At 66.7% G+C, this 57,671-nt stretch carries 44 protein-coding genes (1 of these 44 running past the window's edge); 13 read left to right on the forward strand and 31 right to left on the reverse strand.

Annotated features, from left to right (window positions below):
* From VFW04_09545 to VFW04_09570, 6 genes are all read right to left on the reverse strand, one after another.
* Positions 1–1,319, reverse strand: a 1,319-nt coding sequence (locus VFW04_09545) for a hypothetical protein (GenBank protein HEX5179562.1), incomplete at its 3' end; no start/stop codon positions are given.
* Between the two features lie 4 nt (positions 1,320–1,323).
* Positions 1,324–2,061, reverse strand: coding sequence for a hypothetical protein (locus VFW04_09550; GenBank protein HEX5179563.1), 738 nt, complete (start codon positions 2,059–2,061; stop codon positions 1,324–1,326).
* Positions 2,062–2,110: 49 nt separating this feature from the next.
* Entirely contained in the window at positions 2,111–3,826 is a 1,716-nt protein-coding gene (locus VFW04_09555) for an alpha/beta hydrolase-fold protein (GenBank protein ID HEX5179564.1), read from the reverse strand.
* 190 nt (positions 3,827–4,016) lie between these two features.
* On the reverse strand, positions 4,017–7,223 hold the full coding sequence (locus tag VFW04_09560) for a glycosyl hydrolase (GenBank protein ID HEX5179565.1): 3,207 nt from the start codon (positions 7,221–7,223) through the stop codon (positions 4,017–4,019).
* Between the two features lie 10 nt (positions 7,224–7,233).
* A complete protein-coding gene (locus tag VFW04_09565; GenBank protein HEX5179566.1) occupies positions 7,234–8,478 on the reverse strand; it encodes a hypothetical protein in 1,245 nt (414 codons plus the stop codon).
* Between the two features lie 11 nt (positions 8,479–8,489).
* The gene (locus tag VFW04_09570; protein HEX5179567.1) at positions 8,490–11,624 is read right to left on the reverse strand and encodes a SusC/RagA family TonB-linked outer membrane protein; all 3,135 of its coding nucleotides are present in this window, start codon (positions 11,622–11,624) and stop codon (positions 8,490–8,492) included.
* 277 nt (positions 11,625–11,901) lie between these two features.
* Between VFW04_09570 and VFW04_09575 the strand changes: the two genes are divergently transcribed.
* The 4 genes from VFW04_09575 to VFW04_09590 are packed head-to-tail and all read left to right on the forward strand — an operon-like array spanning position 11,902 to position 17,481.
* Complete coding sequence (locus tag VFW04_09575) at positions 11,902–12,675, forward strand: hypothetical protein (GenBank protein HEX5179568.1); 774 nt, start codon at positions 11,902–11,904, stop codon at positions 12,673–12,675.
* 42 nt (positions 12,676–12,717) lie between these two features.
* On the forward strand, positions 12,718–14,994 hold the full coding sequence (locus VFW04_09580) for a M1 family aminopeptidase (protein HEX5179569.1): 2,277 nt from the start codon (positions 12,718–12,720) through the stop codon (positions 14,992–14,994).
* A gap of 31 nt (positions 14,995–15,025) precedes the next feature.
* Entirely contained in the window at positions 15,026–15,781 is a 756-nt protein-coding gene (locus tag VFW04_09585) for a hypothetical protein (protein ID HEX5179570.1), read from the forward strand.
* The gene (locus VFW04_09590) at positions 15,778–17,481 is read left to right on the forward strand and encodes a hypothetical protein (protein HEX5179571.1); all 1,704 of its coding nucleotides are present in this window, start codon (positions 15,778–15,780) and stop codon (positions 17,479–17,481) included. The genes VFW04_09585 and VFW04_09590 overlap by 4 nt, the downstream gene beginning before the upstream one ends.
* Before the next feature lie 16 nt (positions 17,482–17,497).
* Here VFW04_09590 and VFW04_09595 read toward each other — a convergent pair whose 3' ends face one another.
* The 3 genes from VFW04_09595 to VFW04_09605 form a co-directional block, all read right to left on the reverse strand.
* On the reverse strand, positions 17,498–18,934 hold the full coding sequence (locus VFW04_09595) for a PQQ-binding-like beta-propeller repeat protein (protein ID HEX5179572.1): 1,437 nt from the start codon (positions 18,932–18,934) through the stop codon (positions 17,498–17,500).
* A 132-nt stretch (positions 18,935–19,066) separates the two neighbouring features.
* The gene (locus tag VFW04_09600) at positions 19,067–19,804 is read right to left on the reverse strand and encodes a sulfite exporter TauE/SafE family protein (GenBank protein ID HEX5179573.1); all 738 of its coding nucleotides are present in this window, start codon (positions 19,802–19,804) and stop codon (positions 19,067–19,069) included.
* A 92-nt stretch (positions 19,805–19,896) separates the two neighbouring features.
* Complete coding sequence (locus tag VFW04_09605) at positions 19,897–21,690, reverse strand: hypothetical protein (GenBank protein ID HEX5179574.1); 1,794 nt, start codon at positions 21,688–21,690, stop codon at positions 19,897–19,899.
* A gap of 693 nt (positions 21,691–22,383) precedes the next feature.
* Here VFW04_09605 and VFW04_09610 point away from each other — a divergent pair.
* Entirely contained in the window at positions 22,384–22,704 is a 321-nt protein-coding gene (locus tag VFW04_09610) for a hypothetical protein (protein ID HEX5179575.1), read from the forward strand.
* On the forward strand, positions 22,673–23,347 hold the full coding sequence (locus tag VFW04_09615) for a UdgX family uracil-DNA binding protein (GenBank protein ID HEX5179576.1): 675 nt from the start codon (positions 22,673–22,675) through the stop codon (positions 23,345–23,347). The genes VFW04_09610 and VFW04_09615 overlap by 32 nt, the downstream gene beginning before the upstream one ends.
* On the opposite strand, the gene VFW04_09620 is transcribed toward VFW04_09615, so the two are convergent.
* A complete protein-coding gene (locus tag VFW04_09620; protein HEX5179577.1) occupies positions 23,344–25,413 on the reverse strand; it encodes an alkaline phosphatase D family protein in 2,070 nt (689 codons plus the stop codon). The two genes, VFW04_09615 and VFW04_09620, sit on opposite strands and share 4 nt — an antisense overlap.
* 128 nt (positions 25,414–25,541) lie before the next feature.
* Between VFW04_09620 and VFW04_09625 the strand changes: the two genes are divergently transcribed.
* Complete coding sequence (locus tag VFW04_09625; GenBank protein HEX5179578.1) at positions 25,542–25,967, forward strand: hypothetical protein; 426 nt, start codon at positions 25,542–25,544, stop codon at positions 25,965–25,967.
* A 77-nt stretch (positions 25,968–26,044) separates the two neighbouring features.
* The gene (locus tag VFW04_09630) at positions 26,045–28,393 is read left to right on the forward strand and encodes a serine/threonine-protein kinase (GenBank protein ID HEX5179579.1); all 2,349 of its coding nucleotides are present in this window, start codon (positions 26,045–26,047) and stop codon (positions 28,391–28,393) included.
* Between the two features lie 56 nt (positions 28,394–28,449).
* On the opposite strand, the gene VFW04_09635 is transcribed toward VFW04_09630, so the two are convergent.
* The 7 genes from VFW04_09635 to VFW04_09665 all read right to left on the reverse strand — a co-directional run bounded on the left by VFW04_09635 (position 28,450) and on the right by VFW04_09665 (position 34,298).
* Complete coding sequence (locus VFW04_09635) at positions 28,450–30,444, reverse strand: Xaa-Pro dipeptidyl-peptidase (protein HEX5179580.1); 1,995 nt, start codon at positions 30,442–30,444, stop codon at positions 28,450–28,452.
* Positions 30,445–30,484: 40 nt separating this feature from the next.
* Positions 30,485–31,327: a heavy metal-binding domain-containing protein gene (locus VFW04_09640; protein ID HEX5179581.1), complete on the reverse strand. Its 843-nt coding sequence runs from the start codon at positions 31,325–31,327 to the stop codon at positions 30,485–30,487.
* Between the two features lie 21 nt (positions 31,328–31,348).
* Positions 31,349–31,741: a hypothetical protein gene (locus VFW04_09645; protein ID HEX5179582.1), complete on the reverse strand. Its 393-nt coding sequence runs from the start codon at positions 31,739–31,741 to the stop codon at positions 31,349–31,351.
* Positions 31,738–32,151 (reverse strand): VOC family protein, encoded by a 414-nt coding sequence (locus VFW04_09650; GenBank protein HEX5179583.1) that lies wholly within the window; start codon positions 32,149–32,151, stop codon positions 31,738–31,740. Before VFW04_09650 ends, VFW04_09645 begins: the two co-directional genes overlap by 4 nt.
* A 320-nt stretch (positions 32,152–32,471) precedes the next feature.
* Positions 32,472–33,059: a class I SAM-dependent methyltransferase gene (locus VFW04_09655; protein HEX5179584.1), complete on the reverse strand. Its 588-nt coding sequence runs from the start codon at positions 33,057–33,059 to the stop codon at positions 32,472–32,474.
* Entirely contained in the window at positions 33,059–33,487 is a 429-nt protein-coding gene (locus VFW04_09660; GenBank protein ID HEX5179585.1) for a hypothetical protein, read from the reverse strand. Before VFW04_09660 ends, VFW04_09655 begins: the two co-directional genes overlap by 1 nt.
* 181 nt (positions 33,488–33,668) lie before the next feature.
* Positions 33,669–34,298, reverse strand: coding sequence for an NAD(P)H-binding protein (locus VFW04_09665; protein HEX5179586.1), 630 nt, complete (start codon positions 34,296–34,298; stop codon positions 33,669–33,671).
* Positions 34,299–34,586: 288 nt separating this feature from the next.
* Here VFW04_09665 and VFW04_09670 point away from each other — a divergent pair, with 288 nt between their 5' ends.
* Both VFW04_09670 and VFW04_09675 read left to right on the forward strand, forming a co-directional pair.
* Positions 34,587–34,937, forward strand: a complete 351-nt coding sequence (locus VFW04_09670; protein HEX5179587.1) for a PadR family transcriptional regulator — start codon at positions 34,587–34,589, stop codon at positions 34,935–34,937.
* Positions 34,934–37,639, forward strand: coding sequence for an ABC transporter permease (locus tag VFW04_09675; GenBank protein HEX5179588.1), 2,706 nt, complete (start codon positions 34,934–34,936; stop codon positions 37,637–37,639). Before VFW04_09670 ends, VFW04_09675 begins: the two co-directional genes overlap by 4 nt.
* 25 nt (positions 37,640–37,664) lie before the next feature.
* Here the strand turns inward: VFW04_09675 and VFW04_09680 are convergent, their stop codons facing one another.
* The 12 genes from VFW04_09680 to VFW04_09735 all read right to left on the reverse strand — a co-directional run bounded on the left by VFW04_09680 (position 37,665) and on the right by VFW04_09735 (position 51,626).
* Positions 37,665–38,162: a hypothetical protein gene (locus VFW04_09680; GenBank protein ID HEX5179589.1), complete on the reverse strand. Its 498-nt coding sequence runs from the start codon at positions 38,160–38,162 to the stop codon at positions 37,665–37,667.
* Positions 38,163–38,210: 48 nt separating this feature from the next.
* Entirely contained in the window at positions 38,211–39,494 is a 1,284-nt protein-coding gene (locus VFW04_09685) for a hypothetical protein (GenBank protein HEX5179590.1), read from the reverse strand.
* A gap of 488 nt (positions 39,495–39,982) precedes the next feature.
* Complete coding sequence (locus VFW04_09690) at positions 39,983–40,393, reverse strand: type II toxin-antitoxin system VapC family toxin (GenBank protein HEX5179591.1); 411 nt, start codon at positions 40,391–40,393, stop codon at positions 39,983–39,985.
* Positions 40,390–40,596: an AbrB/MazE/SpoVT family DNA-binding domain-containing protein gene (locus VFW04_09695; protein HEX5179592.1), complete on the reverse strand. Its 207-nt coding sequence runs from the start codon at positions 40,594–40,596 to the stop codon at positions 40,390–40,392. The genes VFW04_09690 and VFW04_09695 overlap by 4 nt, the downstream gene beginning before the upstream one ends.
* Positions 40,597–40,695: 99 nt before the next feature.
* Entirely contained in the window at positions 40,696–42,399 is a 1,704-nt protein-coding gene (locus VFW04_09700; protein HEX5179593.1) for a D-aminoacylase, read from the reverse strand.
* A gap of 49 nt (positions 42,400–42,448) precedes the next feature.
* Entirely contained in the window at positions 42,449–43,117 is a 669-nt protein-coding gene (locus VFW04_09705) for a hypothetical protein (GenBank protein HEX5179594.1), read from the reverse strand.
* 182 nt (positions 43,118–43,299) lie between these two features.
* The gene (locus VFW04_09710) at positions 43,300–46,515 is read right to left on the reverse strand and encodes a serine/threonine-protein kinase (protein HEX5179595.1); all 3,216 of its coding nucleotides are present in this window, start codon (positions 46,513–46,515) and stop codon (positions 43,300–43,302) included.
* 134 nt (positions 46,516–46,649) lie between these two features.
* Positions 46,650–47,909 (reverse strand): glycosyltransferase family 4 protein, encoded by a 1,260-nt coding sequence (locus VFW04_09715; GenBank protein ID HEX5179596.1) that lies wholly within the window; start codon positions 47,907–47,909, stop codon positions 46,650–46,652.
* Positions 47,906–49,972, reverse strand: coding sequence for a Gfo/Idh/MocA family oxidoreductase (locus VFW04_09720; protein ID HEX5179597.1), 2,067 nt, complete (start codon positions 49,970–49,972; stop codon positions 47,906–47,908). The genes VFW04_09715 and VFW04_09720 overlap by 4 nt, the downstream gene beginning before the upstream one ends.
* Positions 49,973–50,043: 71 nt before the next feature.
* The gene (locus VFW04_09725; protein ID HEX5179598.1) at positions 50,044–50,361 is read right to left on the reverse strand and encodes an antibiotic biosynthesis monooxygenase; all 318 of its coding nucleotides are present in this window, start codon (positions 50,359–50,361) and stop codon (positions 50,044–50,046) included.
* Between the two features lie 19 nt (positions 50,362–50,380).
* Positions 50,381–50,857, reverse strand: coding sequence for a hypothetical protein (locus tag VFW04_09730; protein ID HEX5179599.1), 477 nt, complete (start codon positions 50,855–50,857; stop codon positions 50,381–50,383).
* A gap of 115 nt (positions 50,858–50,972) precedes the next feature.
* Positions 50,973–51,626: a GNAT family N-acetyltransferase gene (locus tag VFW04_09735; protein HEX5179600.1), complete on the reverse strand. Its 654-nt coding sequence runs from the start codon at positions 51,624–51,626 to the stop codon at positions 50,973–50,975.
* 39 nt (positions 51,627–51,665) lie between these two features.
* Between VFW04_09735 and galA the strand changes: the two genes are divergently transcribed.
* On the forward strand, positions 51,666–54,197 hold the full coding sequence (gene galA, locus VFW04_09740; protein HEX5179601.1) for a beta-galactosidase GalA: 2,532 nt from the start codon (positions 51,666–51,668) through the stop codon (positions 54,195–54,197).
* 121 nt (positions 54,198–54,318) lie between these two features.
* Here galA and VFW04_09745 read toward each other — a convergent pair whose 3' ends face one another.
* Entirely contained in the window at positions 54,319–54,726 is a 408-nt protein-coding gene (locus tag VFW04_09745; GenBank protein ID HEX5179602.1) for a hypothetical protein, read from the reverse strand.
* 74 nt (positions 54,727–54,800) lie between these two features.
* Positions 54,801–56,258 carry a hypothetical protein gene (locus tag VFW04_09750; protein ID HEX5179603.1) on the reverse strand — a complete coding sequence of 486 codons (1,458 nt, stop codon included), beginning with the start codon at positions 56,256–56,258 and terminating at the stop codon, positions 54,801–54,803.
* A 12-nt stretch (positions 56,259–56,270) separates the two neighbouring features.
* On the opposite strand from VFW04_09750, the gene VFW04_09755 reads away from it, so the two are divergent.
* Complete coding sequence (locus VFW04_09755) at positions 56,271–57,515, forward strand: histidine kinase (GenBank protein HEX5179604.1); 1,245 nt, start codon at positions 56,271–56,273, stop codon at positions 57,513–57,515.
* Positions 57,512–57,671, forward strand: partial view of a LytTR family DNA-binding domain-containing protein gene (locus VFW04_09760; GenBank protein HEX5179605.1) — the beginning only. It continues 563 nt past the right edge of the window; 160 of the gene's 723 nt are visible here — the first part of the coding sequence; the start codon lies at positions 57,512–57,514; its stop codon lies off the right edge, out of view. Before VFW04_09755 ends, VFW04_09760 begins: the two co-directional genes overlap by 4 nt.

A 57,671-nucleotide genomic window follows, 5' to 3' on the forward strand; every position in this document is an offset into this window, starting at 1 on the left:
ACCGATTCGGCGAACGTGGCCCAGCCTTCGCGCAGCATGTTGGCGGCCGGCCCCGTGGCATTCATGGTCCAGGCGTGCGACACCTCGTGCGCGAAGACGAACGACGGTCCGCGGACGCCTAACGCCACCAGCTCCTCCGCCTTGCTTCCCGACACGACCGCCTCGTTCATGCGCACGGAGAATCCGCGGGGTCCGATGGCCCGGTCTTCGACGGCGGCGATGTACGGCGGGTTCGGACCGCCGAACCGCGCGTTGAGCACGCTGTCGATCGGCCGCAGCGCTTTGGCCAGCGAATCGTGCGAAAAATGGAACGCGGGAGTCGTGAACGTCTCGAACGTCACGCCGCGCACATCGCTGGTGACCGGGCGCCAGTCGCGATCGTAGATCATGCTCAACAGCCACGTCGGATACGTGCTGTGGCCGGTTACGGTTCGCACGCCGCCGATGACCGTGTCCCGCTGCGGGAGCGTCGTGGTGAGATAGTACTCAGCCGGCAGATGCACCGTCATCGTGGCGGGGCCTAGGTCGTTGGCGCTGTTGTAATCGAAGAACGGGTGCCAGGCGTCGGTATTGTGGAAGGCGCCGTACGCGGGCAGCGAGTCTCCTGACGACGCAGCGACGGCACGCGATGGACCGCTCGCGTCGCGCAGCGTGTACGACAACGCGAGTTGCGCATGGCCGCGCCGAGGCGCCGCGATCCAGAGCACGCCGCCGCCTAACGTCCAGGCCACGGAGTCGCCATCGTAGCGCAGGCGCGCGATGTGGACATCGTTGTTGAGCCGCACCGCCATGCCGTACTCGGTGCCGACGATCACCGACAACGTGTCTTCGACGTGGATGTCGCGGCCCGGCGCGAGATCGATGTGCAGCACCTGGCCATGGATGAAATTCAGGGTATCGATGGGCAGCTGCCGCACGATGTGCCACGTGCCGTCGTGCAACGCCGCTTCGTAGAAGCCGGAGAAATGCCGGACGAGATTCGTTTCGTCGCCGCCGTTGCCTGCCTTGACGATCCCGGTGAGCAAGAGCACCGCGCGCCGGGCATCGCGCCGGACGACGCGCATCGTGCTGGCTTCGCGGGCGAGCTTGCGTTGGGCAGCGCTGTGCACGACCGCGCGGCCCAACGAATCGGGGTCGATGCTATCGAAGGCGGCCGGCGAGCCGGTGGCGAACCGGCTCAGGAAGAGTGTGCCAAGCGAATCCGGAGTCGGCGCGCCCACGCTGCCGGCGGCGACGGGCGCCACGCTGCGCGGCGGCGTCGAGCAGGCGGCAACCGCGAGCGCGACAGAGACAAGCGTCAGACGTCGAGCGAACCGCATGCGATCAGTGCGCCTCGGGCAGTCGTTGCGTGACGCGGCCGTCCGCGTCGAGGAACTGGAGTGACGGCGTGCCGAGCGAATCGACCATGAGTTTGATGCGCGGATGCCCTTGGCGATCGGACAGCATGACGATGGATTCCTTGGCCACGCCCTTGCCGATGTATGCGCGCGATATGCTGCCGAATTCGCCCTTGGCGATCATGTTCTTCCGGAATTCCTGGAAGCGCCGGGTCTTGTCCGGACCGTCCGGCAGCTTGCGGTACACCATGGCGCTCTCGGCGAAGGCCTGAATGGGCACGTTAGGCCGATCCTGGATGTCGAGCCCGGCTTCGCGCGCGCCGTTCTGATCATGGTACGAGAGGGTGACGGTCTCGTCCTGGTTGAATTGATCGAACGTGAGTCCCGCTCCGGCGACGTAGCCGTCGGCGGTTTTCCTGCCGTTGAACGTCAGGCCCCCATCCTCGTTGCCTTCATCGTTGAAGAAGATGACGCCGGCGCCGCGGCCGCCGTCGCCGCTGCGCAATGGATACGATTTCCCGCCGATGACTGGATCGGGCAGCTTGTCGTGACCGGACAGCGTCATGCGCAGGGTTCCATCGGCCTCGACGATGTTGATCCGTTGAACATCGATCGTGTCGAATTTCGGGTTGCGCGCCTGTCGGAACGCCACAATCGAAAGTGCGATCACCAGCGTGGTGGCGCCGTACGCGTATCCTTTCAAGAACCGCAGATCGCCGGCCATGGGAACTCCGTCGCGTAAGTGTGGTCAACGCCTAACTAGCTGGCGATGCTCAGCGGTAGTGCCAGGCTTCGGTGCTCGCGCCGCCGGGCGCATTCCTGGCGATCTGTGCCGCCATCGCGCGCAGCATCTCGCCGGTTGTCGTTGGGCGGATGCCGTGGCCCTTCATGGGCCGGCCATACTCGAACGTGGCCTCGGCGCGCGGACTGGTCGTGGAATCAAGGAATGCCTGCGCCTTGTAGACGGCCATGTTGAGGTAGAAGTTGTCCATGTCGCCGGCGTAGAAGTGCAGCTTGCCGACGAGCTGCGGACCGATCGTCGACCAGTGCGTCTGCATGTACGCGGTGAGATCGAAGCCGTGGTCGCGCATGTACTCGGCGACGCTGTGATCGATCGCGCCGGTGGCTTTGTCCCACAGCGGCTTGGGATATCCATCCTCGCCCACCGGACCGTACACTGCTTCCCACGCTTCCTGCTGCTCGGCCGATCGGCCGTGCGAACCGAGCACGGCCTCGAGCTGGCTCAACTGGCGCTCGGTGATGAGGACCTGGCCGTCGGTGCTGCGGAACATCGGCCGCTCGGGCAGCACCCATTTGGCGTTAGGCGGCGTGAACGCGTTCGGGTCCTTGTAGATGTCGATCAGCGCCCACTGGTGAAAGTCGATCGGATCCGGGTAGTAGACCCAGGCGCCGCCAAAGAATTCGGGATGATAGACCTGGAGCGCGAGCGACTCCCAGCCGCCGGTCGAGCCGCCCGACAACACGCGCGCATACGGTTGGTGAATGATGCGAAAGTGCGATTCGATGTACGGAATGAGCTCGGTCAAGATCGCGTCGCCGTACGGGCCGTCGTTCGCCGAGTTCACCGCATAGGAATCATCGAAATACGGCGTCGGATGGAGGAACGTCACCATCAGCATCCGCGGAAAATCGTCGGACGTCCAATCCTGGTAGAGCCTGTAGCCTTCCACGCGGCGAAGATTCACGACCCACGCGCGATGCCCAACGACGTTGGAGTCGGCGGGCTGGACGGCTTCCTCCTGGAAATGGTACGGTGGCGCGAGGCTGAAGTGATCCTGTTCGTAGTCCACCGGATACGATACGTCGGGATGCTCGTCGTAGCCCTTCGGCAGCAGGACGACGGCGCCGAGGTACATCGGATGTCCCCAGAATTTGGTCAGTAAGGCACTCTGGATCTTGATGTGCTTGATACACTTGGTGTCCGACGGCACCTGTATCGGGGGGAGCACGGTGGCGAGCGACAGATGCGTCGGGGATGTCGATCGCTTGCCGATGTGCACGCGCACGATGCCGCTGACGAGGTTGCCGGGCGAGTCGCCGTACTGCTGTCCTTCCCACTGGTCCAGGTGCACCCAGATGGTGTGTCCATCGGCGCGGTGCACTTGCGTGTAGACGTTCATCACCGCCTGGGCGTAGTAGTCGCCCGGCGGCACGTCGCCCAACGTGGCGAATGGGAAGCCGTGCGTCGCGCCATCGAGCCGGGCGCTGGTGTTAGGCGTCAGTTGCGACACGTCGGCGCCGAACACCGGACCGTTGGCGCCGAGGGCGCCGCCCTGGAACCGCGGCGCCGGCGTGCTGTCGTCAGACAGGAACAGCAGGACGCGTCCAGTGATCGGGCCCTGGTGCGCGGAAGCCGGGAAGGAGACGTCGAACACCGGGCCGCGTTGGGCGGCTGCCGGAAATGCGACGGCAACGGCGGCGCAGGCGGCAAGCATCGTGCAGCGACGGGCGATGATGGAGTCAGCCATGAGCATGACGAATCGAGAGCGGAAAGCGACGCGCGTGCGTGCGTCGAGAAAATTTGAGGCTGGCATCTACGCTCATGAAGACACGGGCACAGCACAGACACGACGGACGCTGCACGGATCGATCGGTGCGGTGTCCGTCGTGTCCGTGCTTTGTCCGCCTGGTCATGAGCGTAGATGCGGCGCTGCGCCATCACTGCGCATGGATGCCGGCAACGATGGGCGATGCGCCGGCCCTGTTCAACGCGGCATTGATCGCCTCGAGGCCGCCTAACGAGACGCGGAGCCGGCGCAGCTGCGCGGCCAGTCGCGTGGCGAGCTCGGTGAACACGGCGTCATCCTGTGCCGTCGGCCGCGCGTTCCCTTCCCCGGTGTAGGCCGCGAGCTCGGCCAGTTTGTCGTTGAGGCCGATGGGATAGTTGAGCGGGTCTTCGCTGGCGCGGGTGCGAACCTGGTAGATCGATTGTTCGATGTTCGACAACGAGTCCTGGAGCGCGGCAGCGCTTTCTTTGGCGTCGCCGAGCTGCGACGCGCGCGCCTCGAGCTGCGCGCGCACGCTGCGAATCGATTTCACGGCGTTGTTCGCGGCGCTGATCGTGTCGGCAATATGTGTGAGCAGCGCAAACTGCGCGGCGAGATCCGCCTGCGTCGCATTCGATCGGGGATCGGGGCGCAGCACGAACCACTGCGTTTGGACGTGGCCGTTTGCCGTGAGACGCACGCCATAGCGGCCCGGGACGACGCGCGGCCCGACCGGATTCCCGGCCCACAACACCATGCCTTTGAACGATGCCGGATCCGGCATGCGCAGGTCCCACGCGAACGTGTTCAGCCCTGCCTTGTTGGGCGCGACCGGCTGGCGCCGCACCGGGACCTCCACATCTTCGACGCCGCTCGAGGTATCGGCAGCAGTTGCCGCTTTGCTGTGGAACGAGCGGAGGACGCGGCCGCCGGCGTCGAGAAAGTCGAGGCTGATGCTGTCGTTAGGCGAACGCAACCAGTAGTACACGATCGCGCCCGAGCGCGGGTTGCCCGCTTTGGGCGGACCGGCGTCGTGTTGCGCTCCGTTGGTCGGGCCGCCGGAGAACATGGCGCGATAGACCGGACGCGGCGCGAACAAGTATGCATCGCGCGCAAGGATGGCGGGCGTGAGCTGGCGGAGCGGCGAGATGTCGTCCAACACCCAGAATCCGCGTCCGTGCGTGGCGGCGATGAGGTCGCCGTTCTTGATCGCGAGATCGTGGACCGGAACGATGGGCAGATTGCGGCGGAGCGACTGCCAGTGTCCACCATCATCGAACGACACCCAGATGCCGCGCTCCGTGCCGACGTACAGCAGGCCGCGGCGCTCGGGATCTTCCCGGATCACGCGCGTGAATTCGGTGGACGGGATGCCGGCCGCGATCGACGTCCAGTGTTTGCCGTAGTCCGTGGTCTTGTACAGATACGGACGGAGATCATCCATCTGGTAGTGATTCGCCGCGACGTACGCCGTGCCGGCATCGAAGTGCGACGGCTCGATGATCGAGATCCGCATCCACTCCGGCAGACTCGGCGGCGTCACGTTGGTCCATGTCGCCCCGCCGTTGCGGGTGAGATAAATCATGCCGTCGTCGGAGCCGGTCCAGATCTCGTTGGCCGCGACCGGCGATGGGGCGATGGCGAAGATCGTTCCGTAGTATTCGACCGACGTCTGGTCCTTCGTGATCGGACCGCCCGACGGGCCTAACGTGCGCGGGTCGTGTCGCGTGAGATCGGGGCTGATCACCTGCCAGCTGTGTCCGTCATTGCGCGAACGGAACAGCACCTGTGCCCCGGCGTAGAGCGTGTTCGAATCACGGGGCGACATCGCCAGCGGGTACGTCCACTGAAAGCGGTACTTGATGTCGCCGGCGCTGTAGCCCATCGGATTGTCGGGCCAGGGGCTGACCACGGTCATCTGATGCGTGCGGCGATCGAGGCGCGTCAGGCGGCCGTCGTACGAGCCGGCGAAAACGACGTTAGGCGAATCGGCGCGCGCGACGATGTAGCCGCTTTCGCCGCCGCCCACGTCCTGCCACTGGCCGATGTCGATGCCGCCATCCCAACGCGTAGGACCGCAGAGCGTGCCGGCATCCTGCTGGGCGCCGCACACCTCGTACGGGAAGTCGTTGGTCGTTTCGACGTGGTAGAACTGCGCCGTCGGTTGCGTTTCCGGCAGCCACGAGCGGCCGCCGTTGATCGAGACCGTGGCCCCGCCGTCGTTGGCCTCGGCCATGCGCTGCGGATCGTTGGGGGCGATCCACAGGTCGTGGTTGTCGGTGGATGGCGTCGCGATCGCGGTGTCGAACTTCACGCCGCCGTCATCGGACCGGAACACGTGCACGTTGAGCACGTACACGCGATTCGAGTCCTTCGGGTCGGCGAAGATGCGCGAGAAGTACCACGCGCGCTGGCGGAGCTTGCGTTCGTCGTTGGTGCGGTGCCAGCTGGCGCCGGCGTCGTCGGAGCGGAACACGCCGCCCGAGTCGGCTTCGACGAGCGCCCAGACGCGGTTGGGCGCGGCGGCCGAGACCGCGAGCCCGATGTTGCCGATCACTCCGTTAGGCAGCCCGGGCGCGTGCGTGAGCTCGGTCCAGTGTTCGCCCGCATCGGTGGACTTGAAGATGCCGCTGCCGGCGCCGCCCGACGACAGCAGCCACGGCGTGCGGCCGGCCTGCCACAGCGCCGCGTAGAGAATGTCGGGGTTGGACGGATCGAGCACGAGCTCGATCGCGCCGGTGGAGTCGTTCCGAAAGAGCGTATTGCGCCAGTGCGCGCCGCCGTCTGTCGACTTGTAGATCCCGCGCGCGGAGTCCGGCGCCCAGACGTGGCCCAGGACCGCGGCGTAGACGACGTTCGGGTCGCGGGGGTCGACGCGCACGCGCGCGATCTGCCGCGAGTCGCCGAGTCCGGCGAAGTGCCACGTCTTGCCGGCATCCGTCGTCTTGAACATCCCGTCGCCGTGCGAGACGTTGCCGCGGATGTCGTACTCGCCGGTGCCGACGTAGACGATGTCGGGGTTGGACGGGCTGACGGCAATGGCGCCGATGGTCCCGCCGAAATACTTGTCGGTGACGGGATTCCACGTTTCACCACCGTCGGTCGTCTTGAAGACGCCGCCGCCGGTGGTGCCCATGTAGTACTCGTTAGGCCTGGAGGCCGACCCGGCGACGGTCGCCGAGCGCCCGCCGCGGAAGGGGCCGATCTCGCGCCACCTGAGCGCGGCAAAGGCCGACGAATCGTACGTCGCCGGCCTGTCGCTTACGTTAGGCGTTTCTTGCTCCGCGCGCGCCCGTGCCGGCCCCATGAGCGCCAGGGCCAGCACCGGCACCGCGGCTACTGCAGCACTTCGCACTCCCATCCCGACGGCTCTGAGCATTGGCCTCCGCTCAGAAATTCGGGTTGGCGTTCGTCTCCTCCGGCGGAATCGGCGTGCAGAAATTGCTGCCGAACGGGCCGCCGCCCGAGTTCGTGTAGAACGGCGCGCCCACGGGATCGGTGAGGATGGCGGTCAGCGGCACCGACGGATTGCGGCGGATGTCGCCTAACTTCTTGCCTTCCATCCAGAAGTCGCGGGCCCGCTGGTTGAGCAGCTCGGACAACACCGACAGCGTGTCGGTACCGCCCGTGTACGCGGGCTGGTTCCCTGCCGCGCGGCGCGCGCCGATGAGCGCCAGCGCGTCCGACGTCGAAGCGCTACCGTGAAGCTCCGCTTCCGCCTTGATGTACTGCGCTTCGAGTCCTGAGCCTAACCGAATCGGATCGCCGTAACTCGTGTACTTTGCCTGGATGACGTACGGCTGGTGGTTGAGCGTCACCCCGGGCGTCGTGCTGTCGATCGGCATCCGCGGGTCGCCAATCCGGTACAGCTGCGGCGCGACGATCTGTCCTTCCAGTGCGTTGAAGAAGAACGTATTGCCGAGCGTCGACAGCGTACCGGTATTGGCCGACGTGACCACATTGATGACGAAGTCCGGCGGGACGAGCGCCGCAGTGGCGGCGGCGTTGGTCCAATCTCCCAGCTGCAGATATGCGCGGGCCAGTCCGACGTTCGACCCGCTCACGATCGTCGCCCCGCCCGGTCCCGCGGCCGACGCAATGGTAATGGCTTGCGTGAAGGCCGTGACCGCGGTGTCGAGCAGCTGCGTGTCGCTGAGCTCCGGACCGCCTTGAATGACGGAGGAGCACATCGTCTCGGCCGTCAGGTCGAGGGAGAAGCCGAGGTTCATCGCCGCAGTGGCGAGGTTGAGATCCGTCGATGCGTTCGCCCCTTTCACGAGCACCGAGACGGCGTTCTGATTCGACGCAATCGCGAGACTCAGTGGCGCGAAAAAGTCAGCGTTGATGTCGTCGCTGCTGGCGAAGTTGCGCGCGGCCAGGCGGTTTGTCTGCAGGCGCGCGGCGCCGGTCCACACTTCCTCCGAGATGAGGCCGCCGAACAGCGCGACGCTCTGGAAGGCAATGTAGAAGTTCGTCTGCGCCGACAGCGCCAACGTCGCGCCATCGGAGTTGGGGTTGAACTTGCCCGCGTCGATGACCGACGGGTTGTCGACGTTCATGCTGCACGAGGCGAGTCCGATCACCGCCACGCCGATCAGGACCGTTGCACGCATCCATCTGGAAAGTGTGGTCATGGTGGTGTCTCTCAGAACTCGAGGTTGAGCCGCACAACGAAGCGGCGGGTCTGCGGCACGGTGAATTCCTCCGTTGTCGCAAATTGCAATGAGCCTTCACTGCGTTCGGTGTTGGAGAGCATCTCCGGATCGAAGCCCGTGAACTTGCTGCTCTTCCACAGCGCGAGGTTCCGGCCGGCGAACGTGATCGATGCCGCGGTCGCGTGCATGCGCGCGGCCAGATCGTTAGGCAGCGAGAGCGTGGCCGACAACTCCTGCAGCCGGATGAAATCGGTCGGTTGGACGTAGTGATCGAGCACGAGCGGGACCGGTGTTCCGTCGGCCGTTTGGAACGGCCCGAAGCGCTCGATGAACTGCGCCTTCGTATAGCCGCCTTTACCCGCCGGCAGGTTCGTGCCCGCCGAGGTAAAGGTGAGGTCCTGCAAGAGCGGTGTGAGGTTCAGGATCTTGCCGCCGCTCTGGCCGCTGAACGACGCGTACAGGCGCAAGTTGCGGAACAGGGTAACGGTGTTGGCGAAGTTGGCCTGGAAGGTCGGGAACTGCGGCCCATCGAAGACCGGTGTGTTGGTCACCGTTGCAAAACCGGCAGCCGTGTCGACCTTGATGATCTTGCTCGAGTACCACGCGGAGAGCGGCTGCCCAACGACGTAGCGGAGCGTGAGGTCGGGGCTGATCTCGCTCACATTGGGGATCGTGATGTCGCCCAGGCTGAGCAGACGGTTCTTCAGCGTATTGGCGGTGAACGTCATGTCCCACGTCGCCGTCTTGTTGCTGATCGGCGTCGCGCGGAGAAGCAGCTCGAGACCGCGGTTGTCGACGCTGCCCGCGTTGACGAACGGATTCGCGAGGAACGCCAGCGACGGGGCGAGCGGCTCCTGGAGCAGCAGATCTTTGGTCTTCTTGTCGAAGTAGGTGAGCTCGACGCCGGCGCGATCCTGGAAGAAGCCCGCGTCGAATCCAGCCTCGAACTCGGTCCCGCGTTCCGGCTTGAGATGCGGGTTGCCGGGGCTCAGCTGGATGAGGCCAGGCCCGACGCCGCCGGACGGCGTGACAAACGGAAACGGCTCATACGTGCGGAGTGACGCGCCGGGATCGGGCGCGCGACCGGTCGTGCCGTAGGCCGCCCGCAGCCGGAACGTCGAGACGACCGACGACAGCGACTGCCAGAACGGCTCCTGCGACATCACGTACGAGGCGCCGACCTTGGGCAGGAAGAACGCGCCGTAGTCCTGGCCGAACGACGAGTTCTTGTCGACGCGTGCGCCTAACTGGAGGAACAGCGTCTGGCCGAACGCGAGACCTTCCTGCGCCAGGAAGCCCAACGATTTCGACTGCGCGAACGTCTGGTGCGACTCGCTCGACGCGGCCGACGACACGAGGTTGGACGAATTGTCGGCCAGCCCGATGCCGATGCCGAGCAGGTTGTTGTTGACGGTGTTGATGTACTGGCTGCCGAAGGAGAGGTCGGACGCGATGTGCCCGTCGCTGCCGAACTTCAGTTTGATGTCGCCGAGGTAGTCGATCGTATAGATATGGATCGGATTCTGCACGTCCTCGACGTAGCCGTTGGCCTGGTCGCCCGTGTACCAGTTCCCGTTGTTTTTCGGGAAGAACGTGAACCCTTCGGTGGACGACAGGTCGCCGCCGATCGTTAGGCGGTTGGTGAGCCAGCTGAACGGGTTGTAATGGGCCGTGGCCGTGGGCGTGAAGCGCAGGGTGGTGAGCTTGTCCTGGATCGCCTCCAATCCTTCGATCGGCGTGCTCGTGCCGCCGGACCGCGTGCCGTCGGGGTTGACGGTGACGGCGAATGGACTGGAGAGAAAGTAGCCCTGCGTCAGGTAGCCGTACGTGCCGTCGTCGCCCTGCGGAATACGATAGGCATTGTAGGCGAGGCCCACCGATGCGTCGAAGCTCAACTCCGGGTTCACCACCCAGTTGAAGCTCGAGCGTCCGGTGCGGCGATAGTAGTAGTTGCTCGCCTCGGTGCCGAGTTCGTTGCTCACGCTGCCGGACACGAAGTAGCCGAATGAGTCGCCGCCGCCGCGCGCGCTGTAGTCGACCGACTTGAGGTTGCCGTTGCGGAACACGCCGGCATCGACGAGCGGATTGGCGGAAATGACGCTGCCCACCGGCTTGTTGAGGCACAGATCGGCGCCGCCGGGCGCGGTATCGGACGCGCTGCACGTGCCGAACACCGACAACGGCGTGAAGTTGGGCTTCACCTGGTCGTATTCGACGCCGATGCTCTGCGTGAACTTGTGCGAGCCTAACTGGCCCTTCTTGGTGATGATCTGGATCACGCCCGCTGACGCATCGGCGCCGTAGAGCGTGGCCGCAGCGGGGCCCTTGACGACTTCGATGCTCGCGATGTCGTCGGGGTTGATGTCGTTGAGCGCGGTCACGGTCTGGCCGCCCAAGCCTTCGAGGCCGTGGAACCCGCTACCGACGTCTTCGCGCGCGCCGCTCTCGACGCGGACGCCGTCGATGAACACGAGCGGCGCGTTCGACAGCGAAATGGATGCGGGACCGCGGATCTGGATGCGCGGCGCCGCGCCGATCGTCCCGGAGGACGAGGTCACGTTGACGCCGGCGACGCGCCCTTGCAGCACGTCGGTAACATTGACGATCGGCGCCTTGGACGTGACATCCGATGCGTCGATCGACGTGGCCGGCGCGCCCTGCGCTTCGCGCGTCTGGTTGCCCGCCGTGCCAGTGACGACGATCGCTTGCAGCTCGGTGGCGCTGATCCGGAGCGCGAAATCGGCGGTGACGGCGCCATCCTCGGCCATCGTGATCTGCTTCGTTTGCGGCGCGTAGCCGATGCGCCGCACGACGAGCGTGTACGAACCGGCGGGCACGCGGGCGATGCGGTAGGTGCCGTCCTCGCCGCTGATGCCGCCTAACTCGGTGCCTTCGAGGCGCACGCCGGCGGCGGCCAGCGGCTCACCCGTCTTGACGTCGGTGATCTTTCCGGAGATGGTGCCGGGCGCCCGCCGTTCGGTTAGGCGCGGCGTGGGCGCGCCGGTCGCGAACCCGGGCGACGACTCGAGCGCGGCCGCCGTCGCCGGCTGCTGCGCCGGCAACGACTCGGCGACCATCGTGCCGCCCGCGAGCAGCGAGAGTGCGAGCGCTATGCGGAGACCCATGGTACCGTTCCTCACTTGATGTTGGGCAAGGGTGGAACCTCGTGGACGGGTGAACCGGACTGGGATGAGCGGACGGACGACGTGCGGTAGGTGCCTAGGACCAACGGAACGACGGGACAGCCCAACAGCGCGCAGTCTTTCGTTATTGATACGGACAAATTACTATTGGTCCGGACAAATGATAACGCCCGCCCTTCCGACGCGCCAGACTGACGTTTCACCAGGCCCTTCTCCCTGCTTCCCCTCCCCCCAACTGCCGCCGCCGGAGTCACTTACCATGGACCAGCAGCTCCAACGCGAAATCCGGAGGCTCCGCCGCCTCAATGCGGTCACCCTCGGCGCACTCATTATAGTAGTTGCTGCCGCGTTCACCGGGCTCGTCCGTCCTACCGCCTCGGCCGCCAAGTTCGACGTCATCGACGTCGGCCGGATCAACATCCGTGAGCCCGACGGAACCATCCGGCTCGCGATTTCGAACAAGCAGCATTTCCCCGATCCGGTGATCGACGGGAAGACTTACCCGCTCCGCAGCGGCGCCAAACCGGCCGGCATGATCTTCTTCAACGATCAGGGCGACGAAGATGGCGGCCTGATCTGGAACGGGAAGAAACTCGCCGACGGATTCGAAGCCGGCGCGTCGCTGACGATGGACCAGTGGCGGCAAGACCAAACGGTTCAGCTCTCCTACGAGGGAGGTCCCAAGCACACCGATTGGGTCGGCCTCCGCGTTATCGATCGACCGGAGAAGCCGATGGCGCCCATGCTCGATCGCGCGATGCGAGCGATGCAACTGCCCGCCGGCGCGGCGCGCGACAGCGCGATGCGCGCGGTACGACAGTTCGCGATCGACAGCGGCCTGACACCGGCCTCGCGCATCCTCATCGGGAAGGGCGCCGAGAAGGCCGCGACGGTCCGGTTGAACGATCCGGCCGGGCGCACCCGCATCCTGCTCAGCGTCGACTCGCTCGGCGCGCCGTCGATCCAGCTCCTCGATTCGTTGGGCCGCGTCACCTACCGCATTCCGTCCGACAGCGAACGCGGCGCGCACTGACGCCACCATTCCGCCATCCCGACCCCGCACAGGCCCGTTCTCATGCCCAAGGCATCACCCGTGTTCCCGCTGGCCGCGCTCCTGGCGTTAGGCGCCGCCCCGCTCGCCGCGCAGGCAGCGGCGCCGGCTCCGCCGCGCTTCCCGACCACCGTCGAGATGCCGGCGCCGGTGCAGACCGGCGCTCCATCGCCGGGCGCGCTGGTGCGCCTCGTGCTGGCGCGGTTCGCCACCGGCACGCCGGAAGCGTTCGACAGCGTCTACCCCGATCCGTTAGGCAGAGCGGTGGTCCAGGGTGCTGCCCAACGCAAGCTGCTGCGCACACCGGGACCCGGACGCGTCGTCTGGTCCAACGCCTCGCGGGCCGTGCTCCTCATCACCGGCACAGTGCACGAGGGACGGTCCACGGGCATCGAAACCGGCTCCGATGAAACCAACCGCGTGCGGCGCCTGTCGGGGCTGTACGAAGCGCATCGCAACGGCGGCACCTGGCTGCTCACGCGCCAGATTCCGTTCGACACCCTCAACTACATTCGCGCGCAGGTGCTGCACGTCGACATCCAGCCGGGTCGCGTGAGCCGCGTGGTGGACACGCTCACGATCGACCCGGGCAGCCCGTACGGATTCGCGACGCGCCTCAACAACGCCACCGAGCTGCACACGGTCCGGTTGAACGGCGCGACCGTCCCCTATTCGTTAGGCGGCGGGGTCCTGTGGGTGGACACGCGGGGCCGGCACGCGCCGGCGCACTCCCAGCTCGTGCTCTCCTACGCGATCCCGGCCCAACGCCAGGCGAAGCCCGCGACAGGCGACTCGGCAAACGTGGCGCCGGCTATGTCTCCCGATACCATGCCCGCGTACGGCGCCATGAACAACACCGACGCCTGGCATCCGTTCTTCAACTACGATAGCGGGAACGACTTCAGCCAGCTCACGGTCACGGCCACCATCCCCGCGCAGTATCGGCTGACGACGTCGGTCCCGCAAACGGAAGGCGTCAAGGGCGGCGTGCGGACGGTGCACGGCACGAGCATTCATCCGCAGTTCTTGCTCGCGTTGCTCTACGACCGCGACTGGACGCCCGTCACGCAATCGGTGAACAAGGGCGAGTTCACGCTCGAGACGTTTTTCGCGCCCGGCTTCCATTTCTCGCCGGACACGATCGCCAAGACGGCCGGCTTCGTGTACCACGTGCTCGTCCCGCGGTTCGGCGAACCGCAGGCGCCGTCGAAGTACCTGGCGGTGGTGGAGGATCGCCAGTTAGGCCACACCGGCTGGCAGGTCCGGATGAACAACGCCGTCATCTCCGGCGACAGCGCGACGGTGCTAGACGAACCGGCACTCGGGCCGTCGTTCGCGTTCGGCCACGAGGTGTCGCACGGCTGGACGATGAATTCGTCCGGCCTCGCCGCCAACTTCCTCCAGGAAGGCTGGGCCACGTTCTGCGAATCGCTCCTGTTAGGCGCAGCTTACGGGAAGGACACCGAGCGCGCGTTCTGGGAGCGCATGCGCACCTCCTACGTGACCGGCCTCGACCGCGCCGGCTTCCTGGGCGGGTTCGAGGGCAAGCAGAGCATTCTCGACAACCCCGACAACGGCCGTATCCACTACTCGAAGGGGTCCTGGATCCTGCACGAGCTCGACTACGTGCTCGGCGATTCGACGTTCGATGCGGGGATGCGCGCGTTCATCGCCACCAACGGGCAGGGCCCGCACGGATATCCCGAGTTCATCGCCGACATGTCGCGCGCGGCCGGTCGCGATCTGACGTCGTTCATCATGCCCTGGCTCGCCGGAACGTACATTCCCGACGTCGATGCCCGCATGGACGGCTCGTCGTTAGTCGTCACGCAGTCGCAACCCGACGTGCTGTTCGATTTGCCGTTGGACGTCGCGATCGTGTCCGGTGCCGATACGGTGCGCAAAGCGGTGCACCTGACGTCGCGCGCCGACACGGTTCGGTTGGACGACGCCGCCGCGGTGACGCGGGTGCTGGTGGATCCCGACCATCACTTTCTCCTGCGCCGGCACTGGGGCGAGACCGAGCGCTTCACCCTGCACTCGCCCAGCGCCAAGAGCGTCGAGCTGGCCGGCAACTTCACGGCGCGGCCCATCCCGGCCACCCGCACCGGCGACGACTGGACGGTGGAGATTCCGATGCCGGAGGGCCGCTACCTCTTCCTCTGGCGCGTGGACGGCAAGAGCCCGTCGGACGCGGAGGCGATCGCCGCCGTCAAGGCATCGTCGAACGATTCGACGGCCCTCGCCGGCATCCGCATCGTCCGCCCGTTAGTCCGCCTCGATGATCGCGACGCACGCTGAGCGCCGCGTTTTCCCTTCACTCCGAGACCACATGATACGCGAATCGTTCACGCCGCTCACACGATGGCTCGGCTTCCGGACGTACGTCGTCGCGTCCACGAGCATCATCGGCGTTCTGTCGCTTGCCGCGTTCACGAAGGCGTCGGCGCACACGCGCTTTCAGGAAATCGACGTCGAGCGCATCAATGTCGTCGAGCCCGACGGCAAGCTGCGTATGACCATTTCCGACGCCGCGCGCTCGCCCGGCTGGGTGTTTCACGGCAAAGTGGTGCCGGGCCGGCCCAAGGGCGCGGGCATGATCTTCTTCAACGACGAAGGTGAAGAGGACGGCGGCATCGGCTTCGGCGGACGCACCGTCGATGGCAAGGTGCACGCCGACGGCGGCATTGCATTCGATCACTACGAGTCCGACGAAACCGTCACGCTGCGCTACTCGCAAAACGATAAGCGCACGCAATCCGGACTCATGATCACGGATCGTGCGGACGTGCCGATTCTCCACGTCATCGAGAAGCAGGATTCGCTTCGCAAGATGCCCGCCGGTGCGGGACGCGACTCGGCCATGAAGGCCTTCGTGGAGAACGGCGGCCATCCGTTAGCCGCGCGCCGGTTGTTCGCCGGACGCGACGCCGACCAGAGCTCGTTGGTCAGCCTGAACGATCCGCACGGCCGTCCGCGGTTGCGCCTCATGGTCGACTCGACGGGCGCGGCCAGCATCCAATTCCTCGACACCCTGGGTCGCGTGAAGCGAACCATCACGGCCGATTCGCTCGGAGGATCGCGATGAACACCCGCACGTGGGAAAGGCGCGCTTGCCTAACGGCAGCCGCGCTCATGGTCGCCGGCGCCAGTGCCTTCGCGCAGTCGGCGCGGTTCGACGTGACGGTCGCGCCTTCGGCGCACGACGGTCCGCTCACCGGGCGCCTGATCGTCGCCGTCAGCAAGGTGGAGAAGCCTGAGCCGCGGCTCATGATCTCGCCGCGCGGGCCGGCAATTTTCGGCGTGGATCTCAACCAGCTGCCGGCCGGCCATACGGCCGTGGTCGACAATTCCGCGTCGAGCTATCCGATGAAGCTCTCCGCGCTGCCGCCCGGCGATTACTACGTCGAAGCGGTGGTGAACGTCTATCAGCAGTTTCATCGCAGCGATGGCCACACGATCTGGGTGCACATGGGCGACGGCCGCGTGGAGTTCTTCAACTTCGCCGGCGGCAACTTGTACAGCGACGTCCAGAAAGTGCACATCGACGGGCACAGCACGGTGCATCTCACCGTGACCCATGTGATTCCCGTCGAGCCGCGGCCCGCGGACACGGAGTGGCTCAAGCACGTGAAGATTCAGAGCCAACTGCTCACGAAGTTCTGGGGGCACCCGGTGTACATCTATGCCGATGTGCTCCTGCCCAAGGGATACGCCGAGCACCCCGACACGTACTACCCGCTGCTGTTTCCGTTAGGCCACGCCCCCGATCCCTTCTCGTTCAATCCCGACTCGGCGTCGGAACGCCGGGGCGGCGAGCAGAATCCGTTGGAGCTGCGGCGCGGCGCGCGCATCAACCCGAACTCGGGGCTCGAAAGCGGCTACGACTTCTACAAGCAGTGGGTATCGGACAGCTTCCCGCGCGTGATTGCGGTGACGCTCGAGCAGGCGACGCCGTACTTTGCCGATTCGTACTCGACGAATTCGGCGAACGACGGCCCGTACGGCGACGCCTTCGTGCAGGAAGTGGTTCCCTACCTCGAGCAGCATTTTCGCATCATTCCCAAGCCGTACGCGCGGCAGGTGGAAGGCGCGTCCACGAGCGGATGGCAGACGCTGGCGCTCGTGCTGCAGCATCCCGATTTCTTCGGCGGCGGATGGGTGCTGCAGCCGGATCCCATCGACTTCAGGCACTACCAGCTCACGAACATCTACACGGATACCAGCGCGTTCGAGATTCCCAACGGGATGTTCACGACCACGGAGCGGCAGTTCCAGCGCACGGTGGAAGGCCAGGTGGTGCTGACGACCCGCGAGCTGAGCCGCTTCGAAGATGTGTTAGGCAGCCACGGACGTTCGGGCTATCAGCTCGAGGCCTGGGAAGCCGTGTACGGCCCGGTGGGCGCGGACGGCTACCCGGTGCCGGTGTGGAACAAGCAGACGGGGCTGATCGACCACCAGACGGCGGCGTACATGCGCGATCACGGCTACGACCTCCGCGACTATGCCCAACGCAACTGGCCGACGTTAGGCCCAAAGCTGGCCGGCAAGCTCCACTTCTTCGCCGGCGACATGGACAATTATTACCTGGACCTCGCCGTCTACGACTTCCAGAACTTCGTGGACAGCACCACGAATCCGCATTCGGATGCCGACTTCACATACGGCCGTCCGATGAAGGGCCACGGATGGCACTCGTATACATGGGCCGAGATGGTGCGGAAGATGGCGGACGCGGTGAAGCGGGAGGCTCCGGCGGGAGAATCGACGGCCGCGTGGAATTACTGACCGGCCGCCGAATCTCTTACTTGTGCCAGATGTCCAGGTAGCCGGTTGTGGCGTGGTCGTTCGCATTGCCTTCCGGCAACGCGATCCGGCCATCGACCACGATCGGCGAATTCCAGTGGCCTGACTCGCAGGCGAGCGTCGTGATTAAGTTCCCCGAGGATGGCTCGTACACCCGCAGCCCGCCGTGCGGGTCGTACACATACAGCAGGCCGCCGGCGACGACCGGCGTGGTGCCGGCGTTCTTGTTCTGCCACGCCGGCACGAGTTTCTTGTCGCGAAATCTCCAGGCCGCGGTGCCGCCGTTGTCGGCGGCGAAGAGCCACGTTTCGTTAGGCGTGTGCATTACCGTGAGCGCCGTGAAAAGCCGCCCGCCCGACGGGGTCGACACGCTCTGCAGCTCGCCGCCCTTGTGCGGCGTCGCACCCCGCATCACCGTCGTGTCCAGCAGCTTGATCGTCCCGTCCTTGCCGCCCTGCGCCACGAATCCGTCGCCTAACAGTGCCGGCGACGTCGAGCCGACGTCGGTGTCGGTCTCGTCGAGCGACTGCGTGTTCTCCGGCGTGTAGTTGCCCAGTATCCTGGTCGCCGAAGAATCGAGACGGATGGTGGCGTCGCCCCAGAACCGGTGACCGTCCCAGCGGCCGTTGCCGGTCGCGACGTAGATGTCGCCGGTCGTCGAATCGATCACGGCGCCGGTCCGGCCCCAGATCGCCGAGCCGCTCTCCGGACACGTGGTCGGATCGATCATGGCAGTGGAATCGCTGCAGAGCGAGTTCCACGTGTGGAGCAGTGCGCCGTTGGACGCATCGAGGATCGAGACGTGTCCCTGGTAGGGCGGCGCATCGCCGATGTATCCGCCGGTGGTCGCGATCACGTGGCCGTGAAAATAGTTGAGCGATGACGCGATCTTTTCGCGGTGCGCGAGCTTCGTGATGGCGGTGCTCCAGAGCGCGTGACCGTCGGACACGGCGAGCTTCTGGATGCGTCCGTCGGGCGTGGCGGCGTAAATGAATTGGCGATCCGGGTCCGCCGCCGGCGTCGCGTTGGTGATCTGCCTAGAGCCGGCCCACGACTCATAGTTAGGCGGCGTGTACGTCCACAGCACGGTGCCGGCCGCCGCATCCACGGCGATGGTCTTGCCGTACGTCGTGGTGACGAAGAACGCATCGTGCGACGCGCCGCCGATCTCGATGCCGTGCAGGTAGATGGCCGCCGCGTCGACCGTGCCCGCGATGGGCACGCGCGTCTCGGTGAGGCCGGTGACGTTGCGTGCATCGAAGCCCGTGGAGGCGGACGAGCTGCCGGAGCCGGAGACGTCCCAGCCGAACCGCGGCCAGTCGTTGCCTAACGCAATGGCGGCGCGCTGCGGCGCGGGACGCGTCGCGGCGATGAAGGCCGCCCACCCGGTGAAGACTGCCCCTGCCGCCAAGCCCGTTTGCAACATGCGTCGCATTCGTGAGGTCTCCCGTGTGCGTGGATGCCGGCGCCACTCCGGCATCGTTCCACTCAAGGTGGACCGTACACCGCGTTCCGTCCAGACGCGCATTCGCAGGTGAGCGCCGCGAGCCCGCGCTAGCAGTGCGCCTTATGCCCCGCGGGTCAGGAACAGCAGCCCGGCCGCGACGAGAGTGATCTCGATCAACAGCACGAACACCCGCTCCGGCAGCACATCGACAACGCGCTTTCCGACCCATGAGCCGAGGATCATGATCGGTCCGAGCGCGACTCCAGCAATGGTTGCCGTCGGAGTGAGCAGCGCGCCCTGCCCGTATGCGCCGAGCTTCACGACGTGCATGACCACTGTCGACATTGCTTCGGTGCCGATGTAGGCGCCTTTGACCAACCCGAACGCGAGAAAGAACGGCGCCATGATCGGCCCGACACTGCCCAGCAGCGCGGAAAGGAAACTGGCGCCGGCGCCGATGGCGGCGAAGCTTCTGATCGGCGGCCGCCGCGGTGGTCCCGGATGCAACCGGCGCCACACCACCACGAGAATCAGAAACGCGCCGAGCAGTCTCGTGAGCGGCTGCAGCGGCGCGCGCGCGAACAACAACCCACCGGCGAACGCGAAGGGCACCGCACCGATTGCGAACCAACCGACCACCCGCCAGTCGACCAGGCGTCGATTGAACCACACGCGGCTTCCGTTGCCAATGAGCTGCGCCACCGTGAGGATAGGGATTGCTTCGCGCGTGCCGAAGACGGCGATGAGCACGGGCAACAACACGGCCGCGCCGCCGAATCCGGTCACGGCGGCCAGCGTGGCGGCCACGAAGGCAACCGCGGCAAGCAGCAGCGCGACCGCAGGCTGCGACGCGTGCATCAGTAGCGCGCGCGCAACGACCCGGCGCGCATCCAGCGCACCGGGTCGTTTGCACGCTTCAGCGGACGAAGCGTGGCGTTAGGCACCCGCGATTACATCCCGCCGCCCGCCAGATCCCGCACCGCCGACGCCAGGGTGTGCACCTTAGCGGCGTCCGACGAGCCGTTCGCATCGCCCTCGATCTGCGACGCGAGCTGCGTCAACGCCGTTTTCCTCGAGTCCCCCGACGCCTGCTCGGCGCTGCCTAACGACTGGCGAACGGACTTGAGCTGGTCCGCCGACAGGCCGTTCGACCGCTCGAGCTGGTCGACGTACGCGCGCGCCAGCGCGAAGCTGGGCGGCCACGTGTACTTGGGCTGACCCTGCACGTTGAGATACGTCAGGTGCACCGACTTCGCCGCATCGATTTCGTTCTGCGTGAGCAGCGGGCTGGGCGTCAACTCGAGGACGTCGAGACCGCGCGCGATTTCCGAGCTCACGATCACGCCGTTGTACCAGTACGCCGACCACGTGCCGCCGTCTTCCATCCGCGTGCCGTTGATCGGCCCGCGGTCGAAGAACGCGATCTCCCTGGGATGCGCGGCATCGGTGAAGTCGAACACCGAAATTCCGCCCTGGTACCAGGACTGCACCATCACATCGCGGCCCGGGATCGGAATGAGCGAGCCGTTGTGCGCGACGCAATTCTCGAACGACGTCTGCGGCGCGGACATCTTGTAGTAGCTCTGGAAGTGCAGCGCGTTCCCTTCGATCGAGAAAATCGCGTCGCCGCCCCACTGCTTGGGATCGGTCGCACGGCACTTGGGCTGGCCGCCGCCGCCCCATTCATCGGAGAACAACAGCTTGGTGCCGTCGTTGTTGAACGTCGCCGAGTGCCAGTAGGAGAAGTTGGAGTCGGACGCGGCGTAGAGACGCACGGGATGCTCGGGGTCGTGGATGTCGAGCAGCATCCCGTAGCCTTCACACGCGCCGCCGGCGAATCCGATGGCCGGATACACCGTGATGTCATGGCATTGCGTTGGGCCGGGACGCGGACCGCTGCCCGCGTTCGCTCCGAACATCTTCGCGATCAGACCCGGCAGCGCTTCGCGCAACGCGGCGCTGTCGGCAGCGGTTGGTGCGCCTGTCCCGCCGCGCGCCTTGACGACGCTGTCCAGCATCGGATTCACGAACCGGGGCGGCATGACCATCTCTTCGCCCAGGACCGGAATGTTCACGATGAAGGCTCCCTTGGCGCGCGCTTCCTCGATCGCCGCTTTGTCCGCGGGCGCCTCGCCGTGATGCTGCGGGGCGACGAGATCGTTGAAGATGCGCGGCGAGCTCACGATGGCCGCCTGCTCCGGATTGGCCAACGGAACCTTGATGACCTCGATCCGGAACAGCGCCGAGTTCGGGTCGTCGGTCGGCTTCAAGCGCGAGCAGCCGGCGAGCTCGTTAGGCGAGCGGACGCCGGCCGATCCGGAGATGTACACGTAGACGTCGGCCGTGTCCTTGGGATCCACCAGCACCGTGTGCGTGTGCGACCCGCGGCACGTCTGCACGTTGGCGATGTACTTCGGATTCGAGATGTCGCTGATGTCGAAAATGCGAAGACCGCGGACGCGCTCCGTGCTCACCGTGTCCTTCACGCCCTCGCCGCCGCAGTCGAGCCGTCCGCCCTGACCTTCGGCCGACACGAACAACAGGTTGCGGTACACCGACACGTCGCTTTGCGACGCCGGGCAGAAATAACCCTTCGTGAGCACAGGGTGGGCGGGATCCGTGATGTCCCACACCTGGAACCCGTTGTAATTGCCCTGGATCGCGTAGTGGCCCGTGAACGCCAGGTCACTGTTCGTGCTGTGCAGGAACTGACCGGTCGGCGGTGTCGTAGATACGAGCTTCATGTTCCAAGTCGCGACACCCGCGTCGTACAGTCCCGGCTTGAGGCCGACACGCGGATCTGGATTTGGCGGACCGGCGTCCTTGGAGCGGCTTATGGACACCGGCGCGGACGAGCTGGACGCCATTTGGGACGTCGATGACGCGCACGCCATGACCGACAGTAGCGCGACGCCTGTCGCCAGTGTCGTCGATGACGGCATCACTCGGCGCGCTTGACGCACGAATCGCATAGGGGATCCTCGGGGAGAGATGTTTGTGTGAGTCTGCCGAACTTAGCGTTTCGCCGTCCGAATGCCAGGAGTCCCGCCACGTTCTGACAGCTGGCAAGCGAACTGATCAGTTGTAAGGGCGGACAGAGCGCGGGCAGGGACGGACACAGACGGATAAACCAACACGCGATTTAGTATCACCTCGCTAATATGTTCCGCCTCGAGGTCGCCTGCGACGGCTCTCGGAGAGTTTTTGCCTACTTTGTAGGCAGAAACTCTCAGATGCGTCGGACAATGGGCTCGGCGCGATCGCCGCCCGCGTGGTTGCCGGCAGCCAGAATCCGTCGAGCGCACCGCGCCGCTGCCGCCCGGTGGCATCCTCTCTGCGCATCACGCATCGCTCGAAGTCCGCGACGCAAGCGCGCGTATGACGAGCACGGTGGAGGAACTCTGATGCCACCCTGCCGACTGACACAGGAGGAATCAATGTCCAACCGCGACGTGAACCCCACGCAGGGATTCGGCGCCACCAACGATCAGCTCGATCTGAACGCCGAGGAACGCTACTGGCGCGACCACTGGCTCGCGCGGCCGTATGCGCTCGCCGATCAAACGTTTGAGTATTACTGGCCAGCCTATCGCTACGGCGCCGAGTGCACGGTGCGGTATCACGGACATCGGTGGGGCGACATCGAGGACGACGCGCGCGCCGGGTGGGAACGGGAAGAACACCGCGGCGGCGGCACCTGGGATCACGTCAAGGACGCGGTGCGCGATGCCTGGGAGCGGATCGCCCTCCGCCGTTAGGCATGCGGCGTCCGCCGCCGCTTTCATTCCGCCGCGCCCGACGCTCGCCCGGCTGCGCACGGCGGCCGCGCGATGCCGTGGCTGCGACCTGTGGACCTGCGGGCGCACCGTCTTCGGCGAAGGGCCGCGCAGGGCCGCGGTGATGCTGGTGGGCGAGCAGCCGGGCGACCAGGAGGAAAAGGCGGGTCACCCGTTCGTCGGGCCGTCCGGCCGCGTGCTCGACGCGGCGCTCGAGGCGGCGGGCATCGACCGCGACACCGTGTACGTGACCAACGCGGTCAAGCACTTCAAGTACGAGCGCGGCGAGAAAAGCGCGCGGCGCATCCACAAGAAGCCGCGCGACAGCGAGATGCGCGCCTGCCGGCCGTGGCTGCTCGAGGAAATTCGCCTGACGAAGCCGCGCGTTATCGTCCTGTTGGGCGCCACGGCGGCGCGCTCACTGCTCGGCACGCAGTTTCGCGTCACCAAACATCGCGGCACGCCGGTCCCATCCGAATACGCGGACGCGGTCGTGGCGACCGTGCATCCCTCGGCCGTGCTGCGCGCGCCGCCTAACGAGCGCGCACGCGCGGAGCGCGAGTTCTTTGCCGACATGCGCGCCGTGGCGAACGTCATCGGCGCGTCCAACGGACGGTCTCGTTAGGCGAAGAGCGGCGGGACGCCGGCGAGATCCTGCCGCACGAGCTGCGGCGTGTCGCCGGCGCGCCATTGGGGAACGTGGTGCGCCACCCGGTAGAGCACGGGGCCGCCATCATCGGTGGGCGCGCGCTCGATGGGACGCGGCACGCACACGAACACGACGTCCAGCGCGTCCGCAGTCGCACGCACCGTCGCGTACCCGTGGCCGGCGAGATCGACGAACGACAGATGCGGCGCCACGTCCGGGTTGCTCGCCGCGAGCGCGTGCGGAATGTCCCCGCCCTCCCGCAGCACGAGACATGTTTTCACGCCGTGCCGCAGCGCGGCGTTGATGGTCGCGGTGGATCCATCCGGCGTGTTCTGCAAATACAGCCCGCGATATGGATGGTTCTCGGGAATGACGTATTTCGCCGCTTCCGCCAGCCCAGGCGCTGAGATCGATCCCGTGATGAACTCCACACCGACCGGCTGGAACTTCTCGGGCGGCAGATGCGTGGACATGCGACCGGCCGTGAAGGCGTGCCGGTCGCCGGCAAGCGATACGAATCCCGAAATGCCGTTCGACTTCACCGCGTCGAGAATCGCGTTGCGCTCGGTGCGGTACGCGGACCAGTCGTCCTGCGTGATCACCCCGTATCCCGCCGCGGTCCACCGGGCGCCATTCGCGGGCGGCAGGTGCTGCAGATCGGTGCGCCAGTCGAGCGAGCCGATCGAATTGCCCCAGATCTTCCACGGCGCCTGCGATACGCGCAGATGCTCGAGGAACCACGCACGCTGCCGCATGCCGAGGATCGTACCGGGCGGCGAAGCGCGTCGCGGGTTCGGCAGCGAGGTCCCGCCGACGTCGATCGCCGCCGGCGGCGTGCCCTCGTTCGCGTCGCGGCCCGCGTCGAGCACCGTCAACGCGTCCTCGGACTCGAAGAACGGAACGGCATGCTGGCGGAACGGCGCCCACTCGGGCCGGTCGGTCAGCGGCTCCGACCGGTACGACCGGTTGTCGGTCAGCACGAGCTCGACGTGCGCGCCCAACTTGAACGTCCGGTACAGCGTGAGCGCGCCGATCGCCGCGAGGTTCGCCGGGTCCTCGCCCAAACCGTGCGAGTCGAACCGACCTAACGGAGCGTCGCGCACCACCGGCGCCGTGAACGTGTTCATGCCGCCCGGGCCGGACTTCACCACGCGCGCGGGCTGGTAGTCCCACCACGCCTCGGCGGCGGCCACCTTCCGCGTCTGCGCGGGCACGACGCCATGGCCGAAATTCTCCTGGCTCTGCCATCCCTTCCACGAAAACTCGTGGTTGTCCCACATGCAGATGAACGGCCACCGTGCACGCGCATCCTGCAGATCGGGATCGGCGAGATATGCGCGATACAACGCACGATATCCATGCACAGTCGTCGGCACGTGAAAGTCGGCGTGCTTTTCGCCTTCAGGATAGCGCACGATGTCGCGGATGCGACGGTCGTACATGCCCTGCGGACGATCCTCGGGATACCAGACGATCTCGTACACGAAATCGCCCAGGTGCAGCACGAAGCTCAGCCGATCGTCGAGCGCGCTGCGTGCGTCGTCCCAGATCATGCGCCGATACGCGTTGCACGATCCCTGTTGCACGTTCTGGCACGACGCGAACGCGAAGTTGAGCGGCTTCGTGTCGTGCTCGTCGGGCGCCGTGAGCGTGCGGCCCACACGACTCGCATTGCCGTGATCGTCGATGAACCGGTACCAGTACTCGCGGCGGGGCTTGAGGCCGGCGGCCAGCACGCGGCACGTCCAGTCCGCGTCCTCCGAGATCGCCACGATCGACTCGGCGACCACCGAACGGAAGGCGATGTCTTCGGCAACCTGCGCGGTTAGGCGCGATGCGATGTCGTCGCCCACCGGCGGGCGGCGGGTCCAGATCATCACGCTGTCGGGATACGGATCGCCGGATGCGACGCCTTGCGGAAACAGATCGCGGCGCTCCGGCCAGGACGGCTTCGCGAGGTGAGGAATGCGTGGCGCCCACGCCAGGGACGCGCCCAGCGCGACCGCCAACTTGAGCGCCTCGCGGCGGTTCATCGGTGTCATGGCTCAACGATAATCAGGGGTACGGTTGCGTCGCGCCTCTTGTGAGGCAGAATCCGGCGCGTGCAATTTCCGGTCGCCGGTTCGAAGGCGACCCTGAACAGACGTGACCATCTCACACAGGACCTCTCATGCGCATGAACGGACTCGTTGCTGCGTTCGTGTTTCTGCCCTGCGCTCATCTCGCCGCGCAACAGGCGCCGGACCGACGGATCACCCAGAGCGGTCAGACCGTCACGATCTATTCGATCTCCTGGCCGACGCCGATCAGCAACGTGGTGGCCGACGTGGAGGTGTGCGCAAGCAGCAACGCACCCCCGAGTACCTTTGCATTCCCGTCGTGGTTCCAACTTCACCTTGCGGACGGCTCGGTGATCGGCTCGAGCGGCACCGCAAAGCAGCCCAACCTCGAGATCACGCCGCTCAAGCCCAAGCAGTGCGCTCGCGGGTGGATCCAGTTCGCCATGGTCGTTGGCCAGAAGCCGGTTGCGATTCACTATCACGAGGCCGCGAAGGACAAGAAACCAATCGATTGGCCCGTGAAACAGGCGCGGTGAGCTCTTCGGTTGACGTTTGCTTGACCGTGCTCGCATGACCGGCTAAGTAGGAACTCCTCGCCACGGGACGTTTTGCTGTGTCGACTGCACTTCACGATCGGCTCCAGAGCGCCCTCGGCGACAGCTATGCCATCGAGCGCGAGCTGACGCCCGGTGGGATGAGCCGGCTGTTTCTGGCCACGGAGCGGTCGCTCGACCGTCCGGTGGTCGTGAAGCTGCTGCCGCCGGAGCTCACGAGCGAAGCCAGCGCGCAGCGCTTCCAGCGCGAGATTCTGGTCACGGCGAAGCTGCAGCATCCGCACATTCTGCCGGTGCTCTCGGCGGGGGCGCGCGACGGACTGCTGTACTACATCTCGCCGTTCGTGGGCGATGAGTCGCTGCGCCGGCGCATCGCGCAGCGCGGCGCGCTGCCCATCGACGAGGCGGTTCGGCTGCTGCGCGCCGTAGCCGACGCGCTGGCCTTCGCCCATGCGTTAGGCATCGTGCACCGGGACCTCAAGCCCGACAACATTTTCCTGCAGCACGGCCATGCGATCCTGGCCGACTTCGGCATCGCCCGCGCGGTCGAGCAAGCGACCCTCGCCACGCCGGCCGAGCGCCTAACGGTCACGGGCATGGGGCTCGGCACGCCGGGCTACATGGCGCCGGAGCAGCTGGCCGGCGACACCGACGTGGATGCGCGCGCGGACATCTACGCCGTGGGCGTGGTGGCCTACGAGATGTTGACCGGCCGTCCGCCGTTCGCCGATCTCGTCGGACCGAGGCTCCTCATCGCGCACATGACCGAACAGCCGGATCCGCTGACGATCCGGCGGCCGGACGCGCCGGCGCGGCTGGCGCTCCTCGTCATGCGATGCCTCGAGAAGGATCCGGCCGAGCGCTGGCAGACGGTCGAGTCGTTCGTGCCGTTGCTCGACGAGCTGGCGTCAGGCACGCCGGCGCGGGGCGTGACCGCCACGCCGCCTAACCAGTTAGGCGACGCCGCATCGGGGCGTCCGGATGGCGGCGGCGACCGACTCCAGTCCGCGCTCGACGCGATCGAGCGATGCAACTGGCACGAAGCGTTCGACGCGCTCACTGCCGCCGACGCGATGCGCCCCCTCGCCGCCGAGCACCTCGAGGCGTTGGCGGAAGCCGCATGGTGGGTGGGCAAGAGCGAGGCCTGCATTCGAGCGCGCGAGCGCGCGTACGAGTGCTACCTCGAGCGCGAGGATCACCCGCGCGCTGCCGCCGTCGCCACGGCCGTCGCTGAAGACTACTTCCACAAGCTGGCACGATCCGTGGCGCATGGATGGTTGCAGCGTGCCGAACGCCATCTGGAAGCGGCGCCCGAGTCCATCGAGCATGGATGGATGGCGCGCACGCGAGCAATGTTGGCGCTCGAAGAGGATCGCGATGCGGACAAGGCGTGGGCTCTGGCGCAGCGCGCGCTGGAGATCGGACGCCGGCTGCACGCGCGCGACCTGCAGGCGTTGGCGCTGCAGGACTGTGGTCGGATTCTCGTGTCGCGCGGGAATGTGGCCGAAGGCATGGCGGCGATCGACGAAGCGATGGCGGCGGCGACGAGCGGGCAGCTCGGTCCGCGCACGACCGGTCGCATCTTCTGCAATATGATGAGCACGTGCGAGAAGCTCGCGGACTATCGGCGCGCGTCGGAATGGAACGAGGCCGCGCGCCGCTGGTGCGAGCCGCATCCGCAGGCCGGGTATCCGGGTATCTGCCGGGTGCATCGGGCCGAGCTGCTGCGGCTGCGCGGGTCGTGGAACGAAGCGGAGATCGAAGCGCGGCGGGCGTCGACCGAGCTGCAGGATTTCCTGAGCGATGCGACTGCGGAAGCGTATTACGAGCTCGGGCAGATCCGTCTGCACATGGGCGACTTCGAGACGGCGGACCAGCTGTTCCGCCAGGCGCACGAGCTGGGCAGAGATCCGCTGCCGGGTTTGGCGCTGTTGCGTCTGGCGCAGGGTCGCACGGAGAGTGCGCGGGCGCTGCTCGAGCGGGCGCTGTCCGATCCGCTGCTCGCTCCGTTAGACCGGGCGAAGCACTTGCCGGCCCAGGCGCAGGCCGCGTTCGCGGCCGGCGACACGGCGGCGGCGCGCGCCGCGGCGGACGAGCTGGCGTCGATCGCCGCGGCCTACGGGTCGCCGGCGCTGGCGGCGCACGCGGCGCTGGCGCGCGGGCTGGTCGAGTTAGGCGAAAACGCGCCGGCCAAGGCCGCGGCGAGCCTGCGGCGCGCGTGGAAGCTGGCCAAGGACTGCGACCTGCCGTACGACGCGGCGCGGTCCCGCGTGCTATTGGGCCGCGCTTACCGCGCCTGCGGAAACAGCGAAGATGCGGAGCTCGAGCTGCACGCGGCGGCAACGAGCTTCGAGCGGTTAGGCGCTGTTGCCGATGCCCGTGACGCGGTCGCGCTTCTCAGCGCCTAACTGGAGCTCCGGGCGTCGGCTCGCTCGACTTTCATACGAGACTTCGAGCGATGCGCTCAAGGCATCCCGGCGGCCCTGAGCGCGGCGCGGCCGCCCACCACCGGTATCGAGACCGATGAGTGCGCGACGTCCACGGTGAGCTCCGTGCCCGGCTCCGGCCACAACGTGAACTCGCGGTCGCTCGACATGATCATCAGGGCGAACCGTTTGCCGGCCGGAACGAATTCATCGTCCGGCTCCAGGTCGAACGTGAGATCGTAGAACCTGCCGGGCACGAGCTTCTCGCCTGGCCGCTCGGCGTCGTAGTTGCCGCCCGCGGTGAGGGACGTGTAGTTCTGCGGATCGGCCCACCCGCGCGAGATGAGGCCCGCGTGGCTCTGTGATCCGACGTCGGTCGAGTCGTACGGGAGCAGAACGAGCCACACGCTGAGATTGGCCGCCGGCTTGCTGGATGCGATGCGGAGCGTGACGCGCGGCGTGCCGGAGATGTGCACGGTGTCGGTCAGCACCGGCGACGCATAGAGCAGGCGGTGGTCCGAGGTCGCCATGCTGGCATCGGCGCTGCCGCTGAAATCGACGTCGTCCACCAGCCGTTCTTTTCCGTTAGGCGCGGAGAAGCCGAGCGTGCCCGTGCCTGTGCCGCCGCCCTCGGGATACACGCGCACCGGTTCCGATCCCGGCACGGGAAACGAGGCGAACGGCGTGGGCGGTCCGGCGGGACGCCGCCGCCGGCGACCGGCCGGCGCCGCCTCGGCGATCTGTTCGCCGCCCAAGCCTTCGGCTCGTCGCGTGGAATCCTGGCGCGTTTTCGCGGCCGCGATGAGTGCGTCGGGCGCTTGCGAGGCAGAGTCCTGCACGATCCACACGGGTGGATCGTGCTCGACGCCGTTGTCGACGCCGTACAGGTAGTGGCTGAACCAGCGATTGACCATGTCCGCGGGCGGGTTCCCGCCGTGTCCGCCCTGGTGCAGGTACAACGAGACGGGCAGTCCGTCCTTTTTCATCTCGTTGTAGATGCGAACGCTGTGTTCCGGGACGACGTTGTAGTCGTTGAGTCCGTGCGCGAGGAGCACGGCGGCCTTGATGTTCTTTATCCATGGGAGCAGGTCGCGCTTCTCCCAGAAGTCATTGTAGTCGCCGGTGATGCGGTCCTGTCCGTTCTGCCCGGCGAAGATGCCGTTCTTGTACAGGCGCTCGCACGTCGCGCGATCGGCGGTGTCGCCGCTGGCGATGAAATCGTAGAGGACATCGACGTCTTCACCGAGATAGCCGCCGGGCGAGCGGACCAGCCCGTTGGACCGGTAGTAATGGTAGTACGATGTGTTAGGCGAAACGGGAATCACGACCTCGAGGCCCGCGACACCGGTGGTCGCGGCGGCGAGCGGGAGCGTGCCCTCGTACGACGTGCCCATCATGCCGACTTTGCCGGTGGACCATGTGGCCCGCACTTCCTCGGATCCGGTTTCGGTGGTGTAGCCTTTGGCGCGGCCGTTGAGCCAGTCGACGACGTACTTCATCGCGGTGCGTTCCGGCGTATCGCCGACCGTTGGGCAGCCTTGGGAGCGGCCGGTGCCGGGCGCTTCGGAGTGTACGACGGCGAATCCGCGCGGCACCCACTCGTTCACCATCTCGTTGGAGATGCGCGTGCGGCTGCCGTTGTACGGCGCCGACTCCATGTGGGCGCGCGGCTTCGGCGTGGCGTTGAGCTCCTGGTGCACGTCCCAGTCGACCTGGTCGCGCGAGACGCCGGCGTAGTACGGGCTCGAGCCGTAGATGACGGCGACCTTGAGGCCTTGGGTGTCGGTCTGTCGCGGGCGCGTGACATCGACATGGACGCGATCGGGTTTGCCATCATGATCGCTGTCGAAGCCGGTTTCTACCCACAGATCCTGGCGGATCCAGGTGGATGAATCGGCGAACGCGGGGACGATCTGCGCCATGCCGTCGACGAACGTCGGCTTGGCCTGCGCGGAGTCTTGCGCCGTTAGGCGGGTGGCCGCGAGCAGCAGGAGCGCGCCGCCGAACGCGACGGCGCGGATTGCACGATACATGATGACGGAAGTGAAAGAGATGAAGGGCGGCACGGAGCGGTCACGACGTGCTGTCGTACGTGACGACGCGCTGGACGGCTTCGAGCTCGTCCTGCTGCGCTCCGCCGGCGATCGGCGCCACCGCGGTGCCGACGGCGAAGAACTCGATTGCGTTGGAGCCCCAGCCCCAATTCGACTCTTCGACGCGCGCGCCCACGACTCCGGCGCCGCCCCGCGCAACCGCCTCGGCTTGCATCCGTTCGAGGGCCAGCTCGCGAGCGGCGTAGGTGGCTTCGGTGTAGATGGTCATCTCCTGGTTGCGTCCGACCTGCTTGAGGGCCTGCATGAAGCTCATGTGTGCGATGTGATAGACGCAGGCGCCCATGGACAGGCTCACGGGGCGATAGCCGCCGCGCACGAGTTTCCACAGGTCCTGGCCGCTCAAATCCGAGGTGAACGGGCGGTTGTCTTTGGTGCGCATGCTGCCGGCGCTCGTGCGGTGGCGGATGGCCGTGCCGACGGCCTGGAATTCCAGCACGCCTTCATCCATCGCGTACTCTTTGAACACGAGGCGCACGCCGACGATGCCATCGGCGCCGAGGATGTCGGCTTCTTCTTCCATGCGGGTCATGGCCAGTTCGCGCGCGCTGTACATCGCGCGGGTGAGCACGGGCAGCTCCTGGCTCACGCTCCATTTCTGCCACTGGAAACCCACGTGATAGATGCAGGAGCCGAGGACGAGTCCTAACGCTTCGAATCCGGCGTGTTCGACGAGGAGGAATTCGTCGACCGACAGGTCGCTGGTAAAGAAGGCCGGGTGGTCGCCGGCGCCGCGCATGGCGCGCAGCCGTTGGGCGGCGCCTTGCGGCAGGTTGGCGGTGGACCCTGGCACGTAGTCGGGCATGTCCCACGTCTCCTTGAGGATTTACGGGTTGTTCGTGTTCAACCAGGAGCGGATGGCCTCGCGTCCGCGCTCGGTGCGTTTGAGCTCCGCGTCGAGGGCGGTGCCTAACTCAATAAGAAACTCCTCGATCTCGAGCGGATCGGTGCGGATGACGACGCCGCGCACGAGTTGCTGGCGGCTCGCCTCGTAGGCGTCATTGGCGCCGCGCTGGAGCACGAACACGGTGTTGCCCACCGGCAGGCGGATGCCGGTGACACGGCGGCGGATGAGGCCGCGTTCCACTTTGCATCCCGGCACCACTTCGGACAGCATCGCCACCAGATCGTCGAGCAATTCGCTGCGATCCTCGCGGCTGCGCTGGGCGAGGATGGCGGCCACGCTGACGTCGTCGAAGTTAGGCGTCGGCGCGGTCACGGCGAGCCGCCGAACACGAGAACGTAGCCGTTCGGGTCGCGCACTTCGAATTCCCAGTCATGGTATGGCTGGTGGGTGAGCGGCATCTGGACGAACGGTTTGCCGTCGAGCGTCTCGTAGAGCGCGGTGACGCCGTCGACGCGGATGTATGCATCCCACAGACCGACGGGACGCTGCGAGCGAAGATCGGGCTTTCCGTAGCCCGCGAGGTCGAGCAGCATGATCTCGGCCGGTCCCCGCATCATGCTGGCGAACACGTAGGGCGGCTGCGCCGGGTGCGTTCCCGCCAGCTCGAAGCCGAGGTTCGCGACGTACCAGTCCACGGTGGCGGCGATGTCCGAGACGAGAAATGTCGGCGCGACGGAGCGGATCGCGGCGCTGGTGGATCTGGGCGCAGTGGCGTGCGTCATGGTTTCTCTCCCGGCCGCGCGGCCACGACGCGACGCCTAACGGTGGCCTCGCGCCGCCCGCCTGGGTGGCCGTCCGCAAGATGCACGACGGGCGGAGGCTTCGCCACGACCATCGGGGAGTTTTTGCCTACTTTGTGGGTGGAAACCTTCGGAAGACGCTCACAGCAGGTTCTGCCGCTGTTCACGGTATCGGGGGAGCGGGGGTGCCGATGTTCTGGCTGCAATGGCGCGGTAATGGGAGGTCGCTCGATCTTAGCGACCTCATGCGTACCGTCGCGTGAGGCGGAGCGCGGGCGTTCGCGGCGCGGATCGACTCGGCGTCATGGGGCGCATGCCATGAAATAGCAGTTGTCGCCCTCGTCTTCCGTTTCACCAAGCAGCACGAGACCCGCGGTCGCCAGCGCGCGCCGATAACGCTCCGCGCCCAACGACACCGAGGGACGATCGGTCATCGCGTCGTTCCACACGGCCGCCTGGCGCGGGGCACTGAACACGAACTTACCGTTGGGCGCGAGGACGCCGGCGACTTTGTGGATCAGGTGCTCCTGCACCGCCGGAGGGAGAAGAAACATGAGCCCCCATGCGATCGCGCCATCGAACGTCCGCCCGAAAAACCTGGACGTTTCGACCGGCTCGCACGCGACCTGGACGCCGGGCAGCCGCTGGCGCATCGCAGCAACCATGCTGGGCGACGCGTCCACACCGTACACCGTCAGTCCAGCGTCGATGAGCACCTGGGTGACCGGATACCCAGGTCCGCAGCCGAGATCGAGGACAACGCCACCTTCGCGGACCGTTCGCGCCCAGTCGCGCACCTGTCGGACGCCAATGGTTCCACCGGATCCGCGGCCGGAGATGTACTGCGCCGCCACCTCTTCGTAACCGTTCGATCCATCGTCAGTAGACATCACGGCCGCGTTAGCAAATCACGGAAGGTAGGCAGCGCTTGCAACGCCTGAACGAGACTGTCCAGCGACGCGCCGCTCACGACGCGTGCCGTCGATTCCTCGTATGCTAGGCCATCGAACGTATATGTCGCATCGGTGGATGATTCTGCGCCCAAAGCACTCACGGTTTCGATGCCGGGGAAACCGTGCGATGACATCCCGCCGACAACAAGGGTACCGCCAAACACCTGTCCCAACGATTTGTGACTCGCACCATCGAAAATTTCATAGACGCATCCGCCGTTCCCACACAAACTCGGCGCCGATTGAATGATGTACTCCTTGGCGCCGTCGCCATTCAGGTCCACCGTTACACCGCGCACGGCGCTCGTGTCGTCGTACTCGAGAGCATCGAGACTATCGCGAATATCAGCCGGAACGCTGATCACGGACACGTCGCGCCGCGTCAGTATCCAGCGCGCCGGCGTTGCCGTTTGTGCAGACGCGGCGAACGAGATCGCGAGAACAGAAACGGCGCAACAACAGGATGTCATTTGCGTTTGCAGGTCAATAGCTGCCGAGCTGCGACCACGAGAATCGGCCTTCGCACTGGTCGCTTTCGACGTGTGACTAACGGAGGAGCCGCGGGCTGCCGCGGATGAACCGCGCCTGGTCGAGCTCCTTCAGAATGAAATCGGCGAGGTCCGCACGCGAGAGCATGGGGACCGGCGCGATCGTCCTGATATTCTCACCCACCCGGTATCGACCGGTTTGGGGGCCCGTCGTCAGCTTCGGTGGCCTGACGATGGTCCAATCGAGTGGGCTCTGTCTCACCAGTTCTTCCTTGACCTCGTGATCGCGGATTTCGTGACGGAGCGGAATGGGCGCGATGTATCGGAGGATGAATCCCACGGCGTGCCGACTGTCGTGCACACCGATGAAGGACACGTAAATCAGCCGGCGCACACCTTGCGTCTCCATAGCGCTCAGGATGTTCCGAATTCCGGCAATGACGTCGGCGTCGTGTTTGAGCGGCGCAGCGACGCCGAGGGCGCAGACGACGTGGTCGTGTCCCTCGACCGCGGCGTGGACGGCGCCGGCGTCGGCGACGTTCCCGGTTACGATCGAGACCGATTCCGCCGCAGCGCGCAGCTTGTCCGGCCGCCGGACAAACGCCGTCACTTGCCGCGCGCGTGCCGCCGCTTGTCGAATCACTTCCTGGCCGGTCCGACCCGATGCGCCGAAGACGAGCAGACGCATGCGCGCCTCGCTGGCTCCGCCTAACGCACTATCTCTCGGAGCCGTTCGTTGTAGGCTTGGCTCGACGCCACCTGCATACGATCGCGCAGCGTGATGAGATCGTCGCCGTGGCCGCGCGGCTCGTGCGCTGGATGCGGTCGCTGTTCACGATCACGCTGCGGTGTACGCGGATGAACTTATCCGGCGCCAGCCTGGACGCAAATCCCGTGTGCGATCGGGCACTAGCCGCGCCCTTGCGAAACGACACAGTACGCTATACCGTCATGTTGGTATCCCATAGGACGACGGATGGCGGACAAGCTCGAAGTACAACAGGGCACGCTGGCGCTCATGATTCTCAAGACCCTCGAGGCGTTGGGCCCGTTGCACGGGTACGGCGTGGCCCGCCGCATCGAGGAGACGAGCAAGGGCCGTCTCACGCTCAACTATGGCACACTGTATCCGGCGCTCCTCAAGCTCGAGCAGGAGGGGTGCATCAAGGCGGAGTGGCGCCAGTCGGAGAACAATCGCCGCGCAAAGTACTACACGCTCACCGCCGTGGGTCGCAAGCAACTCGCACGCGAGGCCCGCGATTGGCATCGGACCGCGGACCTCATCGCCGCCTTTCTCGCGCCACGGCGCGAAGGGGAAACACCATGAGACACGTTCGCGCCTGGCTCGCCCGTGTGGCCGGCGTCTTCACCGGACATCGCCGCGACGACGATCTCCGCGAGGAATTGCAGGCGCACCTGGACATGGAGACGGCCGAGTACGTGCGGCGAGGGGTCGCGCCTAACGAAGCGCGGCGGCGGGCGACGCTCGCGTCGGGCGGTCTCACGATCGCGGCAGAATCGGTTCGCGCCCAACGCGGCCTGCCGTGGCTCGAGAGCGCGGCATCCGACTTCCGCTACGCCGTGAAGTCGCTGTGGCAGAGCCGAGCGTTCACCGCGGTCGTCGTGGTGACGCTGGCGTTAGGCATCGGCGCCAATACGGCGATTTTCAGCGTCGTGCGCGGCGTGCTCCTGCGGCCCCTGCCCAACCGCGACGGCGACCGCCTGCTCTATCTGCGCCAGTCGGTCGACGGCCCCGCCGGAGAGGACATCGCGTTCTCAGTGCCGGAAATCCGCGACTTCCGCGCCGGCGTCCCCGCGTTAGGCGGCATCGCCGAGTACTCGCCCTGGGCGCTCATGCTGCAGGGCGACCGGTATTCGCCCGCCACCCGCATCCAGGCAGGTCTGGTCACGGGCAACTTCTTCGACGTGATGGGACTCCACGCCATCCTGGGCCGGCTCACGAGACCGAGCGATGACGGGCCCGGCGTGCCGCCCGTGATGGTCCTCACCGAACAATTTTGGCGCAGCCGGTTCCATGGCGATCCGACCCTCATCGGCAAGCAGCTGCATCTCGAGGCCGGATCGGCGACGGTCATCGGCGTCGTGCAAGCCGCACCCTACTTCCCCACGCAGGCCGATGCGCTGCTCAACATGGTGGTGAGCCCGCACCACCTGAGCGCGCAGATGGTATTGGGACGAACGCACCGCATGACCGACGTCGTCGGACGCCTCGCGCCCGGCGCCACGGTCGACCAGGCGCGCGCGCAGATCGCGACGGTATACGCGCGCATGCAGCGCGACTACAAGGCATCGTACGACCCGGGGTCGCACTATCGCGTCACGGTGTTGCCGTTCAAGGATGCGATCGGCGAGCGTGCGCGCCTAACCCTGTGGCTGCTCATGGCGGCGGCCGCGTTCGTCATGATCATCTCCACGGCCAATGTCGTCAACCTGACGCTCATGCGCGGCGTGCGCCGCGAGCAAGAGCTCGTCGTTCGCGCGGCACTCGGCGCCGGCGTGCTCAGGTTGCGCCGCCTGTTGTTGGCCGAGAACCTGGTGCTCGCGTTTCTGGGAGCCGCCGCCGGCATCTTCATCGCCTTTGGCGGCGTGCAGCTGCTCACCGTTTTTGCCTCCCGGGTTTCGCCGCGGGCGGAGGAGATTCACCTCGACACGGTGGTGCTGTCGTTCACGCTCGTCCTAACGGTGTCCGTCGCCCTGATCCTGTCGTTTGTCGCGTCGCTCCCGAAAGAAGGGATGTTTGCCGCCTGGATCTCGGCCGGCACGCGCAGCAAGGGAAGTCTCAGCAGGCAGCGCCTGCAACGCGCGCTCGTCGTCGCGCAGATCGCGGTGTCGGTGGTGCTGCTTGCCGGCGCCGGACTGCTCACGCGCACCATGATTCGGCTCTCGGACGTCGACACCGGTCTCAAGACCGAGCAGGTGCTGTCGATGCAGGTGCAGCTGCTGCCGATCGCGAAGATCGCGAGCGGCGTCGATATTCGTGCCGCCGACGCCGCGGCGAGGCAGGGGTATGAGCGTATCGAGCGGGATGCGCTGGCGATTCCGGGCGTCGTCGCGGTGGGCGTCGGCTCCGTCATGCCGCTCGAAGCCAGTGAGATCCAGTTCGACGTGAAGGTGGAAGGCAAGTCACTGGCTGTCGGCGAGGCGATGCCGCGAGCCGACTATCGCACGGCGGACCCGGGCTATTTCCGCGCCGCCGGTATTCCGTTAGTCGAAGGCCGCGGATTCGAGGAGACCGATCGCGCCGACGCCGGCCGTGTGGTGATCCTCAATCAAACGCTGGCCCGGCGGTTGTTCCCGAACGAAGATCCCATCGGCAAGCGCATCGCGTGGACCGGCGATGTGCTGCGGTTCACGCCGATCAGCGGCGACTGGCGCACCGTCGTCGGCGTCGTTGGCAACACACAGGATGGCGGCCTCGATGCGCAGCCGCGCGGCGCGATGTTCATGCCGTACGCGCAGGAGCTGGCGATGGGCGGCACCGTGGTGATTCGCGCCGACAGCAACGTGGCCGCGCTCACCGCACAGGCAACGAGTATCGTGCGGCGGATCGCGCCGGCGACGCCGATCGAGCATGTCCTAACGGTGGCGCAGATCAAGGATCAGAGCGTGTCGCCCAGGCGGCTCAACGCCGTGCTCATCACCGCGTTTGGCGTGATGGCGGTGATCATCGCGGCGGTCGGCATCGCGGGCGTGCTCGCCTTTTCGGTGAGCGCACGTACGAACGAGATCGGGATCCGCATGAGCCTGGGCGCGGACAGCGCGCGCGTGGAGCGGATGATTCTCGGCGAAGGCGGCGTGTTGCTGGCCGCCGGGCTTGCGTTAGGCGTGGGCGGCGGGTTTGCCGCCGCGGGGGTGATGCGGGGCCTGCTGTTCGGCGTGGCGCCGCACGACCCGGCAACCTTCCTCGGTGTCGCCGCCCTCATGGCGCTTATCGGCGTCGTCGCATGCTGGGTTCCGGCGCTGCGCGCCGCCCGCATCGATCCCGCGATCGCGATGCGGGCAACCTAGTGGATGCGCCCGGTTTCCCGTTGCATCAGAGCGCCTTGATCGCGGCCTGTGCCAGTGCCATCTCCTTGGTCTTCTCCTGGTCCAACGTGAACGGCTTGAACTTGAATCCGTTCAGGATGCGGACGCTGAACTGCACGTTGCCTTTGCGAACCATGAGCTGCGGGCTGTCGCTGCCGTACAGGAGGTAGTACGCATCGTCGCCGACGCCCGGTGCCGGCGCGGTCTTCATGCCGCCCATCGATCGCGGCATATCGAAGCCCCGCGGATGCAAGATCGAAAGCGTCACGCGGCGGTGATCGATCGAGGCGGCGGTGTCGTCGGACCAGATGCACGACGTCTTGAGCGTCGGCAAGATGTGCTTGCCGCCCTGGCTCGTCACTTCGAGCGCCGCGCTCACCTGCTGCGGCGTCAGGAGCGTGCAGGCGTCAGTCGGATCGACCCGCGGCGCGAACGTTGCCGACGGCTCTCCCGCAAACGTGAGAAGGGCGCCGAGCAACACGTAAGGCAGACGGTGTGACAACATGATGCCTCCCGCGTGGGGACGCGATGACGGACGGCCGGACAGTCGCCGTCAGCGAGAGAAGACCGTGCCGTGCGGCGCCGCGGTCTCCACCAATCCGTTAGGCCATTTCCGGTTCGACAGGTTGATGCCGGGACGCGGGCTGCCCGGATCACGGAAGCGCTCGTCGACCGAGAGCGCGCCCGTCGCCGGGTCGAAGTTGAGGACGAAGAGCCGATTGCCCTGCGCGTAGCCACCCGAGTTCATCACGATGCGGCGGCCCGTCGCATCCATCGCGATCCAGTGCGGCTTCTCGTCATCACCCACGCTCACGCTCGACACCTGGCGCGGATGTTCGGGATCGCTGATGTCGAGCGACACCAACCCGTGCAACGCCGGCACGGGCTGCAGCCAATAGTGGCCGTCCACGAGCGGAACGCCGCAATCCATGCCTTCGAATCCGTGCACGAACGTCACCGACGGCGAACCCGTTTCCACGCCGCGCAACAGATACAATCCGCAACTGAAAGTGTGGATATAGATGCTGTGCCCGTCCGGCAACAGCCGCGGCTCGCCCGTGGCCTGGTTCTCGTTTCCCCGCGGGCCGGCCGGGAGCGCGATCGTGCGCAGCAGCGCGAGGTTCTGGAGGCGCCAGACCTGGATCCACTGTCCGGTATCCGCTGAATCGTCCTCGTCCATATCCGTCGACGTCGACACCGCGCGGTCGACGTTAGGCAGAGCGAGCACGCTGTACGGATGGATGAGTCCGTCCGCGTACGACGAATCGCGCGCGTGGGCACTGCGGATCACGCGGCCGCGCTCATCCATTTCGACGAGTCCGCCGGTGGAGTGGTGGCCTCCCATCCCCATCCCGTTCGTCATCGTCGCGTGCGCCATCGATGAATCAGCGCCGTATTGAAACGTGGTGAGCACGGTGTTGTTGGCGAGCCGCAGGTAGGTGTGCGGATGACTGAAGCCGGCGACGTCGCCGAACGACGATGCGAGTCGCGGGTGGAGCGGATCGGTCAGGTCGAACAGGTACGTCTCGCCGGCGCCGAACCCGTTCGCGAGCAGATGGCCATCGGCGGGCATTTCCTGTTCGGTGTGATGCGCCCGCGTGCCCGCTGTTCCCGTCGGCAGCACGGTGAGCACCGCACCGTACCGTGGTGACGTCGGCGTCGCATCGATCACCGCGAGGAAGTCGCTGGCTTTGTGCGCCGAGTCGCCGGCCCACATGAAGAGGTAGGACGGACGCGCCGTTGGGCGCCACGCGAGCGCCGCGATCGAGAGCGCCAGAACGGCTGCCCAACGAATCGAGCGCCGGAACACGCTCGCAGCATGGTGGTGCGTGGTCATGGAATTTGGGGGAAAGGGACGGTGGCGCGGCGCCCGCCGAGGTCGCAAAAAAGTGGCTCTTCGGGATTTCGTGTGGGTGATCTCAGGTGTGGGAAGGCGTACTGAGCTCTGAGGCGCGGGGGCAGTGACCGCGTGGCGAGTCTCCACCCGAAAAGCCACAGGGAGAGATCTACGACAAACGCTCAAAAGGAAAACAAAAAGGATTGCAGGTGATGGAGAAGATCGCTGCCACGCGAGGGAAGGTGCGTTGTTCGCGCGCGTGACCTACACCAAGTACGTGAACGATGACGTTTGGACGTCCATGGCTGCGATCTTCCGCATCCCTTACATCCTTTTCGTTTTCCTTTGAACCCTTTGTCGTGGGGACTCGGCTCCGCGCTCACAGGTGATCGCGCGAGGACCAGGTCTCCTCGACGACGGGTCCAAGGGATAACAAAAAGAAAGTATGGCCGCCCGGCGCACGTCGCCAGTTCGGGCGCCCACAGCCGCTATTTCGCCCGCGCTCTCGGGTAGTACTCGACGCCCGGAAGCCCGTCGAAGTCGTCGTCTTGCGTCCAGACGACAGCGCCCGCCGCCTGTGCGGTGGCGTACACGACGCTGTCCGCCAGCGGCAGTTTATGCGCGACGCCTGCCGACGCCGCCGCGATGGCCAGCGTTGCATCGAGGTCGACAACGGAGCCCTGCTGCATGAGGGCGACCGCCTGGAGGGCGTCGCTTTCGCCGCGCTGGCGCAGCACGGCCTTGAACACCTCGAGCAGACATATGGCCGGCACGATCAGGCGGTCGACGGCCTCGATGGCGCCCGCGAAGTGGGTGGCGCCGGGCTCGTCGGCGAAATAGGCGAGCCAGGCGGATGAATCGACCACGTTGGGCGTGGTGCGCTTGGCCGGCGCGATCACACGCGATCGCGGTCGCGGCGCACCGCGGTATCGATCCCGCGCAGGAAGCCGCGCATGCGCTTGAGCGGCCGCACCGGGATGAACTCGATCCGGTTGTCGTAGGCGAGGGCGCGCACCTGCTGGCCGGGCTCGAGACCGAGCCGCTCCCGGATCGCCCGCGGAATGACCACCTGGAATTTCGGGGAGATCGTGACAGTGTCCACCGGAACCTCGATCGATAGAGATTTCGTGCTACGGCAGCTCAATCTATCGACGATTCGACATACCTACAAGGCACGTGCGCCGCGCGGCGCACCAATCGCCTAACGCGCCGCTGCGGGCGCCGCACCCCGATACCCGGGGCCATACAGGATCCGCCCCGGCTTTGCACCGGTCATCCGCCCATCGGCAATCACCGGCACGCCGTTCACGAGCACCCAGCGCATCCCCACCGACAACTGATTGGGCTTCTCGTACGTCGCGACATCGCGCACCGAGTCGGGATCGAACACCACGAGGTCGGCCCACATCCCGCGCTTGATCACGCCGCGATCCACGAGATGCTCGCGCTGCGCCGCCAGCGCCGTGAACTTCCGGATCGCATCCGGCAGCGTCAGCATGTGCTCGTCGCGCACGTACTTGCGGAGTATGCGCGGGAACGTGGCGTACGCGCGCGGGTGGGGATGTTCCCGGCCAAGTATGCCTTCCGGCGACGTGCCGGACGCGTCGTTGTCGATCGATACCCACGGCTGCCTGAGCGCCAGCCTAACGTCCGGCTCCGACATTCCGAACACCGCCACCGACGTCTGCGCACTGTCCTTCACCAGGATGTCGAACAACGCGTCGATCGCATCCTCGTGCCACATCGCGGCGATCTCGTCGAGCCGTTTCCCCTGGATCGGGAGCAGCGATGGATCGTTCACCGCCGTGATGAGCACGTCGTGCGGTCCGGCGATCTCCTGCCACTCGTTGTCCCACGACGTCGTCGGCGTCAGCATGTCCGTGCGGATGCGAGCGCGCATCGTGCGATCCTGGAGCCGCTCGAGGAGCTTCGCGTTGCCGCCGTCGTGTGTCCACGGCGGCACGAACGCCGAGAACGTGTTTTCCCACGCCGTGTAGGCGTAGGTGTCGGCGCTCACGTCCAGCCCTGCGCGACGGGCGGAGTCGATCCGCGCGACGACGCGAGGCATCCGTCCCCAGTTGGCCTTCCCGGCGGTCTTGAGATGAAAGATTTCCACCGGGACGCGCGCCTCGCGCGCGATGCGGAACGTCTCGTCGAGCGACGCCGACTCGGCTTCCCCTTCACTGCGCATATGCGTCGCGTAGATCCCGCCGAATCGCGCGGCCGTGGCGGCGAGCGCGATCAGCTCGTCGGTCTTGGCGTAGGGCGCCGGCGCGTATTCGAGCGCGGTGGATACGCCTAACGCTCCGTCCTTCATGGCGCTCGCCACCAGATCCTGCATCTGACGGAGCTGGTCGGGCGATGGTGTGCGATCGCCGTACCCGAGGACCATCTCGCGCACCGACGTCGCCCCGACATAGGTGCCGATGTTGATGCCGGCGCCTTGCTGCTCGAGGCGGGCGAAGTACTGGGCGAGCGTGTGCCAGTCGGCGGTGATGCCGTAGTGCCGGTACTGCGCCGCGTTCTCGGCGAGCATCGCGCTGTCTAACGGAGCAACGGATTCGCCTTCGCCGGTGATCTCGGTCGTGATCCCCTGGTAGATCTTGGATGGCAGCCGCGGGTCCGCGAGAATCGTCAGCTCGGACTGGCCGAGCATGTCGATGAAGCCGGGCGCGACCACCATGCCGTGCGCATCGATCATCTGTCGTGCGGTATCGCGGGACAGATCGCCAATCGCGGCGATGTGTCCGTCGCGCACACCCACATCGCCAGCGTACCACGGAGAGCCCGTGCCGTCGATGATGTGCCCATTGCGGATGATGATGTCGAACGGTGCGGCACTTTGGCTCGGCGCCGCGCTCGCGAACATGACGGAAATGATGCCGACGATAATTGCGCGATTCATGCGACGTCTCGGCAAGTGGTGAGCACTCGATGGTAACCGAATCATCCGGCTACGAAGCGAACTTGCACGACGGCCGCACCGGGCACAGGTGACAGGACGGTGCGTTCGTCTTGCAGAGAACCTGGCCGTGCTGACGCAGCAGCTGATGCGCCTCGATCAGCGCACTGGTGTTTCTGGGCAGCGATGGGGCGAGGACCGCCTGTGCGTTCCGGTACGTCTTGCGATAGTCTTTTTCTTCGACGATGAGGCCGATGCGGCCGAGCACGCGAAGGCCGTTCGAGTCGAGCGGCAGCGCGCGCGCCTTCGCATCGTACACCAGTATTTTGTCCGCACCGGGCTCGCCGATGCCCGCGAACTCCATCAGCGCCTTGCGCGCTTGCGGCAGCGGCAGGCGCAGCGCGTTGCGCAGATCGCCGTTCCACCGCCGCAGCACGAGCTCGGCCGTCTGGCGCAGGCGATTGCTGCGCGAGCCGGCAGCCATGTGTCCGCCTAACCGGGCGATCCGGTGCAGCGTGCGATCCGGCGCGGCAGCGATCGCCTCGGGCGAGAAGCCGACCTCCGCCCCCAGCGCATCGAACGCCAATTTGCGTTGGGCATCGGCGACGAGGTATCCGACTTGCTCCCAGAGAACCATCTGGAACGGATCACGAGTCGGTGGATCCGGCGGCTTGCCGTAGCAGCGCCGCAGGGTCGCGAGGACGCGGCCGAGCGTCGGCATAGTCAGAGGCTGGTCAGTCGAGAGATGCGGATCGACTCGAGCGAGGACTCGCCCGCGAGCGCCTGCGGCACGGTGAGAAACTGGGCATCGAGCGGAAGTGCGTTGTCCATCCGGGCTCCGCGTTGGTCCGGCTCGTGCTCCGCGTCCGATGTTTTCCCCTTGGGCCGCGGATGCCTGGCGTGTCAGTCGGCCTTCGTCTCGCTGTCGCCTAACCGAGCCAACCGCCGCCGCACGTCGGCCACCTGCGGCTGCAGCTCGGGATCGGCGTTCCGCCACAGCTCGATGAACGCCGCGTAGTGGGACGCGGCCTTCTCGCGCTCGCCCTTGGCCTCGTACAGCTCGCCTAACCGCTTGTGGATCCCGGCCAGCACGATCGCGTCGCCGAAACCGATCTGCTCGCCGGACCCGCCGAACAGCTTCGCCCAGAACGGCGTGGCGATGTACGCTTCGTATTCCGCGATCGCCGAGTCGGCCGACGACGACGCGTCGAACGCGCGCGCGAGCATTAAGTGAATGCAGGGTGCGCACTCGTCCGACGGCAGGCCGTCGTACCACACGTCGGCCTGACGGAACTGGGACAGCGCGGTCTTCCCGTCGCCGCGCGCGAGCGCGATCAAGCCCAACGTGCCGTGCAGTCCCCGCGACTCGAGGCGCAAGTCACTCGTGTCCGGGTCGTCTCGCCGAAACTGCGCGACACTCGCCGCGGCCTTGTCGGGATCCCCGGCGATGGCGTAGGCCGTCGCGACGTCGAAGTACGGACGATCGGCCAGCGGGATCCGCGACAGGGGCACGCCCGCCAGTGCAGCATCCACTTCGCGCACTGCGTTAGGCGATGGTCCGTGGAACCACGCATCGATGATCGCCTTGGTCAGCGCATCCTCGAGGCGAGCGCCGTCCGCCCGCGGCAGAACGGCCGCCTGCTCGCGCAACGCGCGCTCCCCATCGGCGAGACGGCCGTGCAGGAAATCCACTGTCGCACGGGCGCTTTGACCCCATTGCTGCAAGACCGGATCACCGCCCCGCACGAAACTGTCGACGAGCGCCTGGAACGCCGCGGTGTCGCCGGCCGCAAGGCGCACCAACACCTCGTGATGCTTGAACCCATGCGAATCGGGCGCGCGGCGCCGCCAGGACTCCAGTGTCTTCTCGGCGCCGCGCACATTCCCCTGGTCGAGCTGCAGCTCGATCGTGTTGCCAATCGCGATGCCCGGCTGCACGCCCTGACTTCTCGACATCGCGTTGAGCGATTCGGCCTTGGCATAGAGGCGCTCCGTGCGCAGCACTTCGCCGGCGTTGATCGGGGCGACGGTCGAATCGCCGCGCTGGATGAGCGCCATGTACGCAGCGAGCGCGCGTGCGCGATCCTGGTGCGGACCTTCGTGAAAGTAGTACGCCTCCGTCTGCAGGCGCTCCATCTCGGGCAGACGGTCGCGCAATCGGTATGCGTGGACCAGCGCCGAATCCTGTTCGTCGCGGGAGCCGCCATTGTTGCCGATCGCGACCGCGAGCAGCCTCCACGCGGACGCAAAGTTCGAGTCCGCGGCTACGGCCTGGCGCGCGAACTGTACTGCCGCCGCAACGTTTTCTGCTCCATTCGCACGAGTGGCCTCGCTGAACAGGCGGAGCGCTTCGAGCGATGCCGTCGTCGCCTGCGCGAGCGGCGGACTGGCCTGCACGCTGCGCAGCGACTCGCCGATTTTTCCGCGCAGCTTCCTCGCCAACTTGTCCGTCGCGTCGATCAGCCCGCGCGGCCCGTCACCGGATTCGCGAAATGACGCGAGCTCGAGCCCGGAGTCGGCGCTGACTAACCGGAGCGTGATGATGTAGCCCGTGCCGACGCCGGTCACTTCTCCATCGACCACCGCCTTCACGCCTTCGCGCTGCGCCATCTCGCGCGCCGTCGCCAGGTCGAGGCGAGTGTTGGGCGGACGCTCCATGCGGCGCAGCTCGGCGGCGATCTGCGGCGCCGGCACGAGCGAGATCATCGACGACTGCGCGAGCGCCGCCCGCACCGCGTCGCTGGCCACGGCGCCGAGCGCCGTGTCCGTATGCTGCACGCCGAAGTCGGCGATGATCACCGGCTCGCGCGCGGTGAACATGCCGCGCGCCAGCAACGACCCCGCCGGACCGATGCCTAACGCACGGAGCAGCATGAACGCGCCCACCAGGAGCACGAACGCGCCCACCGCGTACGCGCCGCCGAACATCGTTCTGCGCCAGGACAGGTGCGGACTCGCCTTGAGCGCCAGATGCGCCATCGTGCCGTGCGTCGCCACACTCGGCGTGCCGCCAGGCGTGAACGTGGGCGACGTCGTGAGCGCCCGGCGCGCCACGAACTGCGCGTACCCCGTGAACAGAATCACCGGCAGGCCGAGCGCCATGACGATGAGCGAGCCCGGGAACACCCAGTCGGGAAGCCCGATGCCGACGATCGCCGCCTTCGCCAGCACCGCGACGGCCACGAACGCCACGGCGTAAATCATGAGCGCCCGCCGGATCATCGCGCGCCCGCCAATGAGGATGCCGGGCAGCGCCCGTTGGCGGGAGGAGTCGCCCGTCGAAATCACGCCCAGCGTCGCCAGGATCTCATCGGCCGACCGGGGACGCGCTCCCGGCTCCTTCTCGAGACACTGCGACACGAGCCGCGCCAATTCCGGCGGCGTATCCGGACGTTCGTCGGTCACCGGATTCGGCGTCTCGCTCATGTGCGCGGCGAGCAGCCGCTGCGGCGTTTTCGCGTCGAACGGGGGATGCCCCGTGAGCAGCTCGTACGCCATGCAGCCGAACGCATAGAAGTCGGCGCGGTGATCCGTGTTCGGATCTCCCGCCGCCTGCTCCGGCGCCATGTACGCCGGGGTGCCGAGCGCCGTGCCTAACTGAGTGAGCGTGGCGCCGCGCGGTCCGGTCGCCGAGGCAGCGATGGCCTTGGCGATCCCGAAATCCGTGACCATCGCCGCGCCGCGCGAGAGCAGCACGTTGTCGGGCTTGATGTCGCGATGCACCACGCCGCGCTCGTGCGCGTAGGCGAGCGCCCGCGCCACGTCGCGCAGAATCGAAATGACCTCGGCGATGGACAGGGCCCCGAGCGCCAGCCGCGCACGCAGACTCTGCCCCTCCACGTACGGCATGGTGAAGTACGGCGCGCCCCCGCTGTCGCCCGCACTCAACACGGGAACGATGTTCGCCTGCTGAAGCGAGGCGGCCAAGAGGATCTCACGCTCGAACCGATCCGCGCTCAATCCCTGCATGAGCTCCGGCGCCAAGACCTTGACCACGACTTTGCGGTTGAGCCGGAGCTCATTGGCCACGAACACGCGCGACATGCCGCCGCCCCCGAGCTCATGCTCGAGGGTGTACGTCGTGCGCAATGTGTCCTGGAGTTGGTCCCGCAGATCCATCGTGTGGTGCGGCGTCCGCGAAGGGTCGCAAAAACTTACGGCGACATGGCAAGCGTCGCCAGCAGTTTCGCCTCGCCGGCCTCGGTTAGGCTGTACGCCGCGGCGTCACGCCCCGGACCTCGAAGCAGCCTGCGTCAGGAAGACAGCGACGGCAACCCGGACGTGGCATCCGGAATCTGGCCCTCGGACCGCTTCGCCGCGACGGCCAGATACTCCGCGATCATGCCGCGGCCGATCGTCTCCCACGAATACACCCGCTCCACCGTCGATCGGCCGGAGCGGCCGAGCCGGTCGCGCAGTGATTCGTCATTCAACACCGCAATCACGGCGTCCGCGAATGCGCGCGGGTCGTCGCGCACCAGGATGTTGTCGCCATCGACTGCCGCCAGTCCCTCGCAGCCGATCGAAGTGCTCACCACCGCTTTCCCCATGGCCCATGCGTCGAGAATCTTGATGCGTGTGCCACCTCCAACCCGAATCGGAGCGATGCAGCACCCTGCCCCTCCGACATGCGGCCGCGTGTCTTCGACGTAGCCGGTTGCCTCGATGCCGAAGTCGCGCCGGAATCCGCTTCTCTCCTCCGCCGTCGTGCTTCCGACCCATACGACGTGCGGTGATGCGCCCCGCTCCCGAATCAACGGGAGAATCGCTTGACCAAAGTACCGCATAGCGTCGGCGTTCGGAAACCAGCTGCTGCCGCCGACAAAAACGACGCTGTCGGCAGCTCCGCCGCCCCGCGGGTGGAAATAGTCCACGTCTACGCCATTCGGGACAACGGCAACACGCGACCCGGGCGCAACGGCGCGGAGCGCATCGCGGTCGACGTCCGACACCGTCACGTTCAAATCGACGCGCGGGCACCAGCGACGTTCCTCGCGTCTCATCAACTCGGCCTGATACGCGATGTAGCCCCGCGTCCACGGCGCGCGCTGTTGTTGGGCGCGCCTCCTGAGCAACGCGGATTGCACATCGTGATGCACGCAGATCAGCGGCACGTTGCCAATGCGCGGGAAATAGTCGGACAGGTCGAGGCTGTCCGCATGCGCAAGCGAGAAGTGCTCGGAGGCGAGAAGGTCGACGAGCCGCGCGCGGAATTTGTGCGAACGGTACGCGAACGCGGTGTAGACGCGCCGGCTCACCGAGCTATGAAGATGGTCGCGCAGCAAGCGCAGCCGCGAATGCTCCTGTGGAATCGGGAATGCTTCCACACGCGCCAAGTCGCGAAGCCCCGCGACCGCCGTGTCGCTGCTGGTCTTCGAGCGATAGAAGCAAAGGGCGACGATGTCGAACGCCGTCGCGAGCTGCTTGAGGACGTTGTACGTGCGAACCTTGACGCCGCCGTCGGGCGGGAACGGGAGCGTTTGCGACAGAACGAGAAGCTTCGGCCGTATCACGGATACGCCGTGCCCCGATTCGCATTTCCGCCGCTCGCGGCTTGCGACTTCTCGTCGCCCATGCGCGCCGCCAGGGCGCGAACCTGCGCGTTGTCGTAGCGCCGCGAAGCAAAGACCTTGCGCAAGCTGATCGCGGGGCGTCGCGGCCGTAGGGCCTTCTGGAGCAGTGTGGCCATGCCCGAGAGCGGCACGAGAACCGGCCACGGGAGCCAGATGACGGTGAGGCCGGGGTTGTCGCGACGCAGGTTCCCGACCAGGTCCCGTTTCGTTGGCGGGTCCGTTGCGATCAGGTTGACGACGTTCGGCGCCTCGCTGAACCGCTCGGCCATGTGAGCCAGGACATCGGCAGTGAATCGGATGTCGACGGCGTCGACACGGTCGCGTCGTCCGCCGACGGCCACGAACATCGGGCCGATGCGCCGGCCGAGCAGCCCCGGAGGATCGAACGCCGCGTAATCGACGATGGCGCCCGGACGGACCACCTTGACGCTGAGACCGAGGGACGCGCCTAACTCGATGGCGCGCCGCTCCGACTCGAGCTTGCCCCACACGTACGGTCCCGAGCCACGGCTATCAGGTTCGAGCGCCGTGTTCTCGTTGATCAGTCCCCGGCGAGGACGCGAGAGCACCGCCAAGCTGCTGACGTGGATTACCTGGCGCACCCCGGCAGCAGCGGCCGCGCGAAGCACTCGCTCAGTCGCGTCGATCGAATTGCGCTGATGCTCTTCCCAACCGCCCGATGTTTCGGCTGCGGCGTGGATCAGGACATCTGCGCCCGCCAGCGCTTGTGGATCGACACCTTTCCCCAGATCCGCCGCGATGTAGTCAACGCCCGGCAAACGCTCCCACGCAGCTGGCGGTCGCCTGGCCAGCACGCGGACGGCCAGTCCCCGATCGAGCAGTTTCTTTGTGACGGCCCTGCCGAGAAATCCGGTCCCGCCGGTCAGAGCAACCGCGAGCCGGCCAACCGGCGCCGCTGTTTCGGCGAGGGATGGTGGCGCCGTTAGCGCCTGCGAGATTTTCTCGCAGATGCGAACCGTTTCGATGATGCTCTCCGGGCTGATCGGCGACGGTGAGCCTTCCTGGACTGCGGTATAGAAAGCGCCGAACAGTTCCGCGAGCCCGGGATACCATCGCTGGCGTTTGATGAACCGGCGACCGAGCGCGCGCGTCGTCCCACCGACAAGCTGCGTGGCAATGCGATACGGCGACAGAATCTTGTCGATTCCGGACGTGCCGGGGCCGAACAGCTTTTGCACCGTGCCGCGAACGAAGTCGGCGTAAATTGCTCCGTTAGTCCCAACCAGGCGCAGATAGCTTTCGATCGGACGTCCTTCCACCGTCACGATCAGGTGGCCGGTCACGGATCCGCGCCGCACCAGGGCGTGCACCGTCCCCGCGTGCCCCACCTGGATGGATTTCAACTCCGTGGGTCCCGGGGATGCTCGCTCGAGAAAATTCAGCAGCAGGTATACGGGATGGGGCAGGATGTCGAGCAGCATGAGGTCGGCCGGAAGCGGTGCTCCGCCGCCGATGCGGAACGAGAAATAGCTCTCGACATGAACGATCCGGCCGAGCGCTGCCGCGTTCGCCTCCGCTTTGCGGGCCGGTTGCTCGTAAAGCAACTGGTGGCCAGCGCATACGAGCACGTGGCGTGACGAAGCGAGCCGCAACAGCTCTTCCGCTTCGCCCACCGTGGGCGTGAACGGCTTCTCAACATACACGTGGCATCCCGCTTCGATGGCCGCTCGCGCCAATTGCATGTGGGTCGCGGGCGGGGTGCAGATATGAATCACGTCCATGCCGCCACCGGCCAGCATATCGTCGACGGATTCGTAGGCGGCCGCGTCCGGCGCCTGCGCCGCAAGAGCGTTGCGTGCAACCGACGATGGGTCCGCGAAGGCGACGACCCGGGCGGGTATGCCGGCCCGGGCAATGGCCAGCGCATGATTCACGGCCATGTGCCCGGCGCCCACAATTCCTATGCGCAGCGGGCTCTTCGTTTGGGTTGACGGCGGTTTGGTGTCAGGAAGTAAACCGGCAGCAGGCGGTGCAGAGGTCATTGTATGCGTCGAATCGAGAGTCGGAGAGGCGTTAGCAAGTTACAAGCCCGCGGTGCAGCGCGTTTCGGGGCTCATTCCTTCACGCCCGAGGCTGCGAGGACGTCGTAGTGCACGACGAACGGCTCGCGTTCCAACAGATAGTCGTCGTCCTCCGGGTAGTAGCGCGCCCGCTCGTAGTCCTCGCCGGCGAAGGCGCGGATCGCGTCGAGCGACTGCCAGAGTGTGAGCAGCAGAAAGTGCGTCACATCACCGTCGTCGCGGCGCAGCACGAATACGCCGCGGTTGCCGGGGGTCGCGGCGTAGTCGGAGAGTCCCGTACGCAGCAGATACTTGTGATAGGCGTCGGCTTTCTTGGCCGGCACGCGGCCGTGCCAGGTTCGTCCAATCATGGGACTCCGATTGCTTGCGTTAGGCGTGGAGGTGCTGGGCGAGATGCACCGTGCCGGCGAGCAGCGCCATGAACACGACGAACAGCAAGGCGCCGCGCACCCAGTTGCCCGTCGCCCACTGGCGAGCCGCGCGGCGCAGTGCCGCCGGATCCTGCGGTTCGGATGACTTGAACATCACAGCGAGTCGCGGATAGTGGAACGTGTAGGTGATCACGTCGGCCACGATCAGCGCGATGAGGGCGACGAGAAATGCGTTGCCGCCGGGCTTGCCCCAGTCGAACACGACGGCGCCGAGCGTGAGCAGCTGTGCGGCGGGGGCAACGACGCGGAAGAACCGCGCCGGCGTGGCGCCCGCCAGAAACTGCCGCGCGAGTGCGATGGACGCGGGTATGTCCCGCTCGTAGTTGGGCGCCATGACGACGGTCTCGTACCACGTCGCGCCGAAGAGCAGCGCGACGGCGATGAGCGCGAGAATACCGAAGACGTGGGGAAGCATCGATGGGCCTTGCGTTAGGCAACGAGGACGGCGCGGCGGCGATGCGCGACGCCGGGAACGGTCGCCGCTGAATGTGGCACCGGTCCCGCGCCCCGCGCAAATGCGGATGCCGGTCTCACACGGCGCGCGCCATGCGCACGAGCGGGACCACGACGCCGTCCGGCAGCGTGGCCTCGATGCGCTCGATTTCCGCGAAGCCGAGTGCGCGATACAGGGGTTCACCGGGGAGCGTCGCCATGAGCTCGATCCGACGGAATCCTGCCGCACGCGCGGCGCCGACGCATTCGGCATAGAGTCGCCGCGCCAGGCCGCGCCGTGTGAACGCCGGGTGCACGAAGAACGCGCGGATCTTTGCGGCGTCCCGCGTCGGATCGAGCCGCGCGTCTGTCGTGTCGTGCGACGCCATCTGATCGCCACCATACAGAGCGCGACGCGAACTCCAGCCACCCGCCGCGGCGGGCGCGCCGTCCGGCGCGTGGATCACATAGTAAGTGCCATCGGTGACGAGATGCGTGTCGACGCCAAAAACATGCGTCACCAGAGCGTCGACCTGCGCAGGCGTGTAATAGCCCGCGCTCAGTCCCCGAGCGGATTCCGCAATCATGGCGTTGAGCGCCGGGACGTCGGACATCGTGGCCACGCGGAGCGCGAGGGCCGCGTTCTTTGTTAGGCAATCGCCGGCTGCGCCTGCCGTCTCGGCACGCGCATTGGAGCCGGGCACCGCGTTCCGGGCCACATCCGGCGCTGGTCGCTTGTGAGGCCCACGCATTGGTTGAAAGTTATGCGTCGCGACCAACCACACGGAACCATGTCCGATTCCAAAATGTCCCGCCGCGATGCCCTGCTCACAGGAGCAGCCTCCGTCCTCGGCTTCGTCACCATCCCATCGTCGCTCGACGCCCTGCGAACGGCGACCGATCGCGTTGTCGGAACCACCCTCGCGCGGGCCTCGCTCGCGCGCGGTGACGCCGGAATGTCGCCGGCGGTCGCGGGCGGCGGGCGAGAACGCATCAGATTCGACACCGACTGGCGCTTTCATCTCGGACACGCATCCGAACCCGCCCGTGACTTCGGCTACGGCGCCGAAGAAGAGTTCGCCAAGTCCGGCGAGCTGTTCGCTCCGGTGGCGCACGCCGACTTCGATGCGTCGTCATGGCGGCGGCTCGACTTGCCGCACGACTGGGCCGTGGAGCTGCCGTTCGTCGATGACCACGGCCTAACGAGTTACGGGTTCAAGCCCGTGGGGCGCGCGCATCCCGGTACGAGCATCGGCTGGTATCGCAAGTCGTTCGCTGTTCCCGCCGAGGACGTGGGCCGACGCATTTCACTCGAGTTCGATGGCGTGTTTCGCGATTGCATCGTTGCGCTCAACGGGCATCTGGTGGCGCGCAATCTGAGCGGGTACGCCCCGTTCGCGGTGGACATCACCGCCGGACTGAACTACGGCGGCCACAACGTGCTCGTCGTGCGCGTGGATGCAACCGAGCACGAAGGATGGTTTTACGAGGGCGCCGGCATCTATCGCCACGTGTGGCTCGTCAAGACGGCGCCGGTGCACGTGGCGCTGTGGGGCACGTTCGTCCGCACGACCGTGGACGGCGCAAAGCGCAGCGCCACGGCGCGCATCGCCACGACCATCCAGAACGACAGTGACGCCGACGCGCGGTGCACCATCGAATTGCGGACGCGGGACGGCGCCGGACAGGTCGTACAAACCTCGAGATCGGATCCGGTCACGATCCCAGCGGCCGGTTCCGCCACCGTCGATCAAGCGATGCGCATCGATTCGCCGTCGCTGTGGTCGCTCGACGCACCCCACCTGTACACGCTCGTCACGCTGGTCACCGTAGACCGGGTGGAGGTGGATCGCACGGAGACGCCGTTAGGCATTCGCACCGTGCGGTTCGACCCTGACCGCGGCGTGCTGCTGAACGGCGAACACATCGAGATTCGCGGCACGTGCAATCACCAGGACCATGCCGGCGTCGGCTCTGCCCTGCCCGACCGCCTGCACGCCTACCGGATCGAGCGCCTCAAAGCGATGGGCGCCAACGCGTACCGCACGTCGCACAATCCGCCGGCTGCCGAGCTGCTCGATGCCTGCGACCGGCTCGGCATGCTGGTGCTCGACGAGACGCGCATGTTCGGCGCGGACCCGGAGGCGCTGAGCCAACTCGCTCGCCTGGTGCGCCGCGACCGGAATCATCCGTGCGTCTTCGCCTGGTCGCTGGCCAACGAGGAGGACGGCGAACAGGGCACCGACCGGGGCGCGCGCATGGCGGAGGTGATGAAGGCTACCGTTAGGCAACTCGATCCGACGCGTCCGGTGACGGCGGCGATGAACGGCGACTGGGGCAAAGGCTTCACGGGCGTGATCGATGTGCAGGGCTTCAACTATCACATCGGGCGCGAGATGGATGAGTTCCGCGCGCTCTTTCCGCGCAAACCGGCGATGGGCACCGAGGTGGCAAGCACCGTGTCGACGCGGGGCATCTACGCCAACGACCCCGCGCGCGGCTACGCGTCGGCGTACGACCGGAATTTCCCGCCCTGGGCATCGACGGCGGAGGCGTGGTGGACGGCGTATCTCGCCCGGCCGTGGGCCTCGGGAGGCTTCGTGTGGACGGGGTTCGATTATCGCGGCGAGCCCACGCCGTACGGGTGGCCGTGCATCAATTCGCACTTCGGCATCATGGATACGTGCGGATTTCCGAAAGACAATTACTACTACTATCAGGCGCAGTGGGGCTCGGCGCCCGTGCTCCACGTCTTCCCGCACTGGAACTGGGCCGGACGCGAAGGGCAGCCGATCGAGGTGTGGTGCCATACGAATCTCGAGCGCGTCGAGCTGTTCCTGAACGGCGCGCGCATCGCCGGCGCCGCCGAGCGCGTCTCGCCTAACGGACACGCGGCGTGGCAGGTGCCGTTTGCGCCCGGCGTCCTCGAGGCGCGCGGCTATCGCGGCGGCCGCGTCGTGCTCACGGCGCGCCGCGAGACCGCGGGGTCGCCGGCCGCCGTCGCGCTCGAGGCCGATCGCGTTCGATTGACGGCCGATGGCATGGACGTGTCGGTGGTCGCGGCGCGCATCGTCGACGCCAGGGGCCGGACCGTGCCGACGGCATCGAACCGCGTCACCTTCGGCGTCACGGGACCGCTGGCGGTGATCGGCGTTGGGAACGGCGACCCCAGCTCGCACGAGAGCGACAAAGATACGTGGCGGAGTGCGTTCAACGGCCTCTGTTGCGCGATCGTACAGGCGTTACCCGAGCGCGGGCCGGCGACGGTGACGGCAGCAGCGGACGGGTTGCGCGGGTCGGTGATCGATGTCGCCGTCGGTTAGGCAGCCATCACCACTCTGGCGGATCGATCGCCGGATGCTCCGCCGCAGGCGTCGCCTCATGCTAACCGTACGCGGCCGCGTGCGTCAGGTCCGGACGACTGCCTGTCTAACGGATCGGCGATCACCGCCTGGTGTACGACGCCGTGGCCGTTTGCGGCGTCTGGGTGATCCCGTAGAAGATAACTGAGCCCCGGATGTGATTCGGTGCGGTGAGCGTTCCGGTGAACTGCCCGGTGATCCCGCCTCCGTTCTCGAACTGGAAGATGAGCGACAGCAGCGGCGGACTCGCGGCGGTGGGCGGGCTGAAGCTTCCGCTGATGTCGACCGGCATCGGCACATCGACGCCCATCGACGAGCCGGTGCCGGCGACGGCATCGTCGTGCTGCGACAAGTGCATCGTCCGAGGCGACAATATCGTCGCCGAGTCGAGCGACCACACGCCGGCAACCGACGGCTCCATGGGAGACACACTGGACTGCGAGCAGGCGACTACCGCGCCGAGTGCCATGGCGCACAGGAGGAATCGCACGGGTGACCTCGTTACGAAGGGCATCCGCTCGGTACACCGGTCGCCGGGCCGAAGTTTCCCGCGCCTCGCCCTGCTCAGGGCGACGAGACGGGCGCTGCCAGCGCCGACACGCGGGCCCAGCCGGCGAGCGGGGCGTGCTCGGCTGCGACCTTGGACGGCCTGACTCCGGTACGCCTAACGGCAGCCACGACGTCGTCCACGTACTGGGTTGGCGCGCTCAGGTCCTGGATGTAGTCGCTGGCCCACAGGAACCGCGCCGGCCGGATGAAGGCAGCCAGCGCGACTTCGCTCGCCGCGCCATCGATCGGAAACACATCGATATCGCCGCCGGCCAACGACATCGAGTCGCTCACCGCGCGAAAGCGGAAGATGGCGTGCGAGCGATGGCGCTCGAGGTCATCGGGCGCGAGGGTCCAACGCCGGTTCACGACCTTTTCGAGAAATGCGCGGGATGCGCGATGCGAGACGATCGTCGCGCCGCGGGCGACCCAGGCGCGCACACCGGCCACGTGCGGCCACGCGAGATCGGTGACCACTACCACGATAGGATGGTGGCTGGGGAACAGCGTCGCGATCCACGTCGAGTCTTGCCGCACGCGCTCCTCGCCCTGGGTGGCGTCGAACACGTATACGGTGTCGCGATCCAGCGCCACGACTTCGCCGTAGCCGGCGTTGCGCAGCACGAACACCTTGTCGCTCACACGCGCGGTATCCGGACGCTTCGGCGCCAGGAACGCGGCGATCGCCGGCGTCATCGCCGTTTCGTGCGCCGGCACCGCCAGCGATGGCGCGCTGTCGCGCGGCGCCAAGCGCCTAACGCCAAACACGCGCGCGATCTCCGTCTCGCCATCTTCCATACGGAAGGCGGCGCCCGGAAGGTGCGCGTCCTGGACGCGATCCCACGTCGACCACACGAACTCGACGTGTACCTGGCCCCACAGGTAGTGCGGCTCCTCGCGGTCGAGCTTCTCCGGGTAGCCCGACTTGGGATCGAGGTACAACTCCTCGGGTCCCCGCACACCGCGCCGCGTGAGGACAATGCGCGGGTAGTCACGGTACGTGCATCGTCCCGCGACGCGCACGTCCGTCGCCGCCAGCCAGTCCGTTAGGACTGCCCACACATCGAGCGGCCTGGTCTGGTACAACGCGCCGTGCACCGCAGGACTGGGCACGAGCGCCGTGTCGCGCACGAGATACGACGCGTGCTCGTCGCCGATGGTGGTGAGACCAAACTCGTATCCGCCGATGGTCGAGTGCGATGTCGTACGCTGCACGCCCGACGCGGGATCGAACCACTCATCGAGCGACTGGACTTCGGCGAGAAACGGCGGATACGTGCGATCGGATTCGTATGCGTGCTGCACGACATCGTAGCCGTGCACCTGGAGCACGGTGCGCCGGGCGGTGTCGAGACCCGTCGCGGTTGCAGCGCGAACGAGCAGCGCGTGCGCGTCGAGGCCGGATACAGGGCGACATCCGCTCGTGTCGGCGAGCGCTGCCACGAGCGCGGTGATCAGGAGCAAGGGCGTCATGGCGGGCAATTCATGCGCGCCGAGCACCGCGCCGCAAGCGCGCTGTCGCGAGCGGTGCACTTGCCGTTGCGAGCGGTCGCGAGTCCCTTGCACCGCGCGCCGGCTCAACCGATCATGATCGCCATGAGTCCCGAGCGCCCGTCGCATCGCGCGAACGCAGATCATCGCTGGATACCGACGTGGCAGATCGCGGCGATCTGGCTGATCCCGACGCTGCTGTCAACGGCGGAAACAGTCATATTCGCCGCGCAAGCGGGCCGGCCGATTGCCGCCTGGCGCGCGTTCATCGGCGAGGCGCCGCAATGGCTCGGCTGGGCACTCCTAACGCCAGCCATCCTGGCACTGGCCGAACGCTTTCCTCTCCGGTGGCCGCTCGCGGCGGCGTCGGTAGCGGTGCACGTGCTGGCCGGCCTCATCGCCGGCGCGCTGCTGGCCCTGGCCGACGCGCTCGTGAACGCATGGGCGCGCCCGTCGAGCCAGGGACTGTGGGCCGCGGCCCGCGGATGGTTCCTCGGCGGCCTCGCCGCGACGACGCTCGTCTACTTCGCGATCGTCATCGCCGGCTATGCGTGGCGCAACGCGGCGCGCCTCAGAGAACGCGAGCGCGAGGCCGCGGCCCTCGAAGCCGAGCTCCGGCGGGCGCAGTTAGGCGCGCTGCGCATGCAGCTCCAGCCGCATTTCCTGTTCAACAGCCTCAACGCGGTGATGGCGCTGGTGCGCGACCGCGACACGGAGCGCGCGTTAGGCGCGCTGGCCCTGCTCGGCGACGTGCTTCGCGCAACGGTCAACGCCGGCGACGCGAACGAGGCCACGCTGGCCTCGGAGCTCGATTTCGTGCGGCAGTACCTGCGCATCGAGCAGATGCGGTTCGGCGACCGGTTGGCCGTGACGTTCGACACCGACACCGCGCCCGCCGACGCCATGGTGCCGGTCTTCATCCTGCAGCCCTTCGTCGAGAACTCCCTCAAGCACGGCGTGCTGCACGGACGCGAGCGCAACGCCATCGCGATCGGCGCGTCCGTGGATGGCGGATCACTCGTGCTAACGGTGCGCGACGACGGCCGCGGTCTGTCATCGGCAGGCAACGGCTCGGGCGTCGGCATCGCCAATGCGCGGCGCCGCTTGGAGCACCTGTACGGCGCGAGGGCGACGCTGACCGTCGGGTCCGGCGCGGACGGCCGCGGCGTGCACGTCACGATCGCGATCCCGTTCACTCGTGCGCAGACGCGCGCCGCGCCGGTCGCGTCCGCGTCATGATTCGCGCGCTCATTGCCGACGATGAGGAGCTCTCGAGGCGCGCGCTGCGACAGCTCCTGTCTCGTCATGCCGATGTCGACATCGTGGCCGAGTGCCGCGATGGCGATGAGGCGCGCACCGCCTTGGCGTCGATGCGACCCGACCTCGCGCTGCTCG

This window comes from Gemmatimonadaceae bacterium (genome assembly GCA_036273715.1).
Classification (GTDB): domain Bacteria; phylum Gemmatimonadota; class Gemmatimonadetes; order Gemmatimonadales; family Gemmatimonadaceae; genus JADGGM01.

What these genes read in the sequence shown, in the direction of transcription:
- VFW04_09550 (HEX5179563.1), bottom strand. Translation starts at nt 2,061, where the DNA reads ATGGCCGGCGATCTGCGGTTCTTGAAAGGATACGCGTACGGCGCCACC.
- VFW04_09555 (HEX5179564.1), bottom strand. Translation starts at nt 3,826, where the DNA reads ATGGCTGACTCCATCATCGCCCGTCGCTGCACGATGCTTGCCGCCTGC.
- VFW04_09560 (HEX5179565.1), bottom strand. Translation starts at nt 7,223, where the DNA reads ATGCTCAGAGCCGTCGGGATGGGAGTGCGAAGTGCTGCAGTAGCCGCG.
- VFW04_09565 (HEX5179566.1), bottom strand. Translation starts at nt 8,478, where the DNA reads ATGACCACACTTTCCAGATGGATGCGTGCAACGGTCCTGATCGGCGTG.
- VFW04_09570 (HEX5179567.1), bottom strand. Translation starts at nt 11,624, where the DNA reads ATGGGTCTCCGCATAGCGCTCGCACTCTCGCTGCTCGCGGGCGGCACG.
- VFW04_09575 (HEX5179568.1), top strand. Translation starts at nt 11,902, where the DNA reads ATGGACCAGCAGCTCCAACGCGAAATCCGGAGGCTCCGCCGCCTCAAT.
- VFW04_09580 (HEX5179569.1), top strand. Translation starts at nt 12,718, where the DNA reads ATGCCCAAGGCATCACCCGTGTTCCCGCTGGCCGCGCTCCTGGCGTTA.
- VFW04_09585 (HEX5179570.1), top strand. Translation starts at nt 15,026, where the DNA reads ATGATACGCGAATCGTTCACGCCGCTCACACGATGGCTCGGCTTCCGG.
- VFW04_09590 (HEX5179571.1), top strand. Translation starts at nt 15,778, where the DNA reads ATGAACACCCGCACGTGGGAAAGGCGCGCTTGCCTAACGGCAGCCGCG.
- VFW04_09595 (HEX5179572.1), bottom strand. Translation starts at nt 18,934, where the DNA reads ATGCGACGCATGTTGCAAACGGGCTTGGCGGCAGGGGCAGTCTTCACC.
- VFW04_09600 (HEX5179573.1), bottom strand. Translation starts at nt 19,804, where the DNA reads ATGCACGCGTCGCAGCCTGCGGTCGCGCTGCTGCTTGCCGCGGTTGCC.
- VFW04_09605 (HEX5179574.1), bottom strand. Translation starts at nt 21,690, where the DNA reads ATGAAGCTCGTATCTACGACACCGCCGACCGGTCAGTTCCTGCACAGC.
- VFW04_09610 (HEX5179575.1), top strand. Translation starts at nt 22,384, where the DNA reads ATGTCCAACCGCGACGTGAACCCCACGCAGGGATTCGGCGCCACCAAC.
- VFW04_09615 (HEX5179576.1), top strand. Translation starts at nt 22,673, where the DNA reads ATGCCTGGGAGCGGATCGCCCTCCGCCGTTAGGCATGCGGCGTCCGCC.
- VFW04_09620 (HEX5179577.1), bottom strand. Translation starts at nt 25,413, where the DNA reads ATGACACCGATGAACCGCCGCGAGGCGCTCAAGTTGGCGGTCGCGCTG.
- VFW04_09625 (HEX5179578.1), top strand. Translation starts at nt 25,542, where the DNA reads ATGCGCATGAACGGACTCGTTGCTGCGTTCGTGTTTCTGCCCTGCGCT.
- VFW04_09635 (HEX5179580.1), bottom strand. Translation starts at nt 30,444, where the DNA reads ATGTATCGTGCAATCCGCGCCGTCGCGTTCGGCGGCGCGCTCCTGCTG.
- VFW04_09640 (HEX5179581.1), bottom strand. Translation starts at nt 31,327, where the DNA reads ATGCCCGACTACGTGCCAGGGTCCACCGCCAACCTGCCGCAAGGCGCC.
- VFW04_09650 (HEX5179583.1), bottom strand. Translation starts at nt 32,151, where the DNA reads ATGACGCACGCCACTGCGCCCAGATCCACCAGCGCCGCGATCCGCTCC.
- VFW04_09655 (HEX5179584.1), bottom strand. Translation starts at nt 33,059, where the DNA reads ATGTCTACTGACGATGGATCGAACGGTTACGAAGAGGTGGCGGCGCAG.
- VFW04_09665 (HEX5179586.1), bottom strand. Translation starts at nt 34,298, where the DNA reads ATGCGTCTGCTCGTCTTCGGCGCATCGGGTCGGACCGGCCAGGAAGTG.
- VFW04_09670 (HEX5179587.1), top strand. Translation starts at nt 34,587, where the DNA reads ATGGCGGACAAGCTCGAAGTACAACAGGGCACGCTGGCGCTCATGATT.
- VFW04_09675 (HEX5179588.1), top strand. Translation starts at nt 34,934, where the DNA reads ATGAGACACGTTCGCGCCTGGCTCGCCCGTGTGGCCGGCGTCTTCACC.
- VFW04_09680 (HEX5179589.1), bottom strand. Translation starts at nt 38,162, where the DNA reads ATGTTGTCACACCGTCTGCCTTACGTGTTGCTCGGCGCCCTTCTCACG.
- VFW04_09685 (HEX5179590.1), bottom strand. Translation starts at nt 39,494, where the DNA reads ATGACCACGCACCACCATGCTGCGAGCGTGTTCCGGCGCTCGATTCGT.
- VFW04_09700 (HEX5179593.1), bottom strand. Translation starts at nt 42,399, where the DNA reads ATGAATCGCGCAATTATCGTCGGCATCATTTCCGTCATGTTCGCGAGC.
- VFW04_09705 (HEX5179594.1), bottom strand. Translation starts at nt 43,117, where the DNA reads ATGCCGACGCTCGGCCGCGTCCTCGCGACCCTGCGGCGCTGCTACGGC.
- VFW04_09710 (HEX5179595.1), bottom strand. Translation starts at nt 46,515, where the DNA reads ATGGATCTGCGGGACCAACTCCAGGACACATTGCGCACGACGTACACC.
- VFW04_09720 (HEX5179597.1), bottom strand. Translation starts at nt 49,972, where the DNA reads ATGACCTCTGCACCGCCTGCTGCCGGTTTACTTCCTGACACCAAACCG.
- VFW04_09725 (HEX5179598.1), bottom strand. Translation starts at nt 50,361, where the DNA reads ATGATTGGACGAACCTGGCACGGCCGCGTGCCGGCCAAGAAAGCCGAC.
- VFW04_09730 (HEX5179599.1), bottom strand. Translation starts at nt 50,857, where the DNA reads ATGCTTCCCCACGTCTTCGGTATTCTCGCGCTCATCGCCGTCGCGCTG.
- VFW04_09735 (HEX5179600.1), bottom strand. Translation starts at nt 51,626, where the DNA reads ATGCGTGGGCCTCACAAGCGACCAGCGCCGGATGTGGCCCGGAACGCG.
- galA (HEX5179601.1), top strand. Translation starts at nt 51,666, where the DNA reads ATGTCCGATTCCAAAATGTCCCGCCGCGATGCCCTGCTCACAGGAGCA.
- VFW04_09750 (HEX5179603.1), bottom strand. Translation starts at nt 56,258, where the DNA reads ATGACGCCCTTGCTCCTGATCACCGCGCTCGTGGCAGCGCTCGCCGAC.
- VFW04_09755 (HEX5179604.1), top strand. Translation starts at nt 56,271, where the DNA reads ATGCGCGCCGAGCACCGCGCCGCAAGCGCGCTGTCGCGAGCGGTGCAC.